This window comes from Rhizobium sp. J15 (genome assembly GCF_002531825.1).
Taxonomy (GTDB): domain Bacteria; phylum Pseudomonadota; class Alphaproteobacteria; order Rhizobiales; family Rhizobiaceae; genus Rhizobium.
This window is the reverse complement of record NZ_NWSX01000038.1, coordinates 1-55,048: the sequence shown is the minus strand read 5'-3', so window position 1 is coordinate 55,048 and position 55,048 is coordinate 1. Positions and strand designations below refer to the sequence as shown.

At 61.7% G+C, this 55,048-nt stretch carries 56 protein-coding genes and 1 pseudogene; 32 read left to right on the top strand and 25 right to left on the bottom strand.

Annotation, left to right across the window (positions count from 1 at the left end):
* The first annotated feature begins 324 nt into the window (after window positions 1–324).
* The 6 genes from ssuD to CO670_RS25040 all read left to right on the top strand — a co-directional run bounded on the left by ssuD (window position 325) and on the right by CO670_RS25040 (window position 3,703).
* A complete protein-coding gene (ssuD, locus tag CO670_RS25065; RefSeq protein WP_097592731.1) occupies window positions 325–1,500 on the top strand; it encodes an FMNH2-dependent alkanesulfonate monooxygenase in 1,176 nt (391 codons plus the stop codon).
* A 233-nt stretch (window positions 1,501–1,733) separates the two neighbouring features.
* Complete coding sequence (locus CO670_RS25060) at window positions 1,734–2,057, top strand: metalloregulator ArsR/SmtB family transcription factor (RefSeq protein ID WP_088689640.1); 324 nt, start codon at window positions 1,734–1,736, stop codon at window positions 2,055–2,057.
* The gene (locus CO670_RS25055; RefSeq protein WP_097592730.1) at window positions 2,054–2,464 is read left to right on the top strand and encodes an SRPBCC domain-containing protein; all 411 of its coding nucleotides are present in this window, start codon (window positions 2,054–2,056) and stop codon (window positions 2,462–2,464) included. The genes CO670_RS25060 and CO670_RS25055 overlap by 4 nt, the downstream gene beginning before the upstream one ends.
* A gap of 50 nt (window positions 2,465–2,514) precedes the next feature.
* On the top strand, window positions 2,515–2,736 hold the full coding sequence (locus tag CO670_RS25050; protein WP_097592729.1) for a hypothetical protein: 222 nt from the start codon (window positions 2,515–2,517) through the stop codon (window positions 2,734–2,736).
* An 11-nt stretch (window positions 2,737–2,747) separates the two neighbouring features.
* Window positions 2,748–3,218: a DUF1801 domain-containing protein gene (locus tag CO670_RS25045; protein WP_097592728.1), complete on the top strand. Its 471-nt coding sequence runs from the start codon at window positions 2,748–2,750 to the stop codon at window positions 3,216–3,218.
* A 32-nt stretch (window positions 3,219–3,250) separates the two neighbouring features.
* A complete protein-coding gene (locus CO670_RS25040; RefSeq protein ID WP_097592727.1) occupies window positions 3,251–3,703 on the top strand; it encodes a DUF1801 domain-containing protein in 453 nt (150 codons plus the stop codon).
* Window positions 3,704–3,815: 112 nt separating this feature from the next.
* Here the strand turns inward: CO670_RS25040 and CO670_RS25035 are convergent, their stop codons facing one another.
* From CO670_RS25035 to CO670_RS25020, 4 genes are all read right to left on the bottom strand, one after another.
* Window positions 3,816–4,292 (bottom strand): SRPBCC family protein, encoded by a 477-nt coding sequence (locus CO670_RS25035; RefSeq protein ID WP_097592726.1) that lies wholly within the window; start codon window positions 4,290–4,292, stop codon window positions 3,816–3,818.
* Window positions 4,289–4,630, bottom strand: a complete 342-nt coding sequence (locus CO670_RS25030; RefSeq protein ID WP_097592725.1) for a metalloregulator ArsR/SmtB family transcription factor — start codon at window positions 4,628–4,630, stop codon at window positions 4,289–4,291. The genes CO670_RS25035 and CO670_RS25030 overlap by 4 nt, the downstream gene beginning before the upstream one ends.
* Window positions 4,627–5,313, bottom strand: coding sequence for a glutathione S-transferase family protein (locus CO670_RS25025; protein ID WP_097592724.1), 687 nt, complete (start codon window positions 5,311–5,313; stop codon window positions 4,627–4,629). Before CO670_RS25025 ends, CO670_RS25030 begins: the two co-directional genes overlap by 4 nt.
* A gap of 102 nt (window positions 5,314–5,415) precedes the next feature.
* A complete protein-coding gene (locus CO670_RS25020; protein ID WP_097592723.1) occupies window positions 5,416–6,234 on the bottom strand; it encodes a methyltransferase domain-containing protein in 819 nt (272 codons plus the stop codon).
* Window positions 6,235–6,346: 112 nt separating this feature from the next.
* On the opposite strand from CO670_RS25020, the gene CO670_RS25015 reads away from it, so the two are divergent.
* The gene (locus CO670_RS25015) at window positions 6,347–7,072 is read left to right on the top strand and encodes a DUF2270 domain-containing protein (RefSeq protein ID WP_097592722.1); all 726 of its coding nucleotides are present in this window, start codon (window positions 6,347–6,349) and stop codon (window positions 7,070–7,072) included.
* 10 nt (window positions 7,073–7,082) lie between these two features.
* Here the strand turns inward: CO670_RS25015 and CO670_RS25010 are convergent, their stop codons facing one another.
* The 4 genes from CO670_RS25010 to CO670_RS24995 all read right to left on the bottom strand — a co-directional run bounded on the left by CO670_RS25010 (window position 7,083) and on the right by CO670_RS24995 (window position 10,031).
* A complete protein-coding gene (locus tag CO670_RS25010; RefSeq protein ID WP_088681100.1) occupies window positions 7,083–7,349 on the bottom strand; it encodes an usg protein in 267 nt (88 codons plus the stop codon).
* Window positions 7,350–7,510: 161 nt separating this feature from the next.
* On the bottom strand, window positions 7,511–8,341 hold the full coding sequence (locus tag CO670_RS25005; protein WP_097592721.1) for an ABC transporter permease: 831 nt from the start codon (window positions 8,339–8,341) through the stop codon (window positions 7,511–7,513).
* Window positions 8,338–9,144, bottom strand: coding sequence for an ABC transporter permease (locus tag CO670_RS25000; protein ID WP_097592720.1), 807 nt, complete (start codon window positions 9,142–9,144; stop codon window positions 8,338–8,340). The genes CO670_RS25005 and CO670_RS25000 overlap by 4 nt, the downstream gene beginning before the upstream one ends.
* A 113-nt stretch (window positions 9,145–9,257) precedes the next feature.
* Complete coding sequence (locus CO670_RS24995) at window positions 9,258–10,031, bottom strand: transporter substrate-binding domain-containing protein (RefSeq protein WP_097592719.1); 774 nt, start codon at window positions 10,029–10,031, stop codon at window positions 9,258–9,260.
* Window positions 10,032–10,363: 332 nt separating this feature from the next.
* Between CO670_RS24995 and CO670_RS24990 the strand changes: the two genes are divergently transcribed.
* Window positions 10,364–12,508 (top strand): OmpA family protein, encoded by a 2,145-nt coding sequence (locus tag CO670_RS24990; protein ID WP_097592718.1) that lies wholly within the window; start codon window positions 10,364–10,366, stop codon window positions 12,506–12,508.
* Between the two features lie 126 nt (window positions 12,509–12,634).
* On the opposite strand, the gene CO670_RS24985 is transcribed toward CO670_RS24990, so the two are convergent.
* Window positions 12,635–13,393: an alpha/beta hydrolase gene (locus CO670_RS24985; protein WP_097592717.1), complete on the bottom strand. Its 759-nt coding sequence runs from the start codon at window positions 13,391–13,393 to the stop codon at window positions 12,635–12,637.
* 48 nt (window positions 13,394–13,441) lie between these two features.
* Entirely contained in the window at window positions 13,442–15,217 is a 1,776-nt protein-coding gene (locus CO670_RS24980; protein WP_097592716.1) for a cytochrome c biogenesis protein DipZ, read from the bottom strand.
* Between the two features lie 344 nt (window positions 15,218–15,561).
* On the opposite strand from CO670_RS24980, the gene CO670_RS24975 reads away from it, so the two are divergent.
* From CO670_RS24975 to maiA, 5 genes are all read left to right on the top strand, one after another.
* Window positions 15,562–16,614, top strand: coding sequence for an alpha/beta hydrolase (locus CO670_RS24975; RefSeq protein ID WP_097592715.1), 1,053 nt, complete (start codon window positions 15,562–15,564; stop codon window positions 16,612–16,614).
* Between the two features lie 113 nt (window positions 16,615–16,727).
* On the top strand, window positions 16,728–17,468 hold the full coding sequence (locus CO670_RS24970) for a response regulator (RefSeq protein ID WP_088676116.1): 741 nt from the start codon (window positions 16,728–16,730) through the stop codon (window positions 17,466–17,468).
* Window positions 17,465–18,787 carry a HAMP domain-containing sensor histidine kinase gene (locus tag CO670_RS24965; protein WP_097592714.1) on the top strand — a complete coding sequence of 441 codons (1,323 nt, stop codon included), beginning with the start codon at window positions 17,465–17,467 and terminating at the stop codon, window positions 18,785–18,787. The genes CO670_RS24970 and CO670_RS24965 overlap by 4 nt, the downstream gene beginning before the upstream one ends.
* Before the next feature lie 189 nt (window positions 18,788–18,976).
* Window positions 18,977–19,393 carry an organic hydroperoxide resistance protein gene (locus CO670_RS24960; RefSeq protein ID WP_097592713.1) on the top strand — a complete coding sequence of 139 codons (417 nt, stop codon included), beginning with the start codon at window positions 18,977–18,979 and terminating at the stop codon, window positions 19,391–19,393.
* A gap of 228 nt (window positions 19,394–19,621) precedes the next feature.
* Window positions 19,622–20,257: a maleylacetoacetate isomerase gene (maiA, locus tag CO670_RS24955; protein ID WP_097592712.1), complete on the top strand. Its 636-nt coding sequence runs from the start codon at window positions 19,622–19,624 to the stop codon at window positions 20,255–20,257.
* 136 nt (window positions 20,258–20,393) lie between these two features.
* Here maiA and CO670_RS24950 read toward each other — a convergent pair whose 3' ends face one another.
* Window positions 20,394–21,383, bottom strand: a complete 990-nt coding sequence (locus CO670_RS24950; RefSeq protein WP_097592711.1) for an aldo/keto reductase — start codon at window positions 21,381–21,383, stop codon at window positions 20,394–20,396.
* Window positions 21,384–21,395: 12 nt separating this feature from the next.
* Complete coding sequence (locus CO670_RS24945) at window positions 21,396–21,791, bottom strand: cupin domain-containing protein (RefSeq protein WP_097592710.1); 396 nt, start codon at window positions 21,789–21,791, stop codon at window positions 21,396–21,398.
* A 314-nt stretch (window positions 21,792–22,105) separates the two neighbouring features.
* On the opposite strand from CO670_RS24945, the gene CO670_RS24940 reads away from it, so the two are divergent.
* Window positions 22,106–23,617, top strand: coding sequence for an ATPase domain-containing protein (locus tag CO670_RS24940; protein ID WP_097592709.1), 1,512 nt, complete (start codon window positions 22,106–22,108; stop codon window positions 23,615–23,617).
* Complete coding sequence (locus CO670_RS24935) at window positions 23,592–25,679, top strand: PAS domain-containing hybrid sensor histidine kinase/response regulator (protein ID WP_176539016.1); 2,088 nt, start codon at window positions 23,592–23,594, stop codon at window positions 25,677–25,679. Before CO670_RS24940 ends, CO670_RS24935 begins: the two co-directional genes overlap by 26 nt.
* On the opposite strand, the gene mobB is transcribed toward CO670_RS24935, so the two are convergent.
* The 3 genes from mobB to CO670_RS24920 are packed head-to-tail and all read right to left on the bottom strand — an operon-like array spanning window position 25,676 to window position 27,750.
* Entirely contained in the window at window positions 25,676–26,194 is a 519-nt protein-coding gene (gene mobB, locus CO670_RS24930; protein WP_097592707.1) for a molybdopterin-guanine dinucleotide biosynthesis protein B, read from the bottom strand. The genes CO670_RS24935 and mobB overlap by 4 nt on opposite strands.
* Window positions 26,191–26,820 (bottom strand): molybdenum cofactor guanylyltransferase MobA, encoded by a 630-nt coding sequence (mobA, locus tag CO670_RS24925; RefSeq protein ID WP_097592737.1) that lies wholly within the window; start codon window positions 26,818–26,820, stop codon window positions 26,191–26,193. Before mobA ends, mobB begins: the two co-directional genes overlap by 4 nt.
* A gap of 21 nt (window positions 26,821–26,841) precedes the next feature.
* Window positions 26,842–27,750, bottom strand: a complete 909-nt coding sequence (locus tag CO670_RS24920) for a DMT family transporter (protein WP_097592706.1) — start codon at window positions 27,748–27,750, stop codon at window positions 26,842–26,844.
* 318 nt (window positions 27,751–28,068) lie between these two features.
* Here CO670_RS24920 and CO670_RS24915 point away from each other — a divergent pair, with 318 nt between their 5' ends.
* Window positions 28,069–28,836 carry an SDR family oxidoreductase gene (locus CO670_RS24915; RefSeq protein WP_097592705.1) on the top strand — a complete coding sequence of 256 codons (768 nt, stop codon included), beginning with the start codon at window positions 28,069–28,071 and terminating at the stop codon, window positions 28,834–28,836.
* Window positions 28,837–29,136: 300 nt separating this feature from the next.
* On the opposite strand, the gene CO670_RS24910 is transcribed toward CO670_RS24915, so the two are convergent.
* The 5 genes from CO670_RS24910 to CO670_RS24890 all read right to left on the bottom strand — a co-directional run bounded on the left by CO670_RS24910 (window position 29,137) and on the right by CO670_RS24890 (window position 34,556).
* Window positions 29,137–29,919 (bottom strand): glucose 1-dehydrogenase, encoded by a 783-nt coding sequence (locus CO670_RS24910; RefSeq protein WP_097592704.1) that lies wholly within the window; start codon window positions 29,917–29,919, stop codon window positions 29,137–29,139.
* 188 nt (window positions 29,920–30,107) lie between these two features.
* A complete protein-coding gene (locus tag CO670_RS24905) occupies window positions 30,108–30,896 on the bottom strand; it encodes an SDR family oxidoreductase (RefSeq protein ID WP_097592703.1) in 789 nt (262 codons plus the stop codon).
* A gap of 22 nt (window positions 30,897–30,918) precedes the next feature.
* The gene (locus CO670_RS24900; protein ID WP_097592702.1) at window positions 30,919–32,397 is read right to left on the bottom strand and encodes a sugar ABC transporter ATP-binding protein; all 1,479 of its coding nucleotides are present in this window, start codon (window positions 32,395–32,397) and stop codon (window positions 30,919–30,921) included.
* A 131-nt stretch (window positions 32,398–32,528) separates the two neighbouring features.
* Window positions 32,529–33,458: a sugar ABC transporter substrate-binding protein gene (locus tag CO670_RS24895; RefSeq protein WP_097592701.1), complete on the bottom strand. Its 930-nt coding sequence runs from the start codon at window positions 33,456–33,458 to the stop codon at window positions 32,529–32,531.
* Window positions 33,459–33,575: 117 nt separating this feature from the next.
* Window positions 33,576–34,556 (bottom strand): ABC transporter permease, encoded by a 981-nt coding sequence (locus tag CO670_RS24890; protein ID WP_097592700.1) that lies wholly within the window; start codon window positions 34,554–34,556, stop codon window positions 33,576–33,578.
* 213 nt (window positions 34,557–34,769) lie between these two features.
* On the opposite strand from CO670_RS24890, the gene CO670_RS24885 reads away from it, so the two are divergent.
* The 6 genes and pseudogenes from CO670_RS24885 to CO670_RS24860 form a co-directional block, all read left to right on the top strand.
* Window positions 34,770–35,579 carry a transketolase gene (locus tag CO670_RS24885; RefSeq protein WP_097592699.1) on the top strand — a complete coding sequence of 270 codons (810 nt, stop codon included), beginning with the start codon at window positions 34,770–34,772 and terminating at the stop codon, window positions 35,577–35,579.
* Window positions 35,579–36,535, top strand: coding sequence for a transketolase family protein (locus CO670_RS24880; RefSeq protein ID WP_097592698.1), 957 nt, complete (start codon window positions 35,579–35,581; stop codon window positions 36,533–36,535). Before CO670_RS24885 ends, CO670_RS24880 begins: the two co-directional genes overlap by 1 nt.
* 70 nt (window positions 36,536–36,605) lie before the next feature.
* Complete coding sequence (locus CO670_RS24875) at window positions 36,606–38,072, top strand: FGGY-family carbohydrate kinase (RefSeq protein ID WP_097592697.1); 1,467 nt, start codon at window positions 36,606–36,608, stop codon at window positions 38,070–38,072.
* 21 nt (window positions 38,073–38,093) lie between these two features.
* Window positions 38,094–39,044, top strand: coding sequence for a sugar-binding transcriptional regulator (locus CO670_RS24870; protein WP_097592696.1), 951 nt, complete (start codon window positions 38,094–38,096; stop codon window positions 39,042–39,044).
* 109 nt (window positions 39,045–39,153) lie between these two features.
* Complete coding sequence (locus tag CO670_RS24865) at window positions 39,154–40,470, top strand: J domain-containing protein (RefSeq protein ID WP_097592695.1); 1,317 nt, start codon at window positions 39,154–39,156, stop codon at window positions 40,468–40,470.
* 73 nt (window positions 40,471–40,543) lie between these two features.
* Window positions 40,544–40,800 (top strand): annotated as a pseudogene (locus tag CO670_RS24860) (SAM-dependent methyltransferase); the annotation flags it as partial.
* 201 nt (window positions 40,801–41,001) lie between these two features.
* Here the strand turns inward: CO670_RS24860 and moaA are convergent.
* Window positions 41,002–42,048: a GTP 3',8-cyclase MoaA gene (gene moaA / locus CO670_RS24855; RefSeq protein WP_097592694.1), complete on the bottom strand. Its 1,047-nt coding sequence runs from the start codon at window positions 42,046–42,048 to the stop codon at window positions 41,002–41,004.
* A 136-nt stretch (window positions 42,049–42,184) separates the two neighbouring features.
* Here moaA and CO670_RS24850 point away from each other — a divergent pair, with 136 nt between their 5' ends.
* Both CO670_RS24850 and CO670_RS24845 read left to right on the top strand, forming a co-directional pair.
* Entirely contained in the window at window positions 42,185–42,559 is a 375-nt protein-coding gene (locus CO670_RS24850; protein WP_097592736.1) for a DUF971 domain-containing protein, read from the top strand.
* Window positions 42,560–42,588: 29 nt separating this feature from the next.
* Window positions 42,589–43,779 carry a low temperature requirement protein A gene (locus tag CO670_RS24845; RefSeq protein WP_097592693.1) on the top strand — a complete coding sequence of 397 codons (1,191 nt, stop codon included), beginning with the start codon at window positions 42,589–42,591 and terminating at the stop codon, window positions 43,777–43,779.
* 3 nt (window positions 43,780–43,782) lie between these two features.
* On the opposite strand, the gene CO670_RS24840 is transcribed toward CO670_RS24845, so the two are convergent.
* A complete protein-coding gene (locus CO670_RS24840) occupies window positions 43,783–44,250 on the bottom strand; it encodes a MarR family transcriptional regulator (protein ID WP_088676138.1) in 468 nt (155 codons plus the stop codon).
* A 46-nt stretch (window positions 44,251–44,296) separates the two neighbouring features.
* Here CO670_RS24840 and CO670_RS24835 point away from each other — a divergent pair, with 46 nt between their 5' ends.
* Window positions 44,297–45,271: an alpha/beta fold hydrolase gene (locus CO670_RS24835; RefSeq protein ID WP_097592692.1), complete on the top strand. Its 975-nt coding sequence runs from the start codon at window positions 44,297–44,299 to the stop codon at window positions 45,269–45,271.
* Between the two features lie 36 nt (window positions 45,272–45,307).
* Window positions 45,308–45,919: a pyridoxamine 5'-phosphate oxidase family protein gene (locus CO670_RS24830; protein ID WP_097592691.1), complete on the top strand. Its 612-nt coding sequence runs from the start codon at window positions 45,308–45,310 to the stop codon at window positions 45,917–45,919.
* Window positions 45,920–45,944: 25 nt separating this feature from the next.
* Here the strand turns inward: CO670_RS24830 and CO670_RS24825 are convergent, their stop codons facing one another.
* Window positions 45,945–47,012, bottom strand: a complete 1,068-nt coding sequence (locus CO670_RS24825; protein ID WP_097592690.1) for a GGDEF domain-containing protein — start codon at window positions 47,010–47,012, stop codon at window positions 45,945–45,947.
* A gap of 349 nt (window positions 47,013–47,361) precedes the next feature.
* Between CO670_RS24825 and CO670_RS24820 the strand changes: the two genes are divergently transcribed.
* From CO670_RS24820 to CO670_RS24810, 3 genes are all read left to right on the top strand, one after another.
* Window positions 47,362–47,562 (top strand): hypothetical protein, encoded by a 201-nt coding sequence (locus tag CO670_RS24820; RefSeq protein WP_097592689.1) that lies wholly within the window; start codon window positions 47,362–47,364, stop codon window positions 47,560–47,562.
* A 98-nt stretch (window positions 47,563–47,660) separates the two neighbouring features.
* Window positions 47,661–47,921: a ribbon-helix-helix protein, CopG family gene (locus CO670_RS24815; RefSeq protein WP_097592688.1), complete on the top strand. Its 261-nt coding sequence runs from the start codon at window positions 47,661–47,663 to the stop codon at window positions 47,919–47,921.
* Complete coding sequence (locus CO670_RS24810; protein WP_097592687.1) at window positions 47,918–48,235, top strand: type II toxin-antitoxin system RelE/ParE family toxin; 318 nt, start codon at window positions 47,918–47,920, stop codon at window positions 48,233–48,235. Before CO670_RS24815 ends, CO670_RS24810 begins: the two co-directional genes overlap by 4 nt.
* A gap of 67 nt (window positions 48,236–48,302) precedes the next feature.
* On the opposite strand, the gene CO670_RS24805 is transcribed toward CO670_RS24810, so the two are convergent.
* Complete coding sequence (locus CO670_RS24805) at window positions 48,303–49,910, bottom strand: fumarate hydratase (RefSeq protein WP_097592686.1); 1,608 nt, start codon at window positions 49,908–49,910, stop codon at window positions 48,303–48,305.
* A 256-nt stretch (window positions 49,911–50,166) separates the two neighbouring features.
* Here CO670_RS24805 and CO670_RS24800 point away from each other — a divergent pair, with 256 nt between their 5' ends.
* Window positions 50,167–50,994: a VCBS domain-containing protein gene (locus CO670_RS24800; protein WP_097592685.1), complete on the top strand. Its 828-nt coding sequence runs from the start codon at window positions 50,167–50,169 to the stop codon at window positions 50,992–50,994.
* 196 nt (window positions 50,995–51,190) lie between these two features.
* Here the strand turns inward: CO670_RS24800 and fumC are convergent, their stop codons facing one another.
* Window positions 51,191–52,582: a class II fumarate hydratase gene (gene fumC, locus CO670_RS24795; RefSeq protein ID WP_097592684.1), complete on the bottom strand. Its 1,392-nt coding sequence runs from the start codon at window positions 52,580–52,582 to the stop codon at window positions 51,191–51,193.
* Between fumC and CO670_RS32665 the strand changes: the two genes are divergently transcribed.
* Together CO670_RS32665 and CO670_RS24790 are read left to right on the top strand one after the other, a co-directional pair.
* Window positions 52,581–52,910, top strand: a complete 330-nt coding sequence (locus tag CO670_RS32665; RefSeq protein ID WP_141502375.1) for a hypothetical protein — start codon at window positions 52,581–52,583, stop codon at window positions 52,908–52,910. The genes fumC and CO670_RS32665 overlap by 2 nt on opposite strands.
* A gap of 92 nt (window positions 52,911–53,002) precedes the next feature.
* Window positions 53,003–54,916 carry a murein L,D-transpeptidase gene (locus tag CO670_RS24790; RefSeq protein ID WP_097592683.1) on the top strand — a complete coding sequence of 638 codons (1,914 nt, stop codon included), beginning with the start codon at window positions 53,003–53,005 and terminating at the stop codon, window positions 54,914–54,916.
* Window positions 54,917–55,048: the final 132 nt, after the last annotated feature.

Below are 55,048 nucleotides of genomic sequence, written 5' to 3'. Positions count from 1 at the left end.
CGCAGCGGCATGCGGCGATCCCTCATGAGATCAAACGGGAAAAATTATTCCGCCAAGCGTATGAGAATGGCAAATTGATATTATCGATATAATCTGTAGTCTATGTCAGTATTTCAGCGATCGGAGGCAGGCTCTGGATGAACCTCGCAGCTGCCGTCGACCGACAGGATATTTTCAGATGCTCACGCGCAGACAGGGATCAGACATTCTCCACGCCGCAACCGAGCCGGCGGCGTGTGGGCATCTCTTGCCGCATTTTGGTCGCCGAGAGCCGGCTTATCGCGCGCACTGATCCTCGAATTTCGCAGCAAAGGACCGTTTTCCATGACCGCCACCTCCGATCCCATCAATTTCCTCTGGTTCATCCCGACATCGGGAGACGGCACCTATCTCGGCTCCTCGGATCTCAACCGGGCGCCGGAGATCGGCTATCTCACCCAGATCGCCCAGGCCGTCGATCGGCTTGGTTATTCTGGCGTGCTGCTGCCGACCGGGGTTGCGTGCGAGGAATCCTTCGTGACGGCCGCGGCCCTTGCCGCCAAGACCGAGAAGCTGCAGTTCCTGGTCGCGATCCGTCCGGGCACCGCATCGCCTGCCTATTACGCACGCCTTGCCACGACGCTCGACCGGATTTCCAACGGCCGCCTGCTGCTCAATATCGTTGTCGGCGGCAGCCCGGCCGAGCTTGCCGGCGACGGCATCCATCTCGAGCATGACGAGCGTTATGCCCATGCGGAGGAGTTCTTCACCGTGTTCGAGGAGTTGCTGGACAAGGGAACTGCAAGTTTCGACGGCAAATATATCAAGGCGACCAATGCGCGCCTTGGCTTTCCCTCGGTGCAGAATCCGCGCCCGCCGCTCTATTTCGGCGGCTCGTCGGATGCCGGCATCGATTTCTCCGCGGGCCGGGTCGACAAGTACCTGACCTGGGGCGAACCGCCGGCGCAGGTGGCCGAGAAGGTCGCCAAGGTACGCAAGGCCGCCGCCGAGCGCGGCCGCGAGGTGACGTTCGGCATCCGCCTGCATTTCATCGTTCGCGAAACCGACGAGGAGGCGTGGGAGGCGGCCGAGCGGCTGATCCGTCATCTGGACGACGACACGATCCGCGAGGCGCAGGAGCGTTTCGTCCATGAATCCGACTCGGTCGGCCAGAAGCGCATGGCCGCCCTTCACGGCGGCCGCCGCGACAAACTCGAGGTGTCGCCGAACCTCTGGGCGGGCGTTGGCCTGGTGCGCGCCGGTGCCGGCACGGCGCTGGTCGGCTCGCCGAAGACGGTGGCCGCGCGCCTTGCCGAATATCAGAAGATCGGCATCGATACGGTGATCGGCTCCGGCTACCCGCATCTCGAAGAAGCCTATCGCGTCGCCGAACTGCTGTTTCCCGAACTCGGCATCACCCGCGCCCAGCAGCGCCTAGCCTTCAACAACGAATTCGGCCGCAAGCAGGTCTTTGCCGGCGGCAGCCATGGCGGCAATCTGAAAGTCGTCTCCGGTTCCTGAAATCGAACGAAACTGCAGAGCCTGACATAGCCGGAAGCCGCCTGCGGCTTTCGGCGTTTTGTTGTCATGGCATGGTACGATAAATCTCATCCACATAGCCGACGAGCTATGCCTGTCCCGCACATTCCGGATCGTAGCATCCGCTTGCAAGCAGGCTTTGCGGTTTGGTGCTTGACTCATTCATAGCTCCGTGGGTATGCGTCTATTCATAGCTGAAGAGGTATGAATTCCAGATGTCGGATGCTCATGACGTGCTGTTCAGAACACTTGCCGATCCGACCCGGCGGGCGCTTTTTGAGCGGTTGTGCCGGGAAGGGGAGAAGACGGTAGGGGCATTGACGGCGCGCGCCGGGGTTTCACAGCCTGTCGTTTCGAAGCATCTCGGAATCCTGAAGCAGGCCGGGCTGGTGCGCGATCGGCATGAGGGCCGGCAGACGCACTATAGCGCGCAGCTCGGGGCGCTGGCGCCGCTGGTCGACTGGACCAGCGAAATGGCGAGCTTCTGGCAAAGCCGTTTCGATGCTCTCGAAGATTTGCTGAAGAGGATGGATCAATGACCGATATCTCGACTGAAACCCGCTCCGTCGTCATCGAAAGGGAGGTTCCGTTCCCGGCCGAAAAGATCTGGCGGGCGCTGACCCAACCGCATCTGATCGCGGAGTGGCTGATGAAGAGCGACTTCAAGCCGGTCGTTGACCATCGCTTCAACTTCAACGCCGAATGGGGGTCTGTCGATTGCCGGGTGCTGGAGGTCGAGCCGAACACGACGCTGGCATATACATGGGGCGCTTACGGGCTCGAAACCATCGTTACCTGGACGCTCACGCCGACGAGCGCAGGCACGCATCTGCGCATGGAGCAAGCGGGCTTCCGGCAGGATCAGCGGCAGGCTTATGGCGGCGCCAGGAGCGGCTGGCCGCAGTTCTTCGACAAGCTGGAACAGGTGCTGGCGCGGGTGGAGTAGACCTTAGCCGGCAGGAGGCACGCCGGCTGATTTTTGAGGAGGAGGTTTCGTTGAACTGGAACAACTGGTTTCGGCAGGTCCACCGCTGGCTGTCCATTGCCTTTACGCTGGCCGTCATCATCAATATCATCGCCATGCTGCAGGAGAGATCGGCCGTCTGGGTTGGAGTCCTGGCGCTGCTGCCGCTTGGCCTGCTTCTCGTTACTGGTCTTTATTTGTTCGTGCTGCCCTATGCCGCGAAGCGGCTTAGCATGGGACGCACTGGCGGATAGGAGGAAACGCTATGGCGGGCAGAGTGCCGAAGACCGCGGAGAAGGTCGCGAAAGAGACGGTCGCCAAACAGGCGGCCGCGCAGCCAAGGCTTCTTTCCGGCGGAAACCCGCAGATCCCCAAGGGCTATGGCGAAGCGCCCGTGCAGGCCTATATCGCCGCCATGCCGGGCTGGAAAAGCGATATCGGACGCCGCCTCGATGCACTTATCACCCGTACCGTGCCCGGCGTCTCCAAGGCGGTCAAATGGAACTCGCCCTTCTATGGCATGGACGGCGAGGGCTGGTTCCTCGGCATCCATTGCTTCACGAAATACATCAAGGTGGCCTTCTTCAAGGGCGCATCGCTGGATCCTCTGCCGCCAGGAGCGTCCAAGCAGAAGGAGGTGCGATACCTCGATATCCGCGAGGACGATCCGTTCGACGAGGCGCAGATCGCCTCCTGGGTGGAGCAGGCGAGCCGCTTGCCCGGCGAGCGGATGTGAGCTCTCGATGGCGAATGACGGGAAGCGATAAGATGAGGAAAGCGATGGCAACCGTGGTGAAGACCGAGTCCGGCGACAAAAATGGGGGAGCTACGCCCTCCCAACTGATCGATGCGAGGATCGACGAACTCAAGGATTGGCGCGGTGAAGTGCTCGCCCGGGTTCGGGCGCTCGTCAAGCAGGCCGAGCCAGAGGTGGTCGAGGAATGGAAGTGGCGAGGGGTTCCTGTGTGGGAGCGCGGCGGCATCATCTGCACCGGCGAAACCTACAAGAGCGTGGTAAAGCTCACTTTCGCCAAAGGTGCTGCGCTGGAGGACCCCGCAGGGCTTTTCAATTCCAGCTTGGAAGGCAATACCCGGCGCGCCATCGATTTTCATGAGGGCGACGAGATCAAAGAGGATGCGTTGAAGGCGCTTATTCGCGCCGCCGCGACACTGAACATGTCAGCGAAGGCTGGCAGCGCGCGGAAGAAAGCAAGCGGCTGAGATTGTCGGTCTAAAGCGTGTCGCGCAAAAGTGTGCGCGGTTTGCGATTACGACACGCGTAAAAGCAAAGACCTAAAGCACGGCGAGCGAATCTGAAAGATCGCGACGTGCTTTAGTGGATCGGGCTCGTCTCGCGCTCGAGAAAGATTTCGAGATTGTCGAGGCCGATCTCCGTGCCCTGGAGGCGGGCGCCGTTGTCGGCGTAGCCGTCGAGGAAGACCACCTGCTCGGTGAAGACCATCCTGGTGCCTTCGGCTTGGGCTTCGAAAGCGACGGTGGCGAGCGAGGCAGAAATGCGGGTTTCCCCAAGCTTCATCTCATAGGCATAGATGATGCGGGTATCCGGCACGATATCGATGTAATGGGCGTCATAGGCGTGCAGAAGCCCATCGGTGTCGGCGACGTGGTTTCTTTCCGCGCCGCCCGGTCTGAAATCGAGCGTGTATTCCAGCGGCGTCCAGTCGCCGTGGCAGGCGAACCATTGACGCTTGGATTCCGGCATCGACCATGCGCGGAAGACGCGGGCGACGGGCGCCTTCAGGCGGCGCTCGATGACGAAGGTGGTGTGTTCGGCGGAGCGGGTCGTCATTCGGGAAGGGTCTCCGTTTCATCGGCGAGAAATTGGTCCAGCCTGTCGAAGGCGGCGTTCCAGCGAGTCCTTCGCTGTTCCACCCAGCGCTCGACGGCGGCAAGCGCATCCTGCTGGAGACGGTAGGTCCGCACCCGGCCGGATTTTTCAGAAAGCACGAGACCGCTTTCTTCCAGCACCTGCAGATGTTTCATCACCGTCGGCAGGGCGACGGCGAGCGGCGCGGCGAGCTCCGTGACGGAGGCCGGACCGCGGCCGAGCCGATCGATCATGCCGCGACGGCTGCGGTCGGAAAGCGCGTGGAACATGCGGTCGAGATCCGCCTGGCCGTCGATCATCCCGCGGCATCCCGGAAGCGGGCGGGCAGCCTCTCCTGATAGGGATAGAACTTGAAATAGGGGCGGGCCTCTTCCAGTGCCCTCGCAAAGGACGGGCGGTCCAGCAGCCTATCGTAATAGGCGCGAAGCTTCGGCTGATCCTCCAAGAACGGGACCAGCGTCTCGGCGTAGAAGAGGGCGGGGGCCGCGGCGCAATCGGCCATGGTGAAGGCTTCGCCCGTTATCCATGGGCTTTCGCCGAGCTGCTTTTCGATCATCGCATAGGCCGTGGCAAGCGTCGTCCTGCAGGCGGCGACCTCGATTTCATCAGCCTTGCCCTTGGGACGCCTGTGATGGCTGACAATGGTCTGCATCGGCACCTGGACATAATTGTCGAAGAAGCGATCCCAGAGGCGGACCTGCAGCGCCCGGTCGATTTCCAGCGGCAGCAGGGAAACGGCGCCGGGATAATAATGGTCGAGATATTCGATGATGATCGACGTTTCGGGAATGGTGCTGTCACGCGCTTCATCCCTGAGCAACGGCATTTTGCCAAGCGGCCAGAAGCGGAAGAGATCGGCGCGCGAAGCCTCGTCGGAAAGATCGACGAGACGATTTTCGAAGGGCGTCGCGTTCTCATAGAGCGCGATCAGCACCTTGTGGCAGAAGGAGGCGAGCGGATGCCCATAGAGCACGAGCGACATGCGGCGGCCTTTCCTGTTGATCGAAAAACTTTGCTGATCGACTAAGTATCAGATCAAGGTGTGTCGCGCAACAAATACTTTGCCGATCGGGAAACTATTCTATCAGCCTATGTATCGGGCAATCACCAGATGGCCGGGCGTCGGATGGCCGTCTTCCATGCGCACGTTGATATCCGAAATCTCGACGAGTTCGAAACCGGTGGCGGTCAGGCGTTCCCTCACATAGGCATCGGCATGGGCGAAGCGCTGATGCGGGCCGACCATGTAGGCGCGGCCGGCGAGGATCTCCTCGGACAGGGTTTCGGAGGAGAAGATGAACAGGCCGCCGGGCGCCAGGTTTTCGGCGGCGCCGAAGAACAGCGGTTCGAGCGCGCCGAGATAAGGCAGCACGTCCGTGGCGGTGATGATGTCAAAGGCTTCCTCGTCGTTGTCGTCGAGAAAATCCTCGACTTCGGCGACGAAGAGCGTCTCGTAGAGATCCTTCTCGTGCGCGATCTCGACCATCTTCTCGGAAATATCGATGCCGGTCATGTCCTCGCAGAGGTCGCGCAGCACGCCGCCGGTGAGGCCCGTGCCGCAGCCGAGATCGAGCAGCCGTTTGAACGGTCCGAGCTTCAGCGCCTGCAGGCGCTGGCGCACCAGCATCGGCACGTGATAGCCGAGCTGCTCGACGAGCACGTCCTCGAAGACTTCGGCATGCTGATCGAACAGGGTCTCGACATAGGCATCGGGCGCCTTGACCGGGGTTTCGCCGCGGCCCATCGCGGCGATGCGCACGGCGGCACCGCCATGATCGTCGGGATCGATCGCCAGGACTTCCTCATAGGCTGCCACCGCCGCGTCGACGTCGCCGGCCTTTTCCAATGCCAGCGCGCGATTATAGGCCTCGCCAAGGGCTTCTTCGTCGATCTTCTTTGCCATAGCGGTCCATGTCCTTCTGTTTCAGGCATGGCTCTAAGACGGCTTTCGATGTTTTGCAATGGCGCGGCGACGGGCGCAGAATGGCTGAAAAGAAGACGAAGGGAGAAATGCCATGAAAGTGGAGGAAGACAGAACGCCATCTGCATGGGAGGGAGAGGGTTCCCGCCCCTTGCTTTTGCCCGGTACGCCGGGCGAGATCACCAATACGCTCAGCCATTATTACCGCGGTGAACTCGGGCGGATGACGAGCTGGCGCGACCGCATCGACCGGACGTCCAACTGGGCGATCACCGTCGTGGCGGCGTTGCTCTCGGTATCGCTGTCGACGCCGACCTCGCATCACGGCGTGCTGTTGTTCGGCATCATGCTGGTGACGCTGCTTCTGATGATCGAGGCGCGGCGCTACCGCTTCTTCGATATCTACCGTGCCCGCATCCGCCAGATCGAGCGCAGCTATTTCGCGCAGATCCTGGCACCCGACGCCACGGCCGGCGGCGATTGGGCGGCGGTGGTCGCCAGCAGCCTGCGCAAGCCGCGTTTCCTGCTCAGCTATCATGAGGCCATGCACCGCCGGCTCAAGCGCAATTACGGCTGGATGTATTTCATCCTGTTTCTGGCCTGGTGTCTGAAGATCACGACGCCGAAGCTGCAGACGGAGGGCATGCCCGCACTGCAGGCGCAGTCATGGACCTATGTCATCGACAATGCGGTGCTCGGGCCGGTTCCCGGCCTTGCCGTCATCATCGGCGTCGTCATCTTCTACCTCGGCATCCTCGTCTTCGCGCTGCGCCCGGACCGCGACGAAGGCGAATTCGGCCACGGCGAAGCGCATGTCTGATGCGGGCGCATCAGTGCAGGATGAACTCACCTTTCAGCGCCCGCCACTCGGTTGCCGAGATCAGCTTGCGGTGAACGTAGCGTACCGAATGCAGCGGTCCGTCGAGCTTTTCCTGCCAGAATTTCAGGAAACCGCGCATCTCGGGAAAATCGGGGGCGAGGTCGTAATCCTGCCAGACGTAGGTTTGCAGGATCGCCGGGTGGTCGGGTAGGTGGTAGAGGATCTGGGCGGTCGTCAGACCGTAACCCTGCAGTTGCTTTTCCATGTCCTTGTGCATCGTATTTAGCTTCTTCTCGTTCCCACTCGCGCTTTATTAGCGCTAGGTGAAATGGAAACATGCTAATAGTTAACGCAAGCTTAACAGATGGACTCGGGAGGGGATATTCTTTTTAGTTTCAATGGCTTGGCAGCATCGTAGGGTGAGTGCTGCCAGCCCTCTTAGCGTTTCAGGTGCCGTGTCAGACGGCGCTCGATCCACGCCCAGAGATGGCGCAGCGCCTCGACGATCGTGAGGTAGAAGATCGCCGCCCAGAGATAGGTCTGGTAGTCGAAGGTGCGGGAGAAGGCGTAGCGGGTCTCGCCCATCAGATCGAGCACGGTGATGATGGCGACGACCGCCGAGCCCTTGATCAGCAGGATGATCTCGTTGCCGTAGGGGCGAAGCGCGACGATGAAGGCCTGTGGCAGGATGATCTTGCGGAAGGCAATGGCCTTGTGGATGCCAAGGGCTGCGGCCGCCTCGCGCTGGCCGTGCGGCACGCTTTCGATCGCGCCGCGCAGGATTTCCGCCTGATAGGCCGCGGTGTTGATGGTCATGGCGAGCAGGCCGCAATACCAGGCGTCGCGGAAGAACCACCAGAGGCCGACGGCTTCCAGCTGCGGCCGGAACACGCCGAGGCCGTAATAGACCAGGAAGAGCTGGGCCAAGAGCGGTGTACCGCGGAAGAAATAGATATAGCCGTAGGAGAGCCAGTTCAGCAGCCTGTTCTTCGACAGGCGCGCCATGGCAAGCGGCAGCGACAGCACGGCGCCGCAAACGACCGAAATGGCAACGAGGCTCAGCGTCACCCAGAGACCGTGCAGATAACGCGGCCCGTAGCGAGTGAACTTCTCCAGATCCCAGCCATTGATGACGGTGAAGATCAGCAGCGCGGCAAACGATGCCCAGACCGCCACGAAGATGTAGCCGGCGAGGCGCGCCGCCGTCATCGGCTTTGCCACTTCGCGGGGCGCGGGCTGGGGCGGGATCAATGTTTCGGCGTAGCTCATCGGCGGACCTCCGAACGTTTGGCCCAGCGGTCGACATAGGCGAGCAGGAAGGAGGAGAGGATGGCAAGCACCAGATAGAGACAGCAGGCGATGCCATAAAAGAAGAAGGGTTCCTTGGTCACGCGCACGGCGACATTCGTCTGGCGAAGGATATCCGCCAGGCTGATGATCGAGACGTAGGAGGTGTCTTTCAGAAGCACCATCCAGAGATTCGTCAGGCCGGGAAGCGCAATGCGTATGAGCTGCGGGAGAACGATGAGGCGCAGCGTGCGGCCGCGATGCAGGCCGAGGGCGTCTCCGGCTTCATACTGGCCCTTGGGAATGGCGCGGAAGGCCGACAGCAGCACTTCCGAACAATAGGCGGAAAAGACGACCGACAGCGCGATGACACCGGCGAGGAAGGCATTGATTTCGATCGGCGGCCCGACATAACCGGCAAGCTCCAGAAGAGACTGGATGAGCATCTGCATGCCGTAATAGATGATGAAGAGCGTCAGAAGTTCCGGCAGGCCGCGGAAGATCGTCGTGTAGATGCCGGTGGCTAGCCGCAGCGGCTTTTCTTCCGACTGCTGGCCGAGCGCCACGAGGAAGCCGATGACGAGGCCGATCGGCAGGGTGACAATCGCCACCGATACGGTGACCTGGAGACCAAGCGCTATCTCATCGCCCCAGCCGGTGTCGCCACAGGCGAGGATCGTCGACTGCCCCAACCAGGTGAAGATGCCGACAGGTCCGCATAGCGGATCGAAAATGTGCACAAGTGAGCTCCAGAAGGAGCCAAGCGCGGAAAACAATCCGCCCATGCCGGTATTCCCCTCACGGCTTTTGCCGTTTTGATCTTGCCACCTTTGTCAAACAAAAATGGCGGAAGAGCAAGCCTTCCGCCATTCGCTTGATCGGCCAGATACCGAATTTCTCAATCGCCGTAAACGTCGAAATCGAAGTACTTGTCCTGGATCTTCTTGTACTCGCCGCTGGCGCGGATCGCAGCGATCGCCGTATTGAGCTTTTCCTTCAGCGGATCGCCCTTGCGGATGGCGATGCCGGCGCCTTCGCCGTTGATTTCCTTGTCGACCGGCAGGGTCGACAGGATCTTGCAGCAGGAACCGGCGTCGGACTTGACCCATTCGGAGAGCACGACGACGTCGTCGATGACGGCATCGACGCGGCCGCTGGAAACGTCGAGCTTATATTCGTCAGCCGTCGGATAGAGCTTCAGCTCGGTATCGGCGAGGTGCTTCTCGGCGTAGTTGGCATGCGTCGTGGAAGTCTGCGCGCCGATCACCTTGCCCTTGAGGCCGCCGACATCCGTGATCGTCGAATCCTTCGGCACGGCAATCGCCGGCGGGGTGTTGTAATACTTGTTGGAGAAGTCGACGAGCTTCAGGCGCTCGGGCGTGATCGACATGGACGAGACGATCATATCGAACTTCTTGGCGTTGAGCGCCGGGATGATGCCGTCCCAGTCGGTGCTGACGAAGGAGCATTCGGCCTTCATCTCGGCGCAGAGCGCCTTGGCGATATCGATGTCGAAGCCCTGAATGGTGCCGCTGGCATCGACGAATTCGAAGGGCGGGTAGGTCGAATCGGTGCCGATCACATACTTCTCGCCGTCGGCCATGGCCGAGCCGGCAAAGAGGGACATCGCCGCGATGGAGGCTGCCGCGATGATACGGGTGGAGATTTGCATGAGGATCCTCTCTGTTGGTAGCCGTCGCGCTTTTTTCTCTTGGCTGACGGCTGCTGTTCAACGGTGCCGGGGCACCGCCTTGCGGCGATAATCAGACTTTTTTTCATGGAAATGCAACAGAAATTCCCCGGCAATTTTCGATGCCGACAGCGCGCGAGATGAACGGCGGCAGACTGCAACATTCACGTGAGGTTAATCCCCGGCTTCCTAGAACCGGAACAAATCGGCGGCTTGGCGCTTAGCCATTTCGCCGTTTCGCCTCAATGCGACGCTAGGGGCGGAACCAGGGCCTGTCGGCCTTCAGGAAGCTCAAACAGGATCGAGGAAACCCGATGGGCAAGAAGTCAAATCTATTCGCGAGCGCAGCTTTCCCGCTGCTTTCCCTCACGCTGGCCTTCCAGCCGGCCACCGCGATGGCTGCCGCGCGCAGCGTCGGGACTGAGCCTGCGGCCGTGCGGCAGATCGAACAGGGCAGCTTCGAAGTGGCGCAGGACGCGCCTTCCGAGGAAGAGCTCTTGAAGAAGAAGCGCAAGCAGAAGGAGGAGGCTCCGGCTGAGCAGGCGCCGGCCGCGGAACAGCCGAAGGAGGCGCCCGCCGAGAAGCCGAAGGCCGAGCGTAAGGAAGCGCCGGAACCCAAGGCAGAGCCGGAGCCGCCGAAGGCCGAAGCCGCGCCGAAGGAAGAGCCGGCACCGCAGGCCGAAAGCAAGCCCGAGCGCAAAGCCAGGAAGGAAGCCCAGCCAGAGGCGAAGCCGGAAGCCGAGCCCCAGCAGGAGCAGCAGCCGGTAACGCAGGAAAAACCGAGAAAGCCGAAGAAACAGGCCGAGCCGGAGGCCCAGCCGGAGCCTGAGCAGCAGCCGGCCGCCAAGGAAGCCCAGCCGGAGACGGAACAGGCGCAGCCCGAGGCGAAACCCGAAGGCGGCAAGAAGGGCCGAGATAAGGCCAAGGCGAAGACCGAAACTGCCGCTCCCGAGGCGGTCACGCCGGCCGAGGAACAGGCCACGCCTGAAACCAAGCCGGAAGACAAACCGGAGGTAAAACCCACGGCGGAAGCACCTGCTGCGAAGAAGCCTAAGAAGGGCGAGGCTGCCGCACCCGCGGAGAAGGCAACCGAAGACAAGGCGGCGGCCCCGGAAGCTGTGCCCGCCGACGGCACGGCCGCAAAGCCCGCCGCCGAGCAGCCTAGTGCCGAGCAGCCTGCCGGCGAAAAGCCGGCTGCACCCGCCACCGACACCGCCCAGCCGGCACCGGATGCCAGCGGCGGACAGCAGGTGGAGCAGGCTATTCCGGCACCGGAAAAGGTTTCTCCCGAGGAACTCGAGCGCCGCAAGAAGATCGCCGCAGATCCGGCCAAGAGCAGCGAAACCGTCGTGCTGCCGGTCGAGAACGGTGCGGCCGTGCTCGACAGCGACAAGGATGCCGACCGCAGCAAGGGGCGGGAGGGCCGCCGTGACCGCGACAAGCTGCGCGCCGAAAGCCAGGAGGTGAAGCTGCCGACCTCGGACGCCGATGCGCAGGCCGCTGCCGCCGCTGCGGCGCCGGCGATCAAGCTCGAGGCTGTGACCAGCGAGAAGGGCACGAGGCTCGACACGCGGCCGCAATTTGCCCGTCCCGAAGGCGCACGCATCGACGGCCGCACCGACGACAGCCGCGTGATCATCCAGTACAACAATCAGGTGATCGTGCGCAGCGACGACGACAGGCGGTTCTTGCGCGACGGCGAGCGGCCGATCTACGAGGAACTGTCCGGCGATCGCTACCGCGAGACCATCACGCGGCCGGAAGGCTATCGCATCGTCACGATCCGCAACCGCTACGGCGACATCATCCAGCGGTCGCGCGTCGATGCCCGCGGGCGTGAATATGTGCTCTACTACTCGCCCGATCTCTACGAGGATCCGGATCGCGACTACTTCGAGGATCCGGGCGCCGATCTGCCGCCGATGCGCCTTCGCGTGCCGCTCAACGATTATATCATCGATACGAGCAGCGATCCGGACCGGGACTACTACGAGTTCCTGAGCGAGCCGCCCGTCGAGCAGGTGGAGCGTGTCTATTCGCTTGACGAGGTGAAGTATTCCGCCCGTATCCGCGACAAGGTGCGCCGCATCGATCTCGATACGATCACCTTCGCCACCGGCAGCGCCGAAATCCCGATGACCCAGGCGCGCACGCTGCGCAAGGTCGCCGACGCGATCAACCAGGTGCTGGAGAAGGACCCGAGCGAGACCTTCCTGATCGAAGGCCATACGGACGCGGTCGGCTCCGACCAGAGCAACCTGGTCCTCTCCGACCAGCGGGCGGAATCGGTCGCCAACGTGCTCTCCGACGTCTACGGCATCGCACCGGAAAACCTGGCGACGCAGGGCTATGGCGAGCGCTACCTGAAGGTCAACACCTCGGGCCCGGAACAGGAAAACCGCCGCGTCACCATCCGCCGCGTCACGCCGCTGGTCCGCCCGGTCGCCGCCAAGCAATAAATGACGTTGCCCCTCTCCATTCGTGGAGAGGGGCGATTGGACTGGCTGTCCCAATACTCGATGGGGACAAAAGTTGATGGGGACTGCATGCGGGCTTCGAGACCTGCCGCCCCCATCCTGCCGCTCCTAGTCGCCGGCTTTTCTGGCCGCCTTTTCGATGACGTCGGCGACTTTTTCCGGTTGGGATGCGAAGACGGCGTGGCTGGACTTGATCTCCGTCACTTCGCTGCCGGCGCGTTTGGCCATGTCGCGTTCGAGCTCGGGGTTGATGGAGCGATCCTCGGTGGCGACGATCGACCAGCTTGGTTTCGTGCGCCATGCCGGCTCCGCGATCTTGGCCGCGAAGGCCTGTTTCGAGGCGAAGACCTGCGATTTTGCCAGGAAGTCGGTCTCGGCTTTGGGCAGGTCGGCGGCGAAAGCCGCCGCGAAGGCGGCGGGGTCGAGATAGAGATATTTACCGTCCTTCGTTTCCTTGATGTCCATGCTGCCGGCCGGCTTCGAGCTGGCGAGGCTCAGCAGGCTTTCGCCCTTGTCGGGCTGGAAGGCGGCGACATAGACGAGGCCCGCGACATGGGGATCGTTGCCGGCCTGCGTGATCACCATGCCGCCATAGCTGTGGCCGACGAGCAGCGTCGGTCCTTCCTGGAGGTCCAGAACCCGTTTCGTCGCCGCCACGTCGTCATCGAGCGAGGTGAGGGGTTCCTGGACGATGGTGACGTTGAAGCCGCGCTTTTCCAGAATCTCGGTCGCCTTGCGCCATCCCGATCCGTCGGCCAGCGCGCCGTGGACGATCACGATGTTCTTGACCGCGGCGGCCTCGGCTGCGAACGCGATTCCGGCGGTGGCAAAGGCGAGAGCTGCGATGAAAGTCAGATGTTTGTTCATGGGGGCACTCCTTATGGTCGATGTTGAAGGTCTGGATGGAGAACGGGCTCAGCCGAAGGTGAAGGCGTAGGCCTGGACGCCGGGATCGAGAAAGCGGATCTCGAAGTTGCGGGCCGTGACGGTGCCGGACTGGCGGACGAGCTGGTAAAGCCTGGTCGCCGCGACCGTGCCGTTGCCGTCGGCATCGATATCGGAGCCGTGGTCTGCACCCGGAACCTTGCCGTCGATCTTCACCTGGAAGCGGACCGGTCTGCCGTCGTCGCCGGGGCCGAGAACGAGATGCAGGTCACGGGCGCTGAAGCGATAGGTGATGCCGCCGCCTGCCTGGTCGAGCCTCGCCTGGTCCCTGCCGACAGTCCAGGTTCCGGACAGGCCCCAGCCGTTGAGGCCTGGCTCGGCAATCGAATAGTTCTGCGGGGCGTTCGCCTGCAGCCCTTCGGGAGAGGAGAAATTCGTCGCCTGCTCATAGCCGAGATAGGTCTCGCCGGAGCGGATATTGCCGAGATCGGGACCGGCTTCCACGCCCTTGGCATCGGGCGTGACGGGCGCGCTTGCCTTCATTTCGCTGCCGGCTTCGCGCAGCAGGTCCTGAATGGCCTTTTCCGTTCTGCCGTAGTTGCCTTCGCCGAAGTGATGGTAGCGGATCTGGCCCTTGGCATCGATCAGATAGGCGGCAGGCCAGTAGCTGTTCTCGAAGGCGCGCCAGATCTTGTAGTCATTGTCGACGGCAACGGGATAGCCGATCTTGAAGTCGTCGATTGCGCTCTTGACGTTGTCGATCTTCTTTTCGAAGGCGAATTCCGGGGCGTGGACGCCGATCACCACGAGGCCCTGATCGGCGTATTTTTCCGCCCAGGCCCTGACATAGGGGATCGTGCGGATGCAGTTGATGCAGGAATAGGTCCAGAAGTCGACGAGGACGACCTTGCCGCGCAGCTCTTCGGTCGTAAGAGGCTTGGAGTTCAGCCATTCGACCGCGCCGTCGAGCGAGGGCGCAGAACCCTCGACCGGCAAATCGCTGCGGAAGGGCTTCTGCGCATCGGCCGCGGCGATCGTGGCGTCATTGCTTGCGACCGCGGAGGAGGCGCCGGCGAGCGGCTTTGCATGCAGCCGGTCGAGCACGGCCTGTTCCAGAGACGCGGTGCTGGCATAGGAGAGACGGGCGAGCAGGCTGGTATCGAGGCCGAGCGCGATGACGGCGACGCCCGCCAGCACGGCGGCCCCGAGTGCCTGGCGAATCCTATCGCCGAAGCCGAGCGAACGCTTCATGGCGGCAAATATCTTTCCGCCGACCGATAAGGCGACGGCAAGGGAGGTCGCCGCACCGGCTGCATAGGCAACCAAAAGGAAGCTGGTCTGCAGGTTGGCGCCCTGCAACGCCGCGCCCGTCAGGACCAGGCCGAGGATCGGCCCGGCGCAGGGCGCCCAGAGCAGGCCGGTGGCGACGCCGAGAATGAGCGCGCTTCTGACCGTCGGGACGGTGCGCCCGCCGCCGCTGGCGTTCAGGAGGTTGTTGCCGATATCGACGATCGGCCGGGCAAGCGTGCTTGCGAAGCGCGGGGAAAGCAGGCTGGCGCCGAAGAGGGCGAGCAGGACGATCGCGGCGAGCCGGCCATATTCATTGGCGCGGATGGCCCAGCTGCCGCCGACCGCGGCAAGCGTGGCGACGAGCGCGAAAGTGGCGGCCATGCCGGCCAGCATCGGCAGCGTGCTCCGGACGAAGGGCTGGCCGGCGCGGGCGAAGACGAAGGGGAGGATGGGCAAGATGCACGGGCTGAGGATGGTCAGCACGCCTCCGAGATAGGCAATGATCAGAAGTGTCATCATCGTTTCCTTTGAAACCGATTGATCGGGCTCTGGACGGCGATGGGCCTGAACCAGCAACGGCGCGATGTAGCCGGGCGGAGGTATCTCCGATGTGTCTGGTTTGGCGGGAAAATGTACCGAACTACTGCGCTGGAGCGCCTGCGATACAAAAGAATACAAATGGCCTTATCCGCAGAGGCGGCGGCACGCCGCAATGACCGGCCTGATGCAGCGCAATTGTATCAGAATGTATCTCGGCGGGCGGAGCTTACATTCGCATTCAAAAACCGCGGCTTGTGACATACGGGCGATACAAGCCGAACGTCTTTTGAGCGCCGTGATCCATTCGACAGGAGAGACCGATGTCCGAGCAAATCAACCATGAACGCCGCCGCTTTTTCGGCATGACAGCCATCGCCCTCGCGGCGGTCGAATTCGGCGTGGCCGGCGCGGCCGCTGCCCAGACCGCGCCGGCTTCGGCTGCGGCCTTGCCTGATGTAAAGCGGGGAACCCATACGTCCTTCGAAGCGCTGAAGCAGATCAAGACCGATGTGCTCGATATCGGCTATGCCGAGGTGGGAAAGGCGGACGGTCCTGTGGTGCTGCTGCTGCACGGCTGGCCCTATGACATCTATAGTTTCGTCGATGTCGCGCCGCTGCTTGCCTCGGCCGGCTACCGGGTGATCATACCTTATCTGCGCGGCTACGGCACGACACGCTTCCTGCATGACAAGACCGCGCGCAACGGCCAGCCCTCGGCGCTTGCCGCCGATATGATCGCCCTGCTCGATGCGCTCAAGATCGAGAAGGCGGTGATCGCCGGCTACGACTGGGGCGGGCGCACCGCCAACATCATGGCTGCGCTCTGGCCGGAGCGCTGCAAGGCCATGGTATCGGTCAGCGGCTACCTGATCGGCAGCCAGGAAGCCAATGAGAAGCCGCTTCCGCCGAAGGCCGAACTTGCCTGGTGGTACCAGTTCTATTTCGCCACCGAGCGCGGCCGCCTGGGCTATGCGAGCAATACTCATGACTTCGCAAAGCTCATCTGGCAGACGGCTTCGCCGAAGTGGAATTTTGACGATGCGACCTTCGACCGATCCGCCGCCGCCTTCGAAAATCCGGATCATGTCGACATCGTCATTCACAATTATCGCTGGCGCCTGGGGCTCGCCGAAGGCGAGGCGAAATACGACGCCTATGAGAAGAAGCTTGCCGCCTTGCCGATGATTTCGGTGCCGACGATCACTATGGAGGGCGATGCCAACGGCGCGCCGCATCCGGAGCCCTCCGCCTATGCCGGAAAGTTCTCCGGCAGATACGAGCACCGCACCATCGGCGGCGGCATTGGGCACAACCTGCCGCAGGAGGCGCCGCAGGCCTTCGCCCAGGCGGTCATCGACGTCGATCGCTTCTGATCGATGGCAGAGCCTCGTTGCCCGGGCCAACGGAATATGCGTAGGTCGCGTCTGGCGCTTCGATATCGTGAACGAGGCGGTGGGCGCGGCCATAGCGTTGAGGAATAGCAAATATGGATCATGTCGATCACATCCTGATCGTCGACGACGATCGTGAAATCCGCGAGCTGGTTTCGGGCTATCTGCAGAAGAATGGCCTGAGGACCAGCGTTGCCGCGGACGGGCGTCAGATGCGCAGTTTTCTGGACGCCAATGCCGTCGACCTGATCGTGCTCGACGTAATGATGCCGGGCGACGACGGGCTGGTGCTGTGCCGCGAACTGCGCGCCGGCCGGCACAAGGCGATCCCGATCCTGATGCTGACGGCCCGCACCGACGAGATGGACAGGATCCTCGGGCTGGAGATGGGCGCCGACGACTATCTTGCCAAGCCCTTTGCCGCGCGCGAACTGCTTGCCCGCATCAAGGCGGTGCTGCGGCGCACGCGCATGCTGCCGCCCAACCTGCAGATCAGCGAGGCGGGGCAATTGCTGACCTTCGGTGACTGGCGGCTCGATACGGTCGCTCGCCACCTGCTGGATAAGGAAGGGACGGCGATTGCGCTCAGCGGCGCCGAATACCGCCTGCTGCGCGTTTTCATCGACCATCCGCAGCGGGTGCTCAACCGTGACCAGCTTCTGAGCCTGACGCAGGGCCGCGACGCCGAGCTCTTCGATCGCTCGATCGATCTCCTCGTCAGCCGTCTGCGGCAGCGCCTGGGAGACGATGCGCGCGAGCCGACTTACATCAAGACGGTGCGCAGCGAAGGTTATGTCTTTTCGGTTCCGGTCGAAATTTCGGAACCGCGCCAATGAGGACGACGATCTCCAGGCTGCCGGGCCTGATGTGGCCGAGAACGCTGCGGTCGCGGATCTTTCTCATCCTGCTGATCGGCCTCGCGCTGGCTTATGGGCTCTCCTTCAGCGTTCTCTACATGGAGCGCTATATGTCGGCCAAAGCGGTGATGCTCGGCACGCTGGAGAACGACGTCGCGACATCCGTTGCCGTTCTCGATCGGCTGCCACCGGAAGAGCGCCGTCACCTCGTTGATTGGCTGAGCCGCGGCAACTACCGTTTCGAGCTTGGGCCTGGCCTTGCCGGCGTGCCCGACACCTCCAGCAAGGGAAGGGAGATCGCGGGAAAGATAGAGGCCGCCGTCAGGCACCGCTTCCCGATCCGCGTCGAACGGATTCCGGGCGAGGTGAACCGGCTGCAGGCGCATATGACGCTGAGTGACGGCAGCCCGCTCACCATCGATGTGACGCCGAGAGGCGTCATGCCGATTGCGGAATGGCTCCCTTATGTCTTCGCCGTCCAGATGGCGCTGCTCATCCTCTGCGCCTGGTTCGCGGTGCGTCTGGCGATCCGGCCGCTCGGAGAGCTTGCCGCCGCCGCCGACGCGCTCGATCCCGATAGGAACGGCCCTGGTCTGAGCGAGACGGGGCCGAGCGAGGTCGCGCATGCGGCGAGGGCGTTCAACGCGATGCGGGAGAGGATCGCCCATTATCTCGAAGAGCGCGTCCAGATACTGGCGGCGATCTCACACGACCTTCAGACGCCGATCACCCGCATGCGGCTGCGCGCCGACATGGCGGAGGATTCGCCCGAGAAGGACAAGCTGGTGAGTGATCTCGCCGAGATCCAGCGCCTCGTGCAGGACGGCATCGCCTATGCGCGCAGCGCCCACGGCAGCGGAGAAAAGAACGCTCGGATCGATCTCTCCTCGTTCATCGACAGCATAGCCTACGACTATCAGGACACCGGAAAGGCCGTCACTGTCGTCGGGCTGGTTGAGGGCGCAGCCTTCACCAGGCCGCATGCGCTACGCCGCATCCTGTCGAATTTCATCGACAATGCCCTGAAGTTTGCCGGCTCCGCCGAGATCACCGTCGAGCACAACGCCGAAAAGGCGGTCGTCATATCGGTCATGGATCGCGGGCCGGGAATTCCCGATGATATGCTGGAAGCCGCCATGCAGCCGTTCTTTCGGCTGGAGCAATCCCGCAACCGCGAGACCGGCGGCACGGGCCTCGGCCTTGCGATCGCCCAGCAGTTGACGGCCAAGCTCGGCGGCTCGCTCAGGCTCTACAATCGGCTCGGCGGCGGCCTTGCGGCGGAAGTCACCCTTCGGTGATCTCGGCGCCGCCGGAGATTTTCCGGCGGTTTGTATGCAAAGATGTCCCGGATACCGGATGCTACGTTTTGTGACATTTCGGCCGATTTCGGAAACATGCAGGATATATCGGCCGGTCAGAACTTACTTCGTCAACCCGGTCGCAACAGCGATCTCCTCGCGTCAGCGACCCATATACGGAGTGTTTCCATGACAAAGATCGAAAAGGTTCTCTATACCGGCAAGACCCGCACCACCGGCGGGCGCGACGGCGCTTCGCAAAGCAACGACGGGCAGCTCGACATCAAGCTCTCGCCTCCCGGCAGCGCGCGGCCCGGCACCAATCCCGAGCAGCTTTTCGCCGCCGGCTGGTCCGCCTGCTTCATCGGAGCGATCGGCATTGCCGCCGGCAAGCTGAAGATCAGGATTCCCACGGAGACTGCGGTGAATGCCGAAGTCGATCTCGGAACGACGGACGGCGATTATTTTCTGCAGGCCCGTCTCAAGGTCAGCCTGCCCGGAATCGAGCCGGATGTCGCCAAGGCGCTTGTCGACGAGGCGCACCGGACCTGCCCATATTCGAAGGCGACACGCGGAAATATCCACGTCGAGCTGAGCATTGCCTGAAGCGGCAGAGGAAAGGAAACAGGCGAGGCCCGGCCGGGCCTCGCCGACGGAGGCTTCAATGAGATTGATGATTATATCCGTTCTGGCAGCTGCGGTCTTCACCGCCCCATGTATCTACGACGTCAGCTCGCACGAACCGTCGCCGCTGGCGGGCCTGGTAACGGCAGCAACCGCGGTTGCTTCCGCGCATGAGCAACCACTTTTCTGAATTCAGCCGGGAGAATGACAGTGAAACTCTATCAGAACGAAATTTCCTCTGCGACCTCAAGGGTCCGGATCGCACTGGCGCTCAAGGGACTGACGGCCGAGGCGCTGCCGGTGAGCATTCTCGGCGAAGATGCCGAAAGCCGGCAGGCCGGATATCGGAGCGTCAACCCGCAGGGGCTGGTGCCGGCCTTGCTGACGGACAGTGGCCAGCTCATCACCCAGTCGCTGGCGATCATCGAATATCTCGACGAGGTTCAACCGGAGCCGCCGCTGCTGCCCGATACGGCGGAAGGCAGGGCGCAGGCCCGTTCGATTGCGCTCGCGATCGCAGCCGAGATCCATGCGCTGCTGCCGCCGCGGATCGGCCTGCATCTCAAGGCGGCCTTCCAAGCCGACGCCGATGCCGTTGCCGCCTGGAGCCGCCATTGGGTCGGCGAGGGATTGACTGCGGTCGAGACGATGATTGCCGGCCGCAGGCAAGGCTCCTTCACCGTCGGAGACCGGCCTGGCCTGGCCGACATCTTCCTCTTTCCGCAGGCGATCAGCGCAAGACGCATGGGCTTCGATCTCGGCCGATGGCCTGATATTGCGGACATTGTCGGCAGGCTGGAGGCGATACCAGCTTTTCAGGAGAATGCGCCGGCGCCGCGGAAATGATCCGACTGGTGAAGATGCGGCCACAAAGGGTTTTGTTCTCCGCTCTACGTTATCCTCAGCCTTGTGCCGAGGATCTGCTGCCCTATCGACCCGGGCAGATGCTCGGGACAAGCCCGAGCATGGCGGAAGGTTATCTTTAGCGATTAACCCTTGCCTGCAGATGCGGAGGGTAACGATCGCCTTCGACCTTGATGGTGGCCAGCGCGCTTTCGATACTGGCAAGGTCATCGGCGGTCAGTTCGACATCGGCGGCTCCGATATTCTCCTCGAGGCGGTGTGGTTTGGTGGTGCCGGGGATCGGCGCGATCCAGGGCTTTTGCGCCAGCAGCCATGCGAGCGCGACCTGGGCCGAGGTGGCTTTCTTGCGTGCGGCAATTTCCGACAGCAGATCGACCAGCGCCTGATTGGCCCTTCGCGCTTCCGGTGAAAAGCGCGGCACGATGTTGCGGAAATCCTTGCTGTCGAAGGTCGTCGTCTCGCTGATCGCGCCGGTGAGGAAGCCCTTGCCGAGCGGGCTGAACGGAACGAAGCCGATGCCGAGTTCTTCGAGCACCGGCAGGATCTCCTGCTCGGGCTCGCGCCACCAGAGCGAATATTCGCTTTGCAGCGCCGCCACCGGCTGGACGGCATGGGCGCGGCGGATGGTCTGGACGCCTGCTTCGGAGAGGCCGAAATGCCGGACCTTACCCTCCGATATCAGTGCCTTGACGGTGCCAGCGACATCCTCGATGGGAACATCGGGATCGACGCGGTGCTGGTAGAACAGGTCGATGACATCGGTTTTCAAGCGCTTCAGCGCCTGATCGGCAACGGCGCGGATCTGCTCCGGGCGGCTGTTCAGGCCGCTCTGGCCGCCATTGGCATCGAAGTTGAAACCGAATTTCGTGGCGATCACCACGTCGCTGCGGAAGGGCGCCAGGGCCTCTCCCAGAAGCTCTTCGTTCTTATAGGGTCCGTAGGCCTCGGCGGTGTCGAAGAAGGTGACGCCGCGTTCGAAAGCCTGGCGGATCAGCGCAATCGCTTCCCGCTGTTCGGTCGCCGGGCCGTAACCGTAGCTCAGCCCCATGCAGCCGAGACCGATGGCCGAGACCTGAAGTCCGCTCTTTCCGAGTTGACGCTTCTGCATCGCCGTTTCCTTTCAGCCTTGATATTCCGGGTCGGTGACATGCTCCATCCAGTCGACGACCTTGCCGTCGAGCTGTTCCTGGATGGCGATGTGGGTCATTGCTGTCGTCGGCGCTGCGCCGTGCCAATGCCGCTCGCCAGGCGCAAACCAGACGACGTCTCCCGGGCGAATCTCCTCGACGGGGCCGCCTTCGCGCTGGGCGCGGCCGCAGCCCGAGGTGACGATCAGCGTCTGGCCGAGCGGATGGGTGTGCCAGGCGGTGCGGGCGCCGGGCTCGAAAGTGACGCTGGCACCGGCGGCGCGTGCCGGACGGGTGAGCGAAAACAGCGGGTCGATGCGCACCGTGCCGGTGAACCAATCCGTCGGCCCCTTGGCCGAGGGCTGCGAGCCGTTTCGTTTGATTTCCATGATCGTGCCTCTTGTGCCTACGGTTGCGAACGGGATCGTCCGGCTTGGTTCAGAATAGTTAGTGCGCGGCTTCAGCCGCGATTAGATGGCAGCCGTGGCAAGGACCTATGAGAAATTTTCATGAGTGCCGCGTCCTGCCGCGCGCGCTTCAGCGGCCTTTGCGGTCGTCGCCGATGCGCTTGGCTATCGCGGATAACGGCTTCTATTTCGGCCTGCCGCCAATCCATTGAGGCAGCGCGAAATCATACTGCGCAGGCCATTTGACATTCCTTCCTTCGCCACTAATTCAAAATTAAAACTGAAGGAAACGGTGAATGAATACTGCTATGCCTGCCACGAAAGCTCGGACCGGAGTGTCCGGTTTGGACACAATTCTGGCGGGCGGTCTTTCGACAGGCCATGTGTTTCTCCTGGAGGGGAATCCAGGAGCCGGCAAGACCACCATCGCACTGCAGTTTCTGATCGAAGGCGCGCGGCTCGGCGAGCGCGGGCTCTACATCACGCTTTCGGAAACCGAGAGCGAATTGCGGGCCGGAGCCGCGTCGCACGGCATGATGATCGACAGCAATATCGAGGTCTTCGAGGTCGTGCCTCCGGAAAGCCTGCTGGATTCAGATCAGCAGCAGAGCCTTCTCTATTCGTCAGACCTCGAGCTTGGGGAGACCACCAAGGAGATCTTCGCCGCTTTCGAGAGGGTCAAGCCAAGCCGCGTGGTTCTCGACAGCCTGTCGGAGATAAGGCTGCTGGCGCAGAGCTCGCTGCGCTACCGCCGGCAGATCCTTGCGCTCAAACATTATTTTGCCCGGCAGGGGGCGACGGTGCTTCTGCTCGACGACCTGACCTCCGACGTGCTGGACAAGACGGTGCACAGCGTCGTGCATGGCGTCATCCATCTCGAGGAACTGGCGCCGGGATACGGCTCGGAACGGCGGCGCCTGAGGATCATAAAATATCGCGGCCAGGCTTTCCGGGGCGGCTATCACGATTTCACCATCCAGACCGGCGGTGTCGTCGTGTTCCCGCGTCTGGTTGCCGCCGAGCACAGGACGAGTTACGACCGCGACGACGTTTCCAGCAATATTGCGGAACTCGACCTTCTCTTGGGAGGCGGACTGGAGAGGGGCTCCAGCACGCTGATCCTCGGTCCCGCCGGCACCGGCAAAAGCACTTTCTCGTTTCAGTTCCTGGCGGCGGCGATCGCGCGCGGAGAGAAAGCGGCCGCCTTCATCTTCGATGAGGAGCTCGGGCTGCTTTTCGGGCGGCTCAAGGCGCTCGGAATCGATCTCGAGGCGATGAGGGACGCAGGTGTCGTTCACATCGAGCAGGTGGATGCCGCCGAACTATCGCCCGGTGAATTTGCGCATCGCGTGCGGGACTGCGTCGACAAGTCGGGCGCCAAGACCGTCATCATCGACAGTATCAACGGTTATCAGGCTTCGATGCCGGACGAGAATTCGCTGATCCTTCACATGCATGAGCTGCTGCAATATCTGAACAGGCAAGGCGCCAACACATTTCTGACCGTCGCCCAGCACGGGCTGGTCGGCGATATGAAGGCTCCTGTCGATGTCACCTATCTTGCCGACACCGTTATTCTGCTGCGCTACTTCGAGGCAGCGGGAAGGATGCGACGGGCAGTCTCGGTGATCAAGAAGAGAACCGGCTTCCATGAGGACACCATCCGAGAATATCGGATCGATGCGGCAGGCCTGACATTCGGGGGGCCGCTTGTCGGATTCCAGGGAGTGTTGCGCGGCGTTCCGGAATTCGTCTCAGACAGCTCGTCACTCCTGTCGCGCGATGGCGGGGATGGCGGCAATTCCTAATTCCGGCAAACCAAAGGCGTTGATCTATACGCCCACCGGCCGCGACGCTCTGGTGGCGGTATCCCTGGTCAAGGAGGCCGGCGCGACATCGATTACCGCGCCCGACCTTGCGATGTTCGCGGCCTTGCTCGATGATGACGTCGCTTTCGGCGTCCTGACGGAGGAGGCGGTTCGCTCAAGCGATTTGAAGCCGGTCGCAGCCTGGATTTCGGCGCAGCCGAGCTGGTCCGATCTGCCGTTCATCGTGCTCACCACGCGAGGCGGCGGGCCGGAACGAAATCCGGCCGCTGCCAGGCTTTCCGAGGTTCTCGCCAACGTTACCTTTCTGGAACGGCCTTTCCACGCCACATCCTTCATCAGCATTGCCAGGACCGCGCTAAGGGGACGTCTGCGCCAATACCAGGCGCGCGCCCAGCTCGAGGCGCTCAGTGAAGGCGAGCGACGGCTGCAAACGGCGCTTGCCGCCGGCCGCCTCGGTGCGTGGGAGCTGGAATTGTCTTCGATGCGGCTATCCGCGTCCGATACCTGCAAGGCCGTCTTCGGCCGGGGGCAGGACGTGGAGTTTACCTATAATGATCTGGTTGCCAGCATCCATCCCGATGATCGCGGCCTCGTTCAGGAAAACCTGGACAGGACGATCGAGACCGGACGCGATTATTCGGTCGAACACAGGACGATCTGGCCGGACGGATCGCCGCATTGGGCGGAGGTGCATGCGCAGCTCTATGCCGACAGATATGGGTCGGCGAAGAAGCTCGTCGGCGTTTCCTCCGATGCCACGGCGCGCAAGACCAGCGAGGAGAACCTCAGACGGCTGAATGAGAGCCTCGAGGAGCGGGTGCGGGAACGGACGGGCGAGGTTCATGCAGCTCACCAGAGCCTGCTCGAGGAGGTCGCCCAACGTGAAAAGGCGGAGGAGCAGCTTCGCCATTCGCAAAAGATGGAGGCCATCGGCCAACTGACCGGCGGCGTCGCGCATGATTTCAACAATCTGCTGATGGTCGTTCTCGGCAATCTCGAACTGCTCGGCAAGCATCTAACGGGAGACCGGAAGGCAACGCGGCTGGTCGATGGCGCCCTTCAGGGGGCACGCCGCGGCGCGGCCCTGACGCAGCGTCTGCTGGCTTTCGCCAGGCGGCAGGATCTTCAGGTGAAGCCGGTCGATCTGGCCGAGCTGGTGTCGGGCATGAACGATCTGTTGCGTCGTTCCGTCGGATCGTCCGTCAGCATCGAAACCGCGTTTGCGCCGGCGCTGCAGCCGGCATTGGTCGATGCCAACCAGGTCGAGCTGGCGCTGCTCAACCTTGCCGTCAACGCGCGCGATGCGATGCCTGATGGAGGAGCCCTGCGCATTTCGCTGCGCGAAGAACAGGTCGCCGTTGGCGGCGGCGATCTCGACGCGGGGACCTATCTCGTCCTCGGCGTTACCGACACCGGCACCGGGATGGACGCGGAGACGCTGAAGAAAGCCGTCGACCCCTTCTTCTCGACCAAGGAGCTCGGAAAGGGCACCGGCCTTGGTCTATCGATGATCCACGGCCTTGCCGTTCAGCTCAATGGCGCGCTGCGCCTGACGAGCAAGCCCGGCATGGGAACCACTGCCGAATTATGGCTTCCCGCGACCGAACGGCGCCCCGAACAGCCAGCTGAAACCGATATGCCGCTTACGCAAGGCGCATCGAAGCTGAAGATCCTTCTGGTCGACGATGATACCTTGATTGCCATGAGTTCCGTCGAGATGCTTGAAGATCTCGGCCATGATGTCGTCGAAGCGAATTCCGGCTCGCAGGCGCTGGAGCTGATCAGAAGCGATGGACATTTCGACGTGATGATCACCGACTATTCGATGCCCGGCATGACCGGCGCGCAGCTTGCACAGGCGGTGCGGACCATTCGACCGGCGCTGCCGATCGTGCTGGCAACGGGTTATGCCGATCTTCCCGCCGGCGCAGAGGTCGATCTTCCAAGATTGGCAAAGCCGTACAACCAGGCCCAGCTTGCAAGGGAAATTCACAAGGCATTGGCAAGCGAGACGGATCTGCCCCTCAAATCGGCAGGCTAGGATCGAGCCTCAAGCCCGACAATCTCGGCGATGAAATCGGCGATGGCGGCGGTGTCGTCGAGATCGAAGACGGGCAGGGCCGTGTCCGGGACGGGATGATCGGCGGCGATGGCTGCGATGTGGGGATCATCCGGCGCCAAGGGCGTCCGGTTTGCGGCTTCGAGGCGGCGAGCCTCGATCTTCGGGATCGGTTCGCGCTTGTAGCCCTCGATCAAGACGAGATCGCAAGGAGCAAGCCGGGCGAGGATCTCCTCGAACTCGGGTTCGGGAGCGCCGCGCAGCTCGTGCATGATGGCGTAGCGGGTGCCGGAGACGATGGTGACCTCGTGGGCGCCGGCCTGGCGGTGGCGGTAGCTGTCGGCCCCGACCTTGTCGATGTCGAAATCATGATGGGCGTGCTTGATCGTCGATATCTTATAGCCACGGTGGGTGAACTCGGTCACCAAACGCACGGCAAGCCCTGTCTTGCCCGAGTTCTTCCAGCCGGCGATGCCGAAGACTTTAGGTGCCGTCATGTGCGAAGGGCCTCCAGCCAGCGTTCCGCCTCGGCGAGGTCGTCGGGCGTGTTGATGTTGAAGAAAGGGTCGAGCAGACTGGCGCGGGTCGGATGCAGCGGAAAGGCCACTTCCGTAACGTCATGCCGCAACAGGAAGTCGCGCACGCGGCGCTTTTCGTCGGTGGCGATCCAGGCTTCGAGATCGGCCGCCAATGTCACCGGCCAGAGACCGAAGACCGGATGGCTGCGGCCTTCGGAAGCGGCAATAGTGATCTGCGACGGGCGATCGACCGCTGCCGCCAGCCGGCTAACGAGATCGGCCGGGAAGAACGGGCAATCCACAGAGACGGTGACGACATGGGTGACCGAGGGGATGCCGGCGGCATAGACCATGGCCGCATGAATGCCGGCCATCGGGCCGGCCTTGCCGGCAATGTGGTCGGGAAGGACAGGCACGTCTTCGGCGGCGGCATCGGCATTGACGGCGATGGAGGAAACCTGCGGCGACAGGCGGGCCAGCACATGGCGAAGCAGGCTGTCGGTCCCGAGCATGACGCCGGCCTTGTCGCGGCCCATGCGCTGCGAGCGGCCGCCGGCGAGCACCACGCCAGCGATCTCGGATTTGTCCAAGGAGAATTCAGCCATCATCTGCCTCGCAATCATGCGTCACACCGGCACGCGCGGTTCGGATTCCTGCGCGATGGGCGAAACGTGACGCTTGGCCTCACGATAGAACGTATAGAGGCCGGAAGCGATGACGATTGCAGCGCCGATCAGCGTCCATTGGTCCGGCACTTCGGCGAAAAAGACAAAGCCGAGCAGCGAGGAAAAGATCAGGCTCGTATAGCGGAAGGGTGCGACGAAGGAGATTTCGCCGGTGCGCATGGCGAGGATGACCGACTGATAGCCGACGAGCACCAGCACCGAGGCGAGCAGGAGGTGGCCGAGCGAGGTGGCGCTGACCGGCTGCCAGCCGCCGAGCACGGGGATCAGGAGCGCGCCGAAGAAGGCGGCGGAGGAGGCGGTGATCACGGTGATCATCAGCGAGGGTATTTCCGGATCGATCGAGCGCGTGGCGAGATCGCGGCCGGCCGTCGTCAGCACAGCGCCGACGCAGAGAAGGGCGGCGGCGGTGAAGCCTTCGGGGCCGGGACGGATGATGATCATCACGCCGACGAGGCCGACGAGGATCGCCGACCAGCGCCGCCAGCCAACGGGCTCGCGGAAGAACAGCGCCGCGCCGAAGGTGACGACCAGCGGCAGCGACTGCAGGATCGCCGAGGCATTGGCGATCGGCATCATGCCGAGCGCGGTGATATAGGTGACTGCGGAAAGTATCTCGCAGACGATGCGGAGAATGATCAACGGCTTCAGCACGACACGCCAGGAGCGCAGCGCGCCCATTTTCCAGGCGATCAGAAAGACCAGCAGGCTGGTGAACAGGCCGCGCAGGAACATGATCTCGCCGGCATTCATATAGGCGATCACCGATTTGGAGAGTGCGTCGCTGGAGGAAAAGCCGGCCATCGCCATGCTCATATAGATGGCGCCCTCAGTATTGCGTGACCGCGGCATGAAGAGATTCCCTTTACCTGTGCATCCCTTCTTAGTCGGGAAGATACATGAAGGGAATCGGATGAATGTCACACCCGGGATAAATCGATGATGCGGTGCACAAGGGCGCTTACGTAACGGCAGGAGCCTCTGTGAAAACCGTGGCAAATGACCGTTTTATTTGGCGAATCTTCACTTCGATTCCAACTCGGTTGCGAAACTGAGCGCTGCCAAGTCATCCGTCCATCGTCGGCTTTTGTTTTTGCGCGCGGGAAACGGGTGGCTGCGCCGCCTGATGTCTGAGATTTGGGATGCCTCAATCACTGAGGAGAAACGGACATGACACTTCTGAAGGACAAGATCGCAATCGTCACCGGCGCAAGCTCCGGCATCGGCCGCGCTGCGGCGAAAGTCTTTGCACGGGAGGGCGCGAAGCTGGTGATCAACGGAAGGCGAGAGGATGCGCTCGACGCGGTCGTCGCCGAAATCGAGGCGGAGGGGGGAGAGGCCGCCGCCGTTGCGGGCGATGTCAGGGACGAGGCGCTGCAGGCAAGGCTCGTCGATATGGCTCTCTCGCGCTTCGGCAGGCTCGACATCGCCTTCAACAATGCCGGCAGCATTGGCGAGATGGGGCCGGTCTCCGGTCTGTCGCTGGAGGGCTGGCGCGAAACGATCGAGACCAATCTGACCGCCTCTTTCCTCGGCGCCAAACATCAGTCGGCGGCGATGGGCGAGGGCGGCGGATCGCTGATCTTCACCTCCACCTTCGTCGGCTACACCGCCGGCATGCCCGGCATGGGCGCCTATGCGGCGAGCAAGGCCGGTCTGATCGGCCTCGTGCAGGTGCTTGCCGCCGAGCTCGCATCGCGCAAGATTCGCGTCAACGCCCTTCTGCCCGGCGGCACCGATACGCCGGCCAGCATCACCAATGCGCCTGATGCGACTGCGGAAGTGCTCGCCTTCGTGGAGGGGCTGCATGCGCTGAAACGCATGGCGCAGCCGGAGGAGATCGCCAATGCCGCGCTTTTCCTGGCGTCCGACCTGTCGAGTTTCGTGACGGGTACGGCGATGCTGGCGGATGGCGGGGTTTCGATCAATAGGACGTAGGTGAGGGCGTCGGTTGCCTTTCGCTTACCGCTCAAGGCGTTCGTCGCTAGTGCTCCTCACCCCCTCATCTGCCCTGACGGGCATCTTCTCCCCGCTGGGGCGAAGAGGGAGCAAGACGCACCGCGTCGCCCCAAGCCAAAGCATAAAGGGAAGCGAGCGGCGGCTGCGATTCCGCTTCTCCCCGGCGGGGAGAAGATGCCGGCAGGCAGATGAGGGGGTGAGCGGCGAAGCCGCGAATGCTCTGAGCGCGAGCGAAGGCAAGGCAGCGTTTTATACAGTTTCAGTGGCGCTGCTTGCCATCTACGACATGATCAACCCGCCATCGACATTGATCGTCTGGCCGGTGATGTAGGCGGCGTCATCGCTGGCGAGGAAGGTGACCAGGCCGGCGACGTCCTCGCCGGAGCCGGCGCGCTTCATCGGGATGCCCTCGACCCATTCCTTCATCAGTTCGCCGGGGCCGTAATTGCCGAGCAGCTTGCCCCAGGCCTGGTCGTTATAGGCCCACATGTCGGTTTCGATGATGCCGGGGCAGAAGGCGTTGACGGTGATGTTTTCGGTCGCGACTTCTTTCGCCAGGCTCTGGGTGATGCCGACGACGCCCATTTTCGAGGCGGCGTAATGCGGGGTATAGATGAAGCCGTCGCGGGCCTGGCCGGAGGCGGTGTTGATGATGCGGCCGCCGCGCTTGTGCTTGCGCATTCTCGAAATGGCCTCCTGGGCGCAGAGGAAAACGCCCTTGGTGTTGACGGCCATGACCTTGTCCCACTCGTTTTCGGTGAGATCCTCGACGCGGGCGATGGTGATGACGCCGGCGTTCTGGATCGAGACATCAACCGTGCCGAATTCCTTTTCAGTGGCATCGTAGAGCGCCTTGACGCTCGCCTTGTCGGTGACGTCGCCGATGAAGGAGATCGCCTTGCCGCCTTCGGCCCTGATGCCTTCGGCAACGCCGTGGACCAGGTCCTCGTTGGCCGAGACGACGAGATTGGCGCCTTCGCGCGCAAAGCGCCTGGCGATGGCAGCGCCGATGCCGCGGCTGGCCCCGGTGATGACGACCGTCTTGTTTTCGAAGCGTTTCATGGTCTTTCCTTTCAGCTATCCCACGAGCGCCAAGGGCGGCGTCCGGGGCATCAGCTCGTTCTGTCGGCGGGAAGGGCGGGCGGACGACGATATCGCGCCGTCTTGCCCGTTGGTCCCTTCAGCGCCTCGATCTCAGCCAGGGAGGAAGCGAGATCGGTTCAGGTTCTAAAATCAGCGTTCCGATCGCATCACCAGCAGCAGAAGCCGCCGTCTACGAGAAGATCGACGCCGGTTACGAAACTTGCTGCATTCGACAGCAGGAACACGGCCGGACCGACCATCTCGTCGACATCAGCCATGCGCTGCATCGGTGTCTGCTCTTCGAAAAGCTTGGTCTGATGAACCATCTCCGGACGGGTGTTCATCGGCGTTGCCGTATAGCCGGGGGAGATGGTGTTGACGCGAATGCCGCGGCCGACCCATTCCATCGCCATGGACTTCGACATATGGATCACGCCCGCCTTGGAGGCGTTGTAATGCGCTTGGCTGAGGCCCCGGTTGACGATGACGCCCGACATGGAGGCGATGTTGACGATGGAGCCGCGTCCATTCTTCAGCATGGCGCGGGCCTCGGCCTGGCAGGAAAGGAATATGCCCTTCAGGTTGATATCCATCAACGTCTGGTACTGATCCTCCTCCATATCTTCCGCCGGGTTCGCATTGGCGATGCCCGCAGCGTTGACGGCAAGCCTCAAGGCGCCGAGGTCCGCTTCGGTTCGTGCGACGGCGTCTGCAAGCGAAGATTTGCTCGTCACGTCCGCTGCGATCTCGATCGAGCGGCGGCCTGCGGCGCGAATATGTTCGGCTGTCTTCGCCAGTCCGTCGTCGGTCCGGCGGTCGAGCAGCGCAACGTCCGCGCCGCATTGCGCAAGGCCGATGGCAATGCGCTGCCCGATGCCGCTCCCGGCTCCGGTTACCATGGCAACCTGGCCGCTGAGGTCGAAAAGCTTCGGGGCGTTCAGAGTGATGTCGGACACCGCTCTTCCTTTCTCTATCTGTTTAGATGGTCGCTAACTCCATGACCGAGACGTCATTGGCCTGGTCACGATCGAGAATGCCTGCCTGCTTGCCCTGGGCAAGCACGAGAATGCGATTGGAAACGCCGAGAACTTCCTCGAGGTCGGAGCTTACGACGATGACCGCCACACCCTGTTTCGCAAGGTTGACGATGATGTCGTAGATGCCCGCGCGGGCGCCGACGTCGATGCCTCTCGTCGGTTCGTCGAGGACGACGACCTTGGGATCGCGCAAGAGCCACTTGGCGATCACCACCTTCTGCTGGTTGCCGCCGGAAAGATCGGAGGCGAATTGCTCGGCGCGGCCCTTCACGCCGAACTTCGCAACCGCCTTTTCCGCGAAGGAGCGCTTGAGGCGCGGCGTTATCCAGCCACCGCCGAGTTTATCCAGATTGGCGTAGATAATGTTTTCGCTGATCCGGTGGCCGACGATCAGGCCCTGCTCCTTGCGGTCTTCCGGAACCATCACGATGCCCTTGGCGATGGCGTCGGCCGGATCGCGCAGCCTGAGTTCCTCGCCTTCGAGCTTGATCGAACCCGCACTGATCGGATCCGCTCCCGAAATCGCGCGCACCAGTTCGGTGCGGCCGGCGCCGACCAATCCGGCGATGCCGAGAATTTCTCCGGCCCGCACCTCGAAGGTCACGTCACGAAACGAGTCCTCGGGCGAACTCAGTCCGGACACCTCAAGGACCGGGCGGTCCGTCGGAACCGGCAGGGTAGGGAACAGGCGATCAAGCGGGCGCCCGACCATGCTCTCGACAATCGTTCGCACCGGGGTGGCGCTGTCCGAGAATTCCTGCACCCGCTCCCCGTCGCGAAGAACGACGATCCGGTCGGTTATCTGCTTGATCTCTTCCATGCGGTGGGAAATGTAGACGATGCCCACACCTTCCGAGCGAAGCTTGCGAACCTGTTCGAACAGAGCTTCCGTCTCGGCGCCGCCAAGGGCGGCTGTCGGCTCATCGAGGATCAGCAGCTTGGCGTTGAGAGCCAGCGCCTTGGCGATCTCGATGAGCTGCTGATTGGCGGTGGAAAGGCCGGCGACCATCCGTGTTGCCGGTATATGAAGGTTCAAACGCGCGAGCTGGTCCTGGGCCCGGCGAACCATTTGAGCGCGGTCGACGACGCCGTTCTTCATCGGCCAGCGACCGATGAAGACGTTTTCGGCGATCGACAGCTGCGGCAGCAGTTGCAGTTCCTGATGGATCAGGACGACGCCCTTGTCGATCGCTTCGCGCGGGGTGGCCGGGGCATAGGGCTGCCCCAGCCATGTCATCGATCCCTCGGATGGTGTGCGTGAGCCGGCAATGATGCCTGACAGCGTCGACTTGCCCGCTCCGTTTTCGCCGAGAAGTGCCACCACTTCCCCGGGATAGACGTCCAGGCTGACATTCTTCAGCACCTGGAGCGGCCCATACCACTTGGATATGCCCTTCAGGGAAAGAACTGGATCAGTCACGGCACACCTCCTCAAGACTTCGGCTTCATTAGAGCGCCGTGCATCCTTTCGGACGCACAAAGGACGCTCTAACACTTTGAATCTACGCATCGTGCTTTCCGAAAATCGTTCCCGATTTTCGGGTCGATGCGCTAGGGATGGTTGGCGATGAAGCCTGCGACGTTTTCCTTGGTTGTCAGCGTGGCATCCAAGAGCTGTACCGGCGGTACTTTCTCACCGGCGACAAGCTTGGCGGCGTTTTCAACCGCATCGCGGCCCATCTTCTGGGTCTGCTGGGTCGCCGTCACATCGAAGACGCCCTTGCTGAGCGCTTCGAGAGCTGCGGTGTCGCCGTCAAAGCCGCCGACCACGATTTTCTGGGAAGGTTTCGCGACCTTGATCGCCTGGGCAGCGCCGAGTGCAAGAGCGTCAGCCTGAGCAAATACGATCGAGACATCAGGATTTGCCTGCAGCATGTTCTGCATGATCTGGAAGCCTTCGTCCTGGCTCCAGATGTTCGAATATTGCTCGGCGACGACCTTTACATCCGGATAGGCCTTGAGCGATTCAGCGCAGCCCTTGGAGCGGTCGACTTCCGGGGTCGTGCCCTTCTGGCCGTGGATGATGACCATCTTCCCCTTGCCGCCGCCTTCCTTCAGGATGTAGTCGCACACGGCCTTGGCGGAGGCGACGGAATCCGTTGCAAGGAATGTATCGCCCGGCGCGCCCTCGGCGTTGCGGTCGACGTTGACGACCGGAATGCCGGCGTTCTTCGCAAGCTTGACGGGAACGGTCGCAGCGGCGGCGCCTGCCGGAATGTAGATCAGCGCGTCGATTTTCTGGGTCAGAAGGTCCTGGATCTGATTGACCTGCGTCGGGCCGTCGCCCTTCGCGTCGACCGTGATGACTTCGATGCCGCGCTTCTTGGCTTCGGCCTCGACCGATTGCTTGATCTGGTTGAAGAAGTTTGCCTGAAGGTTGGCAACGGCCAGGCCAAGCTTCTTCAGTTCCGCCGCGTGGACGGGGCCGAGCATGAGGCCAAGCAGTGCAGCGGACGCGAGCATGGTGCGCGCAATTTTCATTGTAGTTCCTCCGTTTTTTGATGGAACCCTAGGGTATGTCCTCCCCCTCGGGTGATTGATCCGCCCCGAATTTCCGGGACGGAATTCCGTTTCCGCCAACGCGGCGGACGATGCGCGTCAGGCGCGACGCCGGCGAATGGTTTCTGCGCCGACCGCGAGCACGATGACGACCCCGATGATCACCTGCTGCAGGAAGGGCGAGACGTTGAGAAGGTTGAGGCCGTTGCGAAGCACACCGATGATCAGCACGCCGATCAGCGTTCCGCCGATGCCGCCCGCGCCGCCGGAGAGCGATGTCCCGCCGATGACGACCGCGGCGATGGTGTCCAGTTCATAGCCCAGGCCGCTGGACGGCTGGACGGAATCCAGGCGGGCGGCGAGCACGATGCCTGCGAGCCCCGCAAGGACGGCGCTCACGACATAGACTGATATCGTCACTAGCGGAACGTTGATGCCGGCCAGGCGCGCGACTTCAGGATTGCCGCCCACCGCGTAGAGCATGCGGCCTTCGGACCGGAAGTGCAGGAAGAGCCACGCCGCAAGAACGACCGCGAGCATGAGGAAGACCGTGGCAGTCATGACGCCGAAATGGCGATCGATCGCCAGCATCATGAACCAGTCGGGGAAGCCGACGATCTGCTGGCCGTCCGTGATCATGTTTGCAACGCCGCGCGCCGCCGACATCATCGCAAGCGTGGCGATAAAGGCTGGAACCCGGAACTGCGTCACCAGAAGCCCGACGATGAGGCCTGATACCGCCGACGCGATCAGCGCGAAGGCGATGCCGACGGGCAGCGGCAGGCCGGCGACATTGGCCGTCCAACCCATGACCATCATCGCCAGGGCGAGTGCGGAGCCGACGGACAGATCGATGCCGCCGATCAGGATGACGAAGGTCATTCCGACCGCCATGATGCCGAGGACGGTGATCTGGTCGAGGATGTTGAGGCCGTTTCGAACCGAAAGAAACGTGTCTGTGCTGAAGCTCAGAAAGATGCACAGCGCGAGCAATCCCACGAGCGGTCCGGTGGCTCCCTTGAGCTTACCGAGCCAAGCGCCGGACGAAAGCCTCTGTTCATTGATATCGAGCGCCACCATTGCTCCTCCCTATGCCTAGGCTTGTATCCGATATTTGTGCAAGCTAGAATAATTATTCACACTTGCTGGAAAATTCATTAACAACTTGCTTTCCGGCTGTCAACAAGATTTGCTTCAGGCATATCGTCATCGGCACGTCGTTTGAAGGCTTGACTAATCGGCATGTTATGCAAAAATATTGATAAGTGAATATTTATGCATGATGAGGAACCCATGGATACGACAGAACTTGAGCGCATCGCCCGCGAGATCCGATTGCGTGATCTGCAGGCGGTCTTTGAAGCGGGCGCCGGCCACATCGGCGGGGAGATGTCGGTCATCGACATTTTGACGGCGCTCTATTTTCGTGTGCTGAATGTCTGGCCGGACCAGCCGAAGCATCCCGACCGCGACAGGTTCGTTCTTTCAAAGGGACATACGGCTTGCGCTCTCTACGTGACGCTCGCAAAGCGCGGCTTCATCCCGGAGGAGGAGATTTCCACCTTCCTGCAGCCGCATTCGCGGCTGAACGGGCATCCGAACTGCAACAAGGTTCCGGGCGTCGAAACGAATACCGGTCCGCTCGGCCACGGCCTTCCGGTCGCTGTGGGCATGGCAAAAGCCGCCAAGCTCTCGGGCGCTGGATATCGCACCTATGTCGTCACCGGCGACGGCGAGATGCAGGAAGGGTCCAATTGGGAGGCGATCATGGCGGCAGCTCAGTTCAAGCTCGATAACTTGACCTTGATCATCGATCACAACAGGTTCCAGCAGGGCGCAGCACTTGCCGAAACCAACGATCTCGCTCCGCTTCGTCCGAAGCTCGAAGCGTTCGGCTGGGAAGTCACCGAGATTGACGGCAACAATATGCGCGAGATCGTTCCGGCTCTCGAACATCGGGGGTCAGGACCGCACTCCATCGTCGCCCATACCAACAAGGGCCACGGAATCTCCTTCATGCAGGACCGGGTCGAATGGCACCATAAGGTCCCGAGCAAGGAACAATACGAAATCGCATTGGCAGAATTGTCGGAGGCACTGTAATGAACGCGCCAGTAAACCCACCCAAGCTCCACGATTGCCGCGACGCATTCGCCTCTACGCTCGAGCGGCTGGCAGCCGAAAACGAAACGATCGTCGCGGTCTGCAACGACTCGGTCGGTTCCTCCAAGCTCGGCGGCTTCAAGTCGAGATTTCCGGAGCGCCTCGTCAATGTCGGCATTGCGGAACAGAACATGGTCGGCGTTGGAGCGGGCCTTGCCAATGGCGGACGGCTGCCCTTCGTGTGCGGTGCTGCTCCGTTTCTCACGGGACGGTCGCTGGAGCAGATCAAGGCCGACATTTCCTACTCGAACGCCAACGTCAAGCTGGTGGGGATCTCGTCCGGCATGGCTTACGGCGAACTCGGTCCGACTCATCACTCGATCGAAGACTTCGCCTGGACGCGCGTCCTGCCCAATCTTCCCGTCATCGCGCCCTGCGACCGGATCGAAACCGCGGCTGCCGTTGCCTGGGCGGCGACCTATAGCGGGCCGTGTTTCCTGCGTCTGTCACGGGTCGGAGTGCCCGACCTTCTTCCGGAGGGGCACGCGTTCGAACTCGGCAAGGCGAATCTCCTGCGCCAGGGTTCCGACGTCACTCTGATCGCCAACGGCACCTTGACGCATCGCATCGTGAAGGCTGCCGAGATTCTCGCCGGCCGCGGCATCGATGCCAGGGTGCTCAACCTCGCCACGGTTCGTCCGATCGATGAGGAGGCCATCATCGCCGCGGCGAAGGAGACCGGAGCGATCGTCACGGCCGAGGAGCATTCGATCTTTGGGGGGCTCGGCTCCGCGGTCGCCGAAGTGGTGGTCGACAATGCCCCGGTGCCGATGAAGCGTCTCGGCGTTCCCGGCGTCTACGCGCCGACCGGCTCGGCAGAGTTCCTGCTCGACGAATACGGAATGTCGCCGTCCGCAATCGCCGACGCCGCACAGGCGCTGATCAAGCGCAAGTAACTGGGGATCGCGTGAAGCGGCCGGGGCGCATTTTGCCGCCGCGGCCGCCGCCTGATCCGGGGAGGATAGAATGCGGGCAATTCTGGCAATCGACCAGGGCACGACCAATTCAAAGGCCGTTCTCGTTTCCGAGACGGGAGAAATTATCGGCAGAGGTTCGTCTCCTGTCGGCATCTCCTATCCGAGGGAGGGCTGGGTCGAACAAGATCCGCGCCGGCTCTACGCATCGGTCTGCGAAGCGATCGATGCCTGCCTGAAGGCCGGCCCGGACGTGACTGTCGAGGCCATTGCCATTTCCAATCAGCGCGAGTCCGTCACCGCCTGGGACGCCGAAACAGGAGACGCGCTCGGACCGGTGGTCAGCTGGCAGTGCCGTCGAACGGCACGGGATTGTGAACGTCTCATTGCCGAAGGCCGCCTCGACCGTGTGCAGGCGCTGACCGGCCTGCCGCTGGATCCGATGTTTCCGGGTTCGAAATTCCGATGGCTGCTCGACCGGATTCCGGCCGGGCGATCGGTGCGGCTGGGAACGGTCGACAGTTGGCTCATTCACTGCCTGACGGGCGGGCGCCGGCATGTCTGCGACGCTTCGAATGCCGCCAGGAGCCAGTTGTTCGATCTCAGCGAACAGAGATGGAGCGAGGAACTGGGCGAGATTTTCGGCGTCGATATCGCGCTCCTGCCGGAGGTGCTCGACAGCTCTGCCGATTTCGGCAGGACGCATGGATTGCCAGGGGTGCCGGACGGCACGCCAATCATGGCCGCGATCGGAGACAGCCACGCAGCCTTGTTCGGCCATGGCGCATTCAAGCCGGGCGACGGCAAGGTGACTTTCGGAACCGGCTCTTCGGTCATGACGACGCTGCCGCAATTCATCGCCCCGCGCAATGGCATTACAACCACCGTCGCATGGCGCATCGCGGGAAAGCCGACCTTCGCCTTCGAGGGCAATATCCTCGTTTGCGCCGCCAGCCTTCCCTGGATGGCTGACATTCTCGGGCTGGCTGACGTGGCTGCCCTTGTCGAACTTGCGGCGAGCGCCGGGCCGGGCGCGCCTGGCTTCGTGCCGGCGTTCGTGGGGCTCGGTGCGCCTTACTGGAATTCTGACGCCCGTGCCTTGTTCTCCCAGATCAACTTCAATACGACACGCGCGCAGATGGCGCGGTCGGTAACCGATTCCATCGCCTTCCAGGTGCATGATGTGATCGCGGCCATGCGGGCGCAAAGCGGCGGCGAACTCGGGGCGCTCTATGTGGATGGGGGGCCGAGCCAGAACCGCTTCCTGATGCAATGCGTCTCGAATCTCATCGAACACCCCGTAATCCAATGCGAAGCGCCCGAGGCGTCGGCTCTCGGCGCTGCTTATCTGGCGGGGCTCTCCCTCGGCTTGTGGAATGATCTCCATGTCGTCTCGGAGCTGCCACGAAACAACCAGACTATCGAGCCGCAGGCCGTGGACCGAGAGGCCCTTCTGGCGACCTGGAATGATGCGCTTGCCCGCTCGACGTCCCGCGAAACACAGGCTAAAGGTGAATAAAAATTCACTTCGGGATCAGCGATGACTCGCCTCAACGAACTCCGCCTCATTTCAAGGGTCGCCCAGATGTACCACATCGAGGGGCGGCGGCAGGCGGAGATCGCACAACACCTTCGCCTGTCGCAGGCGACGGTGTCGCGCATGCTCAAGCGCGCCGAGGCGGAAGATATCGTGCGAACCAGCGTGATCCCACCCGTCGGCACCTACAGCGAGCTCGAGGGCGCGCTTCGCGCGAAATACGATCTGCCGGAGGCGATCGTCGTGGAGTGCACCGAAGACCGGGACGGGGCCATCATGGCCCGGATCGGCGAGGCGGCGGCGCATCTCCTGGAGGTGACGCTTGCGCCGGGTGAGATCATCGGCGTTTCGAGCTGGAGCCAGACCATTTTCAAGATGGTCGAGAACATTCATCCGCAGAAGAGCGCTCAGGCGAAATACGTCGTCCAGACCCTCGGAGGCATGGGCGATCCTTCCGTGCAGACGCATGCGACGCAGCTGACCACGCGGCTTGCCCGGCTGACCGGCGCCGAGCCGAAACTGCTCCCCGTGCAGGGCGTGACGACATCGAGAGAGGCAAAGCTTCTGATGCAGGCCGATCCGTTCGTCCGCGAGACGATGGACCTGTTCGGCAGCATAACGCTGGCAATCGTCGGAATCGGAGCCGTCGAACCGTCCGAGCTTCTCGCACGCTCCGGCAATATCTTTTCGTCTCGCGAACTCTCCGACCTCGCCGAAGCGGGCGCCGTCGGCGATATCTCGCTGCGTTTCTTCGATAAGAGCGGCAAGCCGGTCAAGACGCCCCTTGATGATCGGGTTATAGGGCTTCCACTCGAGGAGTTGGAACGGGTGGACCGGGTCATTGCTCTGGCGGGTGGTGCCAAAAAGACCGACGCCATTGCAGGTGCGCTCCGCGTAGGGGTCATTGATATGCTTGTTACGGACAAGTTTACCGCGCAGCGATTGATCGACTGACGATACGGGCGCAAGCCCAATCTTCTCTGTGTGATCCCTCTTGAAAATATCCCAGCCGTATGTTCTCGGTGGGTTAGGCACCGGTCGGGAAGCCACTCAAGAGGATGATATGAAGGACATGGATCCTCAAGGCTTGTACGAGGCTTTGGGTGTGCAGCCGTCGGCAACGGCTAAGGAGATTAAAAGCGCATTCTGGCGACTTGCCCAGCAAACGCATCAAGATATGTCTGGCGCAAAATCGGCCTCAAAATTCCACGAGGTTTCCAAGGCGTACGACGTTTTAAACGATTTCGTTCGACGCGCTGAATATGACGGCTTGCAATATCAAAAGGCTGTACCGGAGCCTGAGCTTCAGTATGAAGTGATCAACCCGATATCGTGTTCGCGCTGCGGATCGGTCACTCCTCAGCCGCGTTATGTCGCCTTCTCTCGGGTCTACAGTTTCCTTTTTTGGACAACCTGCTCTCCTTCGGAAGGAATATTCTGCGCGAGCTGTGCGCGCAGGGAAGGATTGAAGTCCTCATTCATAACGATGCTTGCTGGGTGGTGGGCTGCTCCATGGGGTATCCCATATTCTGTTGTTTCGATCGTGCGGAATGGGTTTGGTGGTAAACGAGATCGGAAATTGGATGAGGAAATGCTTTGGCACAACGCCGTGGCATTCCTGACGCGCGGAAATTTCCTATTGTCCTATGCTCTCGCGGTTCCTTCAAAGAGGGCGCGCGATAAAGGCATAGTCGAATGCGCGGCAATATTAATTGAACGGTTGGAGGAGAAGGGCATCGGTCGTTATCGGCCCCACCTGAAAGACCCTTGGCGCCTGTCCGTCGGCACGGTTTCGACGCATCTATTCATGGCTTTTTCAGTGCCCGGGATTATCGTGGCATTTTTCGTGGCGGATTCAATGAGCCGGCGCGCTTCGTTTGAATCATATTCTTTGCCTCAAACCGCGTTGCTAGAACGTGCCCCCTCAGTGGTAACTCCATATGTGCCGAACTGTACCATCCCAGTGCAGAATGGGAAGATTTTAGGAGGACGTCTCTGGACATCCGAGGTTGGTCACGAGTTGGAGATATACAATGGGAGCAAAGTGGATGCGATTATCAAGCTGAGAGACGCAGTTTCGGGTGTCTTGGTGAGTGCCTTCTTCGTCGCCCGCGGCCAGACGGCGCAACTGAGTGGTATTCCGGATGGCCAATACAAAGTGCAGTATGCTTTCGGTACCCAACTCGCCCTTGGTTGCCAAGGCTTCGCTGACACTATCGGCGCCGGCGAAATGCCTTCAGCGAAATTTTTGGTTACCGACATCAGCGGAACACAGCCCGCCACCACTAAGCTCGTCTATCGGATTGCGAAGACCCCTGCCACAGGGGACAGAGAGATTAGCCCGCTCACCATATCTCCTGAAGAATTTAGTCGCCCTTGAAGGGGAATTTTGCCTTATTATTTCCAGGAAAATGCGGCTCTAAGTCTCCATTGAAACCCAGTTCAGCCGTCGCAAGCCGCCGGCGAACTACATGTCGCCGGAAATGATGATGCGGCATCAGAGCATGCCGCTCTCGCGCGCATTTCGGCAAGGAAATGCTAGCGGAAGCGGTCGTCAATCTCCTCAGCAAGGCGGGCTTTATGGACATCGTGGTCGACCACAAGCTCGGCGATATTCAATGGGCGGCAGGCGCGCAAAATGCCGGTTCTGAGAGGGCTGGAGCGGATGGTGAAGGAGTGGTTTGCGATTTGTGCGCGTAAGCCTGGGTGATGTGACGCATTCTATGGATGTCACGGAGGCGACGACCGGTCCTGTGGTGGCGTTCCATAAGCTGTACGCGGAAAATCAGCACCGCGCATTACCCACTCTCCCTGATTTCTGCGACGAGCACAGGAACGAGGGTGGGTAGTAGGCGTTCTCCTCAACTTGACGCCGGCATTCGCTCTCTAAGGCAGAAATCTACCGCAAACATCACCCACCCGTGACACTCATATGCCGGGCCACCGCCGGGCGATTATGCGTGCGGTCGATGATGAAGTCGTGGCCTTTCGGCTTGCGGGTGATGGCTTCGTCGATGGCGGTGTGGAGGAGGGCGTCGTCTTCGGTGGCGCGCAGTGCGGCTCTTAGATCGGCGGCGTCGTTCTGGCCGAGGCACATATAAAGCGTGCCGGTGCAGGTGAGGCGGACGCGGTTGCAGCTTTCGCAGAAATTATGGGTCAGCGGCGTGATGAAGCCGAGGCGGCCGTCGGTTTCTTCGACCCTGACATACCGCGCCGGGCCGCCGGTCTGGTAGTCGATCTCGGTTAGCGTGAACTGACGTTCGAGATCGGCGCGCAGCTCTGAGAGCGGCAGGTATTGGTCGGTGCGATCCTCTTCGATCTCGCCCATCGGCATGGTTTCGATGACGGTGAGGTCCATGCCGCGGCCGTGGGCGAAGCGGACCATCTCCGGCATTTCCACGTCGTTGAAGCCTTTGAGCGCCACGGCATTAAGCTTGATCCTGATGCCGGCCTTCTGGGCGGCGTCGATGCCTTCCATGACCTTGGCAAAATCGCCCCAGCGGGTGACCTTGCGGAACTTGTCGGGATCGAGCGTATCGAGCGAGACGTTGATACGGCGCACGCCGCAATCGTAAAGCTCCTCGGCATGGCGGGCGAGCTGCGAGCCGTTGGTCGTCAGCGTCAGCTCGTCGAGGCCGGAGCCGATCCGCTGGCCGAGTTGGCGCACCAAATACATGATGTTCTTGCGCACCAGGGGCTCGCCGCCGGTCAGCCTGATCTTCTTCACGCCCTTTTCGATGAAGGCGGAACAGAGACGGTCGAGCTCTTCGAGCGTCAGCAGATCCTTCTTCGGCAGGAAGGTCATGTTCTCCGCCATGCAATAGGTGCAGCGGAAATCGCAGCGGTCGGTGACGGAGACGCGGAGATAGGTGACTGCCCGGCCGAAAGGGTCGATCATCGGGTGGGCATCCGCCGTGAGCGGCGATGCATTGCCTATGGTTTCGACTCTGGTGTTCACCTGTATCTCCGTACTCTTCCCAATGTGGGCATATGCTATTGTCGCGTCAAGGGAAACAGCCGATGCGAAGAGGCCAATTTCAGCTTGCGCTGAAAAAGATCAACGCCTACTCCTCGCATGAGAAGAGGACGAAATGATGAGCGATATCTGGCCGAGCGAACTTCGCGTTTCGAAAGACCGGCAGCGGCTGGTGGTGACCTTCAACGACGGCCAGAGCTTCGATCTGTCGGCCGAGCTTCTGCGCGTGCTGTCGCCCTCGGCGGAGGTGCAGGGGCACGGGCCGGGGCAGAAAGTGACGGTGCCGGGCAAGCGCAACGTCGCGATCGTTTCGATGACGCCGACCGGTAATTACGCCGTCAGAATCGGCTTCGACGACATGCATGATACCGGCATCTACACCTGGACCTATCTGCGCGAACTCGGCGAGCGCGGCGCGGAGCTGTTTTCGGCCTATGAGGACGAGCTCAGGGAAAAGGGCATGAACCGCGACATGGCGGAAAAGCCACGCTGAATTTCACATAACCGGCCATCGGGGGACACATGGCGAAAGCGACTAGAAAGAACTGGCTGCGCGCCAAGGGAAGCGCGGCCGGCAGCAAGGTGACCTTCCTCGAACTGTTCTTCGACCTGGTCTTCGTCTTTTCGATCTCGCAGCTTTCGCATGGGCTTGCCGCTCATTACACGCCACTCGGCGCGGCCGAAGCGGCGCTGATGACTTTCGCCGTCTGGTGGGTGTGGATCTTCACCACCTGGGTGACGAACTGGCTCGATCCGGACAAGATGCCGGTGCGCGGCATGCTGGTCATGCTGATGATGCTGGGGCTGGTGCTTTCCGCCTCCATCCCCGAGGCCTTCGGCGACAAGGGGCTGCTCTTTGCCGGCGCCTATGTGGCGATGCAGGTCGGCCGTTCGCTGTTTGCGACCTATGCGATGACGCGCGTCGATCGCGCCAACACGCTGAATTTCGTGCGCATCACAAGCTGGCTCGCAGTGGCCGCGATCTTCTGGATTGCCGGCGGGCTGTTGGAGCACGAAGCCCGGCTGATCGCCTGGATGATCGCGCTGGCGATCGAATATGCCGGGCCGGCCGCGGGTTTTGCGGTGCCGGGGCTCGGCCGCTCGACGCCGAGCGATTGGGACGTTTCCGGGGCGCATATGGCCGAGCGCTGCGCGCTCTTCGTCATCATCTGCCTCGGCGAAGCGATCCTCGTTTCCGGCCGCACCTTTGCCGAGTTGCCGATCTCGGGGCTGACGAGCCTTATCTTCGTGACCGCCTTCATCGGCACGGTCGCCATGTGGTGGCTCTATTTCCGCTTCGGCCATGAGCGCGCCGCCCATCGCATCGAGCACGAGGAAACGCCGGGCAGGCTGGCGCGGCTCGCTTTCACCTATGGGCATATTCCGATTCTCGCCGGCATCATCGTGCATGCGGTAGCCGTGGAGTTCATGTTCTCGCACCCGCACGAGACCGGCGATCTCGGCGTCGCCGCGGCGGTGCTGGGCGGCTCCGGCCTGTTCCTGATCGGCAATCTCTGGTTCAAGGGCGCGACCAGCGGGCGGATGCCGCTGTCGCATCTTGCCGGCCTCGTGGTGGTGATCCTGCTTGCCTTCGTGGCGCCCTTCATCGAGCTCTATCTGCTGGGCATTCTGGCGACGCTGGTGCTGATTGTCGTCGCCGCCTGGGAATATCGCTCGCTGAGCGGCACATCGCCGGCGCCAACGCTGCATTGACCATCAATCTTCGTCGCTGAGATCCTTGAGCAGCACGGTGATGATGCGCTCCATCGAGGTGGCGGTCGCCATGCATTGCTCGATCGGCTCGTCGGAAAGTGTGCGTTCGATGAGGTCGGTCTGGATCGCCATGGCCGCCTCGGTCAGCCTGCGCCCTTCTCCGGTGAGGTGTAGGCGGAGCACACGCTTGTCGCGCGCGTCGCCGCGCCGTTCGATCAGCCCGCGTTTTTCCATCTGCGGCAGGAGCATGCTCATATTGGAGCGGCCGACCAGCAGCTTGCGCGCCAGCTCCTGCTGCGAAATGCCTTCGAAGCGATAGAGATTGACCAGAATATCGAGATGCGGCGGCTTGATGTCGAGATCGGCAAGCGAGCGCGCCAGGGACTGCTGCATGAGCTGGCAGGCGCGAGCCACCGCGATCCAGCTGCGAAAACGCGGATGATCCCAGGGTAGGGATTGATTTTTGTTCATCGTTGTACTTTATTGTTCAGTGTTGAACATGTTTTGGATTCCCACTATGGCAAATTTCGCGCTCAAGGTCATCCGCCTGGGGTTCTCAGGCCTGCAGGCGGTTTCTCCGACGCTGGCGGGCAGGGCGGCGTTCCAACTGTTCTGCCGCACGCCATCGCCACGGCCGAAAGGCGGGAAGGCGAAGGCGGCGCATGCTGCGGGCGCGGCGCGGCTTGCAGGCGGCGAGCGCTTTATGCTGAAGCTTTCCGGCGGCGCCAAGGCACATGCCTACCGGCTGAACGGCGGGGCGCTCGGCAAACGCAAGCGCTATCTCGTTACGCATGGCTGGGGCTCGAGCGCCGTCTACATGGCCGATCTCGTTTCGATGCTGGCGGCAACGGGCGCCGAAGTTGTGGCGCTCGATTTTCCCGGTCACGGGCGCGCGGGCGGGCGCTTCCTGCACATGGGGCTTGCGGTCGAGGCGATCGCGGCGGCAGGGGAGAGGTTCGGCGCCTTCGACGCGGCGATCGGCCATTCCTTTGGCGGCGCAGCGCTGATGGTTTCGGCGGCCGGCCTGCTTTCCGATGTCGCGCCCGTCACCGGTGAGCGGCTGGTGCTGATCGGCGCGCCGAGCGAGATGGCCTGGCTCTTCACCGATTTCGGCCGGTTGATCGAGCTTCGCCCTGCTGCGCAGGCGGCGCTGGAGAATGAGGTTCATCGTATCACCGGACGGCGACTCGAGGATTTCGACGCCGGCAATACGGCGGGGACGATCGCGCGGCCCGTGCTCGTGATCCACGCAGAGGATGACAAGGAGGTGTCGGCGGCTCATGCCAGGCGTTATGGTGCGGCCGCCGGGAATGTACGGCTGTTCTGGGCGAACGGCTTCGGGCATCGGCGCATCGTCGGCGCGGCGCCCGTCCTCGGTGCGGTTGCGGCCTTCCTCGAAGGTGACGCGCAGGAGGAGAGCAGCGAAAGCATCAAAAAAGATGCGGAGATCATTCCGTTTTTTGAGCTTCCGGTGCGGCGCGCGGCATTGTAGCGTCCGCGCGGATATCAAGCCGCGGCGGGACGCCTCATGAAAATCATCAGCAGCATCGAAGAGCTCAACACGATCTACGGCGCGGGCCTATCGCAGGCCTCGGTCGACAAGGTGACCAAGCGGCTGACGCCGCTCTATCGCGAGATGATCGAGATCTCGCCCTTTGCCGCACTTGCCACCGTCGGGCCGGAAGGGCTCGATTGTTCGCCGCGCGGCGATCTCGGCGGCGTGGTGCGCGTCATCGACGACGAGACGCTGCATCTGCCGGACTGGCGCGGCAACAACCGCGTCGATTCGCTCTCCAATATCGTGCGCGATCCCCGGCTTGCGCTGATGTTCCTGATTCCCGGCTCGAACACGACGATGCGCGTCAACGGCCGTGGCGTCGTTTCCAATGACGAAGCGCTGCTTTCGAGTTTCGAGATGGACGGCAAACATCCGCGCACCGTCATCGTCATTGCGATCGACGAGGTCTATTTCCAGTGCGCCCGCGCCGTGATGCGGGCGGAACTTTGGAATGCCGCGCATTTCGCCGATCCGGCAGGCCTGCCGACGCCGGGGCAGATGCTGAAGGGCGCGGTCAGCGATTTCGATCAGGAAGCCTACGACCGGGAATGGCCCGGCCGCGCGGCGAAGACGATGTGGTGAAGCAGCCACCAAGCGGTGATAGCCGTCAGGCCTTGTAGATCAGCCAGCTTTTGGTGAAATCCTTCTGCATGCCATCCTCATAAAGGATGGTGCAGTTGCGGCCGGCATTCTTGGCGCCGTAGAGCGCGATGTCGGTCTTGCTGTAGAGTTCGCCGGCATCCTCGGCGTTGGAGGCCATGCAGACGCCGATCGAGACGGTGACCGGCCCGTAATTTACCCGCGTTCGGGAATTCTTGAAGGGGGTCGTTTCCAGCGTGCGGCGGATGCGCTCGGCAATCGCGATCACTTCCTCGGTCGTATTGCCCTCGATGATCAGCGCGAATTCCTCGCCGCCGGCGCGGGCGACGAAAACATCGCGCCGGACATTGCTGCGGATGACGGAGGCGACGGTGGCAAGGATCTTGTCGCCGACCGGATGACCGTAGGTGTCGTTGATTTTCTTGAAATTATCGATGTCGGCCAGCAGCAGGGCGGTGACCGGCCGCATGCCGGGATTGTTGAAGACGGCGGCGAGGCGGTCGTCGAAAGCGCGGCGATTGGAAAGGCGTGTCAGCGAATCGGTGTTGGCGATGCGCTTATATTCGTCGAGCTCCTTGCGGACCTGATCCATCTCCTGCGACCGCTGGACGACATCCTCGACGGTGCGTTCGCCATGCGCCATCGTGTCGCCGGTCGCCTGGCTCAGGAGTTCGATGGCGCTTTCGATCAGTTCGACGCTGGCATTGCTCTTGGAGGTGATGCGCTTATGGGTTTCGCCGAGCAGCCTCGTATAGCTTTCGAGCGAGCTTCGCTCCTGTCTCAGGATCCGCAGGAGGCCGTCGAGTTCGCCCGAGATGCGCGTATGGGCGTCGTCGAAGACGCGGGCAGGGCTGTTGGTGAAATACTGCGCGCCGAGCGCATCGAGTTCGGCCTGGGTCGCCTGGCTGCCGAGGGCTGCAAGCTCTCGGGTGAGCGCCGGATTGGAGCCGATATAGGCCTCATAGAAGAGTTCGTAATTGCGGGGTATCGGCGCGACGCCCATCGAGCGCATGGCATAGGTGATCTGACCCGCTACGTCGGGAACCTGCACCTTGGGCGCGACAGCCGTGTTCATCCGGCGAACTCCTCATGTATTCGAAGGCAATATTTTATTTGGTAGCTTAAATTTCTTGGGAAAAGATTAAAGCGACATATACCAAAGATTACATATGACAACTTCGCAGTGGGGCAATACTTCAAGCAGGCCTATGATTTTGCACCAGAAAACGTATCTTCGACGGGCAATCCATACCCGCTTGGCGGGTAGGGTGTTTAAAAAACTTACAGTTATTCTCTGGTCCGCGGATCGTATTCATCTTGTCGACAGCTAGTTTTGGTTGCGCTCCTATTTCAGCGCAGGTCTTTCGGAACGATATTTTCCAGCAGAAAATCCGGCTGCTGCCAGCAAACCCGGGCATGAGATCATGAAAAGGTCTCGTCCCGTTTCTGTTGTCATACTCGCGTTCACCGTCATCGCCGGCGGTGCCTTGCTGCTGAAGCATACCGGTATCTTCGCCGGGGCTTTTCGAACGGAGATCCTGGCGAGGGTGGATGATCGGGATGTCGTGCGTGCTGCGAATATCACGGATGGGGCGGCATTAAGCAGCCCGCCGCCATTGCGTTGAGGCGGGCAAGTAGGATGCCTGTGGGGCGGCTTGCCTGAATGAGTTTGACGGTTCCGGGTGGAAGAGATAGCATTGTATTACAAACGAGGCCAAAAACCATGTCGGACCGTGAATTATCAGACCCGATCTCGATGCGATTGCCTATGGACGTGCTGTCCGAGATCGAAGAGATCGCAGAAATCTGCGAGCGCAGCAGAAGCTGGGTTTTCGTGCGTGCGCTGAAATCATATCTGGCAGCGGAAGGCCGGGAAATAATCGAGGTGGCGAGAGCTCGCCGGGATATAGACGCGGGGCTGGGACACGATCTTGACGACGTCATCGACGAAGTCGACGCGATCGTCAAAGGTGCGGCTGCGTGAAAGTCATTCTTTCACCCGATGCCACGGAATATGTAAAGTCTGAAGCGAGATATCTGAAATCCAGGAATCTGAGAGCCGCGCAGGCGTTCATCGATGATCTCAAGCGGCTGCGACAGCAGCTCGGACGTTTCCCTGAAATGGGCCGGCTTGCCGAAGAAATTCCCATTCCAGGCGTCTTACGGTTCGTCATGGGCTCATATCTTGTCGATTACGAAGTTCGGGAAGATGCCGTCATGATCTTTGCGATTCGCCATGGTCGTGAGCGACCACCTGGCGTCGCTGTGGATGGCGATTTTGACTTTGAAGATCTTTGACGGCGCTCCTTTTTCGTAAGCCGATGAAATCGATTTGCCCGCCGGCAGGCTATTACGCCTGCCGAAATCAACCCAAATTCAGTTCCTGGAAGAAATCATTGCCCTTGTCGTCGATGACGATGAAGGCGGGGAAGTTTTCGACTTCGATCTTCCAGACGGCTTCCATGCCGAGTTCGGGATATTCGAACACCTCGACTTTACGGATGCAGTCCTGAGCGAGGCGGGCGGCCGGCCCGCCGATCGAACCGAGATAGAAGCCGCCATGCTTCTTGCAGGCCTCGCGCACGGCGCGCGAGCGGTTGCCCTTGGCGAGCATCACCATCGAGCCGCCGAAGGACTGGAACTGGTCGACGTAGCTGTCCATGCGGCCGGCCGTCGTCGGGCCAAAGGAGCCGGAGGCATAGCCGGCCGGCGTCTTGGCGGGGCCGGCGTAGTAGACAGGATGGTTTTTCAGGTAATCGGGCATGCCTTCGCCCTTTTCCAGCCGTTCGCGGATCTTGGCGTGGGCGAGATCGCGCGCGACGATGATGGTGCCGGTCAGCGACAGGCGTGTCTTGACGGGATGCTTCGACAGTTCGGCGAGGATCGTGGTCATCGGCTGGTTGAGATCGATGCGCACGACGGATTCGGAAAGCTTCGCCTCGTCAATCTCGGGCATGTATTTCGACGGATCGGTTTCGAGCTGCTCGACGAAGATGCCGTCGCGGGTGATCTTGCCCTTGGCCTGGCGGTCGGCGGAACAGGAGACGCCGAGGCCGATCGGCAGGGAGGCGCCGTGGCGGGGCAGGCGGATCACACGCACATCATGACAGAAATACTTGCCGCCGAACTGGGCGCCGACACCCATCTGCTGCGTCAGCTTGTGGATTTCCTTTTCCATCTCGATGTCGCGGAAGGCGTGGCCGCTCTCGGAGCCTTCGGTCGGCAGTTCGTCGAGATAGCGGGTCGAGGCGAGCTTGACCGTTTTCAGGTTCATCTCGGCGGAAGTGCCGCCGATGACGATCGCCAGATGGTAGGGGGGACAGGCAGCCGTCCCTAGCGTAAGGATCTTCTCCTTAAGGAAGTCGATCATCCGGTCATGGGTCAAAAGCGAGGGCGTGCCCTGGTAGAGAAAGGTCTTGTTGGCGGAGCCGCCACCCTTGGCGACGAAGAGGAAATCGTAGGAATCCGTGCCTTCCTCATAGATATCGATTTGCGCCGGCAGGTTGTTCTTGGTGTTCTTCTCCTCGAACATCTTTATCGGCGCGAGCTGCGAATAGCGCAGATTCTTCTTTTCATAGGCGTCGAGGACGCCCCGGGAAAGCGCTGCCGTGTCCCCGCCCTCGGTCCAGACCCTGCGGCCCTTCTTGCCCATGATGATCGCCGTGCCGGTGTCCTGGCACATGGGCAACACGCCGCCGGCGGCGATATTGGCGTTCTTCAGGAGATCGTAGGCGACGAAGCGGTCGTTGTCGGTGGCTTCGGGGTCGTCGAGGATCGAGGCGAGCTGTTTAAGGTGGCCGGGCCGCAGCAGGTGGTTGATGTCGGCAAAGGCGGTTTCGGCAAGCAGGCGCATGCCTTCCGGCTCGACGGTCAGGATCTCCTGGCCCTTGAAAGTGTCGACAGAGACGTAGTCGCTGCTGATCTTGCGATAGAGGGTGGCATCCTTGCCGAGGGGGAAGAGATCGTCAGCCATCGAAGTGACCTTTCTGGTGGGCGTGCGTCGCTAGATTGGAACCGGTCTAAATCCGCTGCCGGGTAAAAGCAATCAGGATGCGGACGGACTCTGTGGTGGAACCATGTCCTGTCGTGCTCTGCGGTCGGCACGCCACACGCGACAGGCGAGTGAAGAAAAACGAAATCGACATTTGTCGCCAAGATGACGACTTCAGGTTGCCTTCCGTTCGAGGCCGGTTCATATTTCCGCCAGCGTTAACCTGCCGGGGCTTCCAATGACAAATGCAAAGCCAACTGCTGTCGACGACCTTCTCGTTTTTTTCGAAAATGATTGGATCCGCGGAGATCTGCTGCGCCTCGCCAGCGATCCCGAGGGAGCGCAGATGTATGCCCGCTTCGTCAACGGCGTGCGCATCGACGCCAAACATGGGCCTGACCACGAAACGATCATTGAGGGCAAATACGGAACCTTCAAGGTGAAACCTGACGGCCATTTCACATATGAGCTGGATTACACGCTCGACGTGGTGAAGAATTTAGGAAAGTACGATCAGCTCATCGAGACGCTGAGCTACAAGATGTCCGATGGCTCAGGGGGCACGGATCTCGGCGTACTGACGCTCGCGATCGATGGCGTCAACGAAGGCGAAAAATACCACGAGATCCTGGATTTCGACGACATGGGCGTCACGTCGAGGGCGGATAATTTCCTCCTTCCCGACTATCGGGGCTTTGCGCTCTCCGTGAACGGCAGTCAGGAACTGACGCTTCTGAACGGTATCGTCTACGATACCATCCCGGGCGTCGACGCCATCACCGAGGACGGCTTCAGCGATACAGTCCTATCCCCGGGTTCGGCGCCCGTGACTTTGAAAATGGTCGATGGCGGGGAGTTCACCTTTCAGGGCGTCTCGATCGCCGAACTGTCGGCATCACCATTTCACCTGACGCTCACCGCCTTGAACGACGGGCAGATCGTCTATCAGCAGGAGCTCGAGGTTACCGGTCCCAATCTTGAGGTCAGCATCGAAGACATCGACGAAATCCGTTTCGATTTCATGGGTAATGCGGTGGTGATGGACAATTTTTCGCTGTTGGTTTGACGTTTGCCGGGCTGTAGGGTGCGCCGACCGGTGGTGGCAGGCGGATGCGGGTTTGTCCGCGCGCCCAAGTCCTTGGGCGCGAAGTCTCTTTTCCCTGAAATATTGATTCATTCACGGCGCGGACGCGCCGTGGCTGGATTCCTGTGACAGGCACAGGAATGAGGTAGGAGAGGTGGGCGGGCCACCTCAACCAATCCTATTTCGGACCGATCATCGTTTCCGGGCGGACGATCGCGTCGTAATCCTCCGCGGAGACGAGGCCGCTGGCTAGCGCCTCTTCCTTCAGCGTCGTGCCGTTCTTGTGCGCGGTCTTGGCGATCTTGGCGGCTGCGTCGTAGCCGATCTTCGGGGCGAGCGCGGTGACCAGCATCAGCGAGCGTTCGAGGCCGGCCTTGATGTTGTCTTCGCGCGCCTCGATGCCGACGACGCAATTGTCGGTGAAGGAGACGGCGGCGTCGGCGAGCAGCTGCACCGATTGCAGGAAATTATAGGCCATCATCGGATTATAGACATTGAGCTCGAAATGGCCCTGGCTGTCGGCGAAGGTCAGTGCCGCGTGATTGCCGAAGATGTGGATGCAGACTTGTGTCAGCGCCTCGCACTGGGTCGGATTGACCTTGCCGGGCATGATCGAGGAGCCGGGCTCGTTTTCCGGCAGGGCCAGTTCGCCGAGGCCGGCGCGCGGGCCGGAGCCGAGCAGACGGATGTCGTTGGCGATCTTGAAGAGGGCGGCAGCGGCGGCATTGATAGCGCCGTGGGAAAAGACCATGCTGTCATGCGAGGCAAGCGCTTCGAATTTGTTCGGCGCGGTGACGAACGGCATGTCCGTGATGGCGGCGATCTCTTCTGCCACCTTCTCAGCAAAGCCCACCGGCGCATTGAGGCCGGTGCCGACGGCAGTGCCGCCCTGAGCGAGTTCGCAAAGGCCGGGCAGGGTCATTTCGATGCGCTTGATGGCGGAGCCGACCTGGGCAGCGTAACCGGAGAACTCCTGGCCGAGGGTCAGCGGCGTTGCGTCCTGGGTGTGAGTGCGGCCGATCTTGATGATGTGGCTGAACTCGGTGACCTTCATGTCGAGGGCGGCATGCAGGTGCTTCAGGGCCGGCAGCAGGTGATGGGCGATCCGTTCGGCGCAGGCGATGTGCATGGCCGTCGGATAGGTGTCGTTCGACGACTGGCTCATATTAACGTGATCGTTGGGGTGCACGGGCTTCTTGGAACCCATGACGCCACCAAGCATTTCTATGGCACGATTGGAGATCACTTCGTTGGCATTCATGTTGGACTGCGTGCCGGACCCGGTCTGCCAGACGACCAGCGGAAAATGGTCGTCGAGCTTGCCGTCGATCACTTCCTGGGCGGCGTCAACGATGGCTTTGCCGAGGGCGGGATCGAGCTGGCCGAGCGACATGTTGGCGCGGGCGGCGGCCTGCTTGACGATGCCGAGCGCCCGCACGATCGACAGCGGCTGCTTTTCCCAGCCGATCTTGAAATTGCCGAGCGAACGCTCGGCCTGGGCGCCCCAATATCGGTCGGCGGCGACGTCGATGGGGCCAAAAGTATCGGTTTCCGTGCGGGTTGCGGTCATGGGCCTTGCCTTCCCTTTACATGCTGTTTTCTGGCATATTCCAAAGATGTGGTCTTATAGGTTGGAAACCGGGACAAGAAAACCGGATAGCGCGCGAAATATTGAATATTGCACTCATGTTTGGCGCAGCCAGACGGCGTGCTTTTTCGGCCACTTTGGAAATTTTATGCGTCAGCACGTTTTTGCCGCACTGGTCCGGCGACGAAAATTCGGTAAAAAATTAACTAATAATTTCATAATTTTGTGTGAACTGCTGCGCGGCGCCGTGCAGGATTCTTCTCACATGAAATTGAGTCCGCCGGCGCTGGCGGCGGAGGCGAATTTCTGATGAAGGAACCGACGCTGCGTGAGTTTCGCGGGATTTGAGCTTGAGCTTTGCGCTCGTGACAAGAACAGCATGACACCGGGACTGGAAGATATATGACGTTCGTTTTGAAAGGCGCGGTATCCGCATTGGCAATTTCCTGCGGAGTGGCGGTAATGAGTGCCGCTCCCGCGCATGCCTATACGCTGATGGATATGCTGCGCGGCGACAGGCAGCGGACCCAGAGCACCATCTTCATGGACCAGATGCCGCCCGGGCGCGTGGCGCCGCGCGGCGCAACCGGCGGATCGCTGGGCGGGCTCGATCCGGAAGCGCCGCTGCCGAAGGTGAGCGGTCCGCGCTATTACACCTACAAGACCGAAACGCTGCAATTCGTCGATACCAGCAAGTTCGCCGATCCGATCGTCACCGGCGCGGTTGCCGAGGTTTCGCCGGGCGGCGATTCCGGCGCCGAACCGGTGGTGCAGCGTCGCTTCCTGGCGCAGGCGAAGGTCCGCGCCAATGCCGACGTCGCCAAGGCGCTCGAAGCCTATTATGGCGACAATCGCAATCCACTCGTCTGGGTCGACGGCAACCAGATCAACGAGCGCGCCAAGTCGGCGATGGCGACGCTTGCCGATGCGTCCTCGGTCGGGCTCGATTCGGCCGATTATGCCGTTCAGGCGCCCGAGATCGATCCGGCAAATCCCGATCCCGCGGTACGCGACCGGGCGCTGACGCAATTCGAACTCGATCTCTCGGCCAAGGTGCTGGCCTTCGTGCAGGATACGGTGCGCGGCCGCATCGATCCGAACAAGATCTCCGGCTATCACGATTTTCAGCGCAAGGTCGTCAATCTGACGCCGGTGCTGAAACTTGCCCGCATGAGCCCCGATGTCGGCGCTTACATCGCCAGCCGCTCGCCCGACAGCCCGCAGTTCCTGGCGCTGAAGACCGAGCTTGCCAAGCTTCGGGCCGCCGATGGCGGCAGCGAGGAGCAGATCGTCATTTCGCTCAGCGGACTGCTTCGGCCGGGCGACAGCTCTCCGGAGATCGCCAATATCGTCAAGGCGCTGCAGAAGCATGGTTCCGAGACGCTGAAGACCGATCATGCGACGACGCTTGCGGCCTACACCGGCAGCAGCGACTATTCTCCCGATATCGTCTCGCTGGTCGAGGACTTCCAGAAGGAGCGCGGCCTGAAGCCGGACGGCGTCATCGGCCAGGCGACGGTGCGCGCCATGACCGGCGGCGACACCAATGCCTCGAAGATCGACAAGCTCGTCGTTGCCATGGAGCAGGCGCGCTGGCTGCCGGAGGATCTCGGTTCCCGTTACGTCATGATCAACCAGCCCGCCTACATGGCCTACTACCACAATGACGGCAAGGAACAGCTGTCGATGCGCGTGGTGGTCGGCGGCAAGAACAATCAGACCTATTTCTTCAACGACGAGATCGAGACGGTGGAGTTCAACCCCTTCTGGGGCGTGCCGCAGTCGATCATCATCAATGAGATGCTGCCGAAGCTGCGTTCAGACCCGAACTATCTCGACCAGCTCGGCTATGAGGTCGAAGTGAACGGTCACGCCGTCGCCTCGTCCAGCGTCGACTGGTACGGCTCGACTCAGAACGTTTCGGTGCGCCAGCCGCCAAGCAGCGACAATGCGCTTGGCGAACTGAAGATCCTGTTCCCGAACAGCCATGCGATCTACATGCATGACACGCCTTCGAAGAGCTTCTTCAAGCGTGACATGCGGGCTCTCAGCCACGGCTGCGTGCGCCTTGCCGATCCGCGCGCCATGGCGGCCGCCGTGCTCGGTACGACTGTCCAGGACGTCGCAAAGCAGATTGCTACCGGCCAGAACCATGCGGTGAGAGTGCCGCAGAAGATCCCGGTTTACGTTTCCTATTTTACCGCCTGGCCGAACAAGGACGGCGTGGTGGAATATTTCGACGACGTCTACGGCCGCGACGCCTATGTCGACAAGGCTTTCGACGCGACGACGAAGGCGCGTGGGGCGCAGATCTGACGCCTGATTTTGTGATGGGTTTGATGGGCGGGCGGTCTTTGGGCCGCCCGTTTTGTTTTTGAGACGTCTGCGTGCGGGAAATAAGGGGAGAGGGCGTGCCGTGTGGCCCCCTTGCATGTTCAATTTGCGCTG

What these genes read in the sequence shown, in the direction of transcription:
- CO670_RS24875 (WP_097592697.1), top strand. Translation starts at nt 36,606, where the DNA reads ATGCGGGCAATTCTGGCAATCGACCAGGGCACGACCAATTCAAAGGCC.
- CO670_RS24870 (WP_097592696.1), top strand. Translation starts at nt 38,094, where the DNA reads ATGACTCGCCTCAACGAACTCCGCCTCATTTCAAGGGTCGCCCAGATG.
- CO670_RS25010 (WP_088681100.1), bottom strand. Translation starts at nt 7,349, where the DNA reads ATGCACAAGGACATGGAAAAGCAACTGCAGGGTTACGGTCTGACGACC.
- CO670_RS24945 (WP_097592710.1), bottom strand. Translation starts at nt 21,791, where the DNA reads ATGGAAATCAAACGAAACGGCTCGCAGCCCTCGGCCAAGGGGCCGACG.
- CO670_RS25000 (WP_097592720.1), bottom strand. Translation starts at nt 9,144, where the DNA reads ATGGGCGGATTGTTTTCCGCGCTTGGCTCCTTCTGGAGCTCACTTGTG.
- CO670_RS24790 (WP_097592683.1), top strand. Translation starts at nt 53,003, where the DNA reads ATGACGTTCGTTTTGAAAGGCGCGGTATCCGCATTGGCAATTTCCTGC.
- CO670_RS24865 (WP_097592695.1), top strand. Translation starts at nt 39,154, where the DNA reads ATGAAGGACATGGATCCTCAAGGCTTGTACGAGGCTTTGGGTGTGCAG.
- CO670_RS25060 (WP_088689640.1), top strand. Translation starts at nt 1,734, where the DNA reads ATGTCGGATGCTCATGACGTGCTGTTCAGAACACTTGCCGATCCGACC.
- CO670_RS24920 (WP_097592706.1), bottom strand. Translation starts at nt 27,750, where the DNA reads ATGCCGCGGTCACGCAATACTGAGGGCGCCATCTATATGAGCATGGCG.
- CO670_RS25030 (WP_097592725.1), bottom strand. Translation starts at nt 4,630, where the DNA reads ATGATCGACGGCCAGGCGGATCTCGACCGCATGTTCCACGCGCTTTCC.
- CO670_RS24950 (WP_097592711.1), bottom strand. Translation starts at nt 21,383, where the DNA reads ATGCAGAAGCGTCAACTCGGAAAGAGCGGACTTCAGGTCTCGGCCATC.
- CO670_RS24970 (WP_088676116.1), top strand. Translation starts at nt 16,728, where the DNA reads ATGGATCATGTCGATCACATCCTGATCGTCGACGACGATCGTGAAATC.
- CO670_RS24800 (WP_097592685.1), top strand. Translation starts at nt 50,167, where the DNA reads ATGACAAATGCAAAGCCAACTGCTGTCGACGACCTTCTCGTTTTTTTC.
- CO670_RS24885 (WP_097592699.1), top strand. Translation starts at nt 34,770, where the DNA reads ATGGATACGACAGAACTTGAGCGCATCGCCCGCGAGATCCGATTGCGT.
- CO670_RS24815 (WP_097592688.1), top strand. Translation starts at nt 47,661, where the DNA reads ATGTCGGACCGTGAATTATCAGACCCGATCTCGATGCGATTGCCTATG.
- CO670_RS24995 (WP_097592719.1), bottom strand. Translation starts at nt 10,031, where the DNA reads ATGCAAATCTCCACCCGTATCATCGCGGCAGCCTCCATCGCGGCGATG.
- CO670_RS24985 (WP_097592717.1), bottom strand. Translation starts at nt 13,393, where the DNA reads ATGAACAAACATCTGACTTTCATCGCAGCTCTCGCCTTTGCCACCGCC.
- CO670_RS24965 (WP_097592714.1), top strand. Translation starts at nt 17,465, where the DNA reads ATGAGGACGACGATCTCCAGGCTGCCGGGCCTGATGTGGCCGAGAACG.
- CO670_RS24990 (WP_097592718.1), top strand. Translation starts at nt 10,364, where the DNA reads ATGGGCAAGAAGTCAAATCTATTCGCGAGCGCAGCTTTCCCGCTGCTT.
- ssuD (WP_097592731.1), top strand. Translation starts at nt 325, where the DNA reads ATGACCGCCACCTCCGATCCCATCAATTTCCTCTGGTTCATCCCGACA.
- CO670_RS24820 (WP_097592689.1), top strand. Translation starts at nt 47,362, where the DNA reads ATGAAAAGGTCTCGTCCCGTTTCTGTTGTCATACTCGCGTTCACCGTC.
- fumC (WP_097592684.1), bottom strand. Translation starts at nt 52,582, where the DNA reads ATGACCGCAACCCGCACGGAAACCGATACTTTTGGCCCCATCGACGTC.
- CO670_RS24830 (WP_097592691.1), top strand. Translation starts at nt 45,308, where the DNA reads ATGAAAATCATCAGCAGCATCGAAGAGCTCAACACGATCTACGGCGCG.
- CO670_RS24845 (WP_097592693.1), top strand. Translation starts at nt 42,589, where the DNA reads ATGGCGAAAGCGACTAGAAAGAACTGGCTGCGCGCCAAGGGAAGCGCG.
- CO670_RS25045 (WP_097592728.1), top strand. Translation starts at nt 2,748, where the DNA reads ATGGCGGGCAGAGTGCCGAAGACCGCGGAGAAGGTCGCGAAAGAGACG.
- CO670_RS24825 (WP_097592690.1), bottom strand. Translation starts at nt 47,012, where the DNA reads ATGAACACGGCTGTCGCGCCCAAGGTGCAGGTTCCCGACGTAGCGGGT.
- CO670_RS24915 (WP_097592705.1), top strand. Translation starts at nt 28,069, where the DNA reads ATGACACTTCTGAAGGACAAGATCGCAATCGTCACCGGCGCAAGCTCC.
- CO670_RS25015 (WP_097592722.1), top strand. Translation starts at nt 6,347, where the DNA reads ATGAAAGTGGAGGAAGACAGAACGCCATCTGCATGGGAGGGAGAGGGT.
- CO670_RS24835 (WP_097592692.1), top strand. Translation starts at nt 44,297, where the DNA reads ATGGCAAATTTCGCGCTCAAGGTCATCCGCCTGGGGTTCTCAGGCCTG.
- CO670_RS24975 (WP_097592715.1), top strand. Translation starts at nt 15,562, where the DNA reads ATGTCCGAGCAAATCAACCATGAACGCCGCCGCTTTTTCGGCATGACA.
- mobA (WP_097592737.1), bottom strand. Translation starts at nt 26,820, where the DNA reads ATGGCTGAATTCTCCTTGGACAAATCCGAGATCGCTGGCGTGGTGCTC.
- CO670_RS24880 (WP_097592698.1), top strand. Translation starts at nt 35,579, where the DNA reads ATGAACGCGCCAGTAAACCCACCCAAGCTCCACGATTGCCGCGACGCA.
- CO670_RS25035 (WP_097592726.1), bottom strand. Translation starts at nt 4,292, where the DNA reads ATGACGACCCGCTCCGCCGAACACACCACCTTCGTCATCGAGCGCCGC.
- CO670_RS25055 (WP_097592730.1), top strand. Translation starts at nt 2,054, where the DNA reads ATGACCGATATCTCGACTGAAACCCGCTCCGTCGTCATCGAAAGGGAG.
- CO670_RS24960 (WP_097592713.1), top strand. Translation starts at nt 18,977, where the DNA reads ATGACAAAGATCGAAAAGGTTCTCTATACCGGCAAGACCCGCACCACC.
- CO670_RS24850 (WP_097592736.1), top strand. Translation starts at nt 42,185, where the DNA reads ATGAGCGATATCTGGCCGAGCGAACTTCGCGTTTCGAAAGACCGGCAG.
- CO670_RS25020 (WP_097592723.1), bottom strand. Translation starts at nt 6,234, where the DNA reads ATGGCAAAGAAGATCGACGAAGAAGCCCTTGGCGAGGCCTATAATCGC.
- CO670_RS24805 (WP_097592686.1), bottom strand. Translation starts at nt 49,910, where the DNA reads ATGGCTGACGATCTCTTCCCCCTCGGCAAGGATGCCACCCTCTATCGC.
- mobB (WP_097592707.1), bottom strand. Translation starts at nt 26,194, where the DNA reads ATGACGGCACCTAAAGTCTTCGGCATCGCCGGCTGGAAGAACTCGGGC.
- CO670_RS24940 (WP_097592709.1), top strand. Translation starts at nt 22,106, where the DNA reads ATGAATACTGCTATGCCTGCCACGAAAGCTCGGACCGGAGTGTCCGGT.
- CO670_RS24895 (WP_097592701.1), bottom strand. Translation starts at nt 33,458, where the DNA reads ATGAAAATTGCGCGCACCATGCTCGCGTCCGCTGCACTGCTTGGCCTC.
- CO670_RS25025 (WP_097592724.1), bottom strand. Translation starts at nt 5,313, where the DNA reads ATGTCGCTCGTGCTCTATGGGCATCCGCTCGCCTCCTTCTGCCACAAG.
- CO670_RS24980 (WP_097592716.1), bottom strand. Translation starts at nt 15,217, where the DNA reads ATGACACTTCTGATCATTGCCTATCTCGGAGGCGTGCTGACCATCCTC.
- CO670_RS24840 (WP_088676138.1), bottom strand. Translation starts at nt 44,250, where the DNA reads ATGAACAAAAATCAATCCCTACCCTGGGATCATCCGCGTTTTCGCAGC.
- CO670_RS32665 (WP_141502375.1), top strand. Translation starts at nt 52,581, where the DNA reads ATGGGCCTTGCCTTCCCTTTACATGCTGTTTTCTGGCATATTCCAAAG.
- CO670_RS24910 (WP_097592704.1), bottom strand. Translation starts at nt 29,919, where the DNA reads ATGAAACGCTTCGAAAACAAGACGGTCGTCATCACCGGGGCCAGCCGC.
- CO670_RS24935 (WP_176539016.1), top strand. Translation starts at nt 23,592, where the DNA reads ATGGCGGGGATGGCGGCAATTCCTAATTCCGGCAAACCAAAGGCGTTG.
- CO670_RS25005 (WP_097592721.1), bottom strand. Translation starts at nt 8,341, where the DNA reads ATGAGCTACGCCGAAACATTGATCCCGCCCCAGCCCGCGCCCCGCGAA.
- CO670_RS25040 (WP_097592727.1), top strand. Translation starts at nt 3,251, where the DNA reads ATGAGGAAAGCGATGGCAACCGTGGTGAAGACCGAGTCCGGCGACAAA.
- CO670_RS24890 (WP_097592700.1), bottom strand. Translation starts at nt 34,556, where the DNA reads ATGGTGGCGCTCGATATCAATGAACAGAGGCTTTCGTCCGGCGCTTGG.